The 56,815-nt window shown below is 32.2% G+C and carries 64 protein-coding genes, 4 tRNA genes and 5 pseudogenes (1 of these 73 only partly in view); 38 read left to right on the top strand and 35 right to left on the bottom strand.

The window, feature by feature from the left end; all coding sequences use genetic code 11:
* Window positions 1–22 precede the first annotated feature (22 nt).
* From STK_RS14690 to STK_RS01235, 15 genes are read left to right on the top strand one after another with little or no spacing between them, the layout of a single operon-like run.
* A complete protein-coding gene (locus STK_RS14690) occupies window positions 23–226 on the top strand; it encodes a zinc finger domain-containing protein (protein WP_010978150.1) in 204 nt (67 codons plus the stop codon).
* A 9-nt stretch (window positions 227–235) separates the two neighbouring features.
* Window positions 236–511, top strand: a complete 276-nt coding sequence (locus STK_RS01170) for an elongation factor 1-beta (RefSeq protein ID WP_010978151.1) — start codon at window positions 236–238, stop codon at window positions 509–511.
* Window positions 512–558: 47 nt separating this feature from the next.
* Window positions 559–2,880 (top strand): CDC48 family AAA ATPase, encoded by a 2,322-nt coding sequence (locus tag STK_RS01175; RefSeq protein WP_198429724.1) that lies wholly within the window; start codon window positions 559–561, stop codon window positions 2,878–2,880.
* Window positions 2,881–2,886: 6 nt separating this feature from the next.
* Window positions 2,887–3,117 (top strand): hypothetical protein, encoded by a 231-nt coding sequence (locus tag STK_RS01180; protein WP_052846216.1) that lies wholly within the window; start codon window positions 2,887–2,889, stop codon window positions 3,115–3,117.
* Window positions 3,114–4,175 carry a flap endonuclease-1 gene (gene fen, locus STK_RS01185; protein ID WP_084742611.1) on the top strand — a complete coding sequence of 354 codons (1,062 nt, stop codon included), beginning with the start codon at window positions 3,114–3,116 and terminating at the stop codon, window positions 4,173–4,175. The genes STK_RS01180 and fen overlap by 4 nt, the downstream gene beginning before the upstream one ends.
* Window positions 4,176–4,222: 47 nt before the next feature.
* On the top strand, window positions 4,223–4,879 hold the full coding sequence (locus STK_RS01190) for a precorrin-2 dehydrogenase/sirohydrochlorin ferrochelatase family protein (RefSeq protein ID WP_052846218.1): 657 nt from the start codon (window positions 4,223–4,225) through the stop codon (window positions 4,877–4,879).
* Window positions 4,872–6,110, top strand: coding sequence for a glutamyl-tRNA reductase (locus STK_RS01195; RefSeq protein WP_010978155.1), 1,239 nt, complete (start codon window positions 4,872–4,874; stop codon window positions 6,108–6,110). The genes STK_RS01190 and STK_RS01195 overlap by 8 nt, the downstream gene beginning before the upstream one ends.
* Window positions 6,064–7,074: a porphobilinogen synthase gene (gene hemB, locus STK_RS01200; RefSeq protein WP_010978156.1), complete on the top strand. Its 1,011-nt coding sequence runs from the start codon at window positions 6,064–6,066 to the stop codon at window positions 7,072–7,074. Before STK_RS01195 ends, hemB begins: the two co-directional genes overlap by 47 nt.
* Window positions 7,071–8,330: a glutamate-1-semialdehyde 2,1-aminomutase gene (hemL, locus tag STK_RS01205; RefSeq protein WP_390532903.1), complete on the top strand. Its 1,260-nt coding sequence runs from the start codon at window positions 7,071–7,073 to the stop codon at window positions 8,328–8,330. Before hemB ends, hemL begins: the two co-directional genes overlap by 4 nt.
* Window positions 8,327–9,211: a hydroxymethylbilane synthase gene (gene hemC / locus STK_RS01210; RefSeq protein WP_010978158.1), complete on the top strand. Its 885-nt coding sequence runs from the start codon at window positions 8,327–8,329 to the stop codon at window positions 9,209–9,211. Before hemL ends, hemC begins: the two co-directional genes overlap by 4 nt.
* Window positions 9,192–9,827 (top strand): uroporphyrinogen-III synthase, encoded by a 636-nt coding sequence (locus tag STK_RS01215; RefSeq protein ID WP_010978159.1) that lies wholly within the window; start codon window positions 9,192–9,194, stop codon window positions 9,825–9,827. The genes hemC and STK_RS01215 overlap by 20 nt, the downstream gene beginning before the upstream one ends.
* The gene (locus STK_RS01220) at window positions 9,820–10,080 is read left to right on the top strand and encodes a hypothetical protein (protein ID WP_052846862.1); all 261 of its coding nucleotides are present in this window, start codon (window positions 9,820–9,822) and stop codon (window positions 10,078–10,080) included. Before STK_RS01215 ends, STK_RS01220 begins: the two co-directional genes overlap by 8 nt.
* A 2-nt stretch (window positions 10,081–10,082) precedes the next feature.
* Window positions 10,083–11,723, top strand: a complete 1,641-nt coding sequence (locus STK_RS01225; RefSeq protein ID WP_052846222.1) for an alkaline phosphatase family protein — start codon at window positions 10,083–10,085, stop codon at window positions 11,721–11,723.
* Window positions 11,701–13,062: a (2Fe-2S)-binding protein gene (locus STK_RS01230; RefSeq protein ID WP_010978162.1), complete on the top strand. Its 1,362-nt coding sequence runs from the start codon at window positions 11,701–11,703 to the stop codon at window positions 13,060–13,062. The genes STK_RS01225 and STK_RS01230 overlap by 23 nt, the downstream gene beginning before the upstream one ends.
* Window positions 13,059–14,162: an NAD(P)/FAD-dependent oxidoreductase gene (locus STK_RS01235; protein WP_010978163.1), complete on the top strand. Its 1,104-nt coding sequence runs from the start codon at window positions 13,059–13,061 to the stop codon at window positions 14,160–14,162. Before STK_RS01230 ends, STK_RS01235 begins: the two co-directional genes overlap by 4 nt.
* A gap of 7 nt (window positions 14,163–14,169) precedes the next feature.
* Here the strand turns inward: STK_RS01235 and STK_RS01240 are convergent, their stop codons facing one another.
* Together STK_RS01240 and STK_RS01245 are read right to left on the bottom strand one after the other, a co-directional pair.
* Complete coding sequence (locus STK_RS01240) at window positions 14,170–15,156, bottom strand: MBL fold metallo-hydrolase (RefSeq protein WP_010978164.1); 987 nt, start codon at window positions 15,154–15,156, stop codon at window positions 14,170–14,172.
* A 48-nt stretch (window positions 15,157–15,204) separates the two neighbouring features.
* A complete protein-coding gene (locus STK_RS01245; protein WP_010978165.1) occupies window positions 15,205–17,007 on the bottom strand; it encodes an ATP-dependent DNA ligase in 1,803 nt (600 codons plus the stop codon).
* A gap of 148 nt (window positions 17,008–17,155) precedes the next feature.
* Between STK_RS01245 and dcd the strand changes: the two genes are divergently transcribed.
* On the top strand, window positions 17,156–17,707 hold the full coding sequence (dcd, locus tag STK_RS01250; protein ID WP_052846226.1) for a dCTP deaminase: 552 nt from the start codon (window positions 17,156–17,158) through the stop codon (window positions 17,705–17,707).
* Here the strand turns inward: dcd and STK_RS01255 are convergent.
* The 5 genes from STK_RS01255 to STK_RS01275 are packed head-to-tail and all read right to left on the bottom strand — an operon-like array spanning window position 17,664 to window position 20,530.
* Window positions 17,664–18,359, bottom strand: a complete 696-nt coding sequence (locus tag STK_RS01255) for a hypothetical protein (protein ID WP_052846227.1) — start codon at window positions 18,357–18,359, stop codon at window positions 17,664–17,666. The two genes, dcd and STK_RS01255, sit on opposite strands and share 44 nt — an antisense overlap.
* Window positions 18,360–18,401: 42 nt before the next feature.
* Entirely contained in the window at window positions 18,402–19,103 is a 702-nt protein-coding gene (gene pdo, locus STK_RS01260; protein ID WP_010978168.1) for a protein disulfide oxidoreductase, read from the bottom strand.
* A gap of 50 nt (window positions 19,104–19,153) precedes the next feature.
* The gene (locus tag STK_RS01265) at window positions 19,154–19,846 is read right to left on the bottom strand and encodes a TIGR00296 family protein (protein WP_010978169.1); all 693 of its coding nucleotides are present in this window, start codon (window positions 19,844–19,846) and stop codon (window positions 19,154–19,156) included.
* A complete protein-coding gene (locus STK_RS01270; RefSeq protein WP_010978170.1) occupies window positions 19,818–20,282 on the bottom strand; it encodes a Mut7-C RNAse domain-containing protein in 465 nt (154 codons plus the stop codon). Before STK_RS01270 ends, STK_RS01265 begins: the two co-directional genes overlap by 29 nt.
* Window positions 20,282–20,530, bottom strand: a complete 249-nt coding sequence (locus STK_RS01275; protein ID WP_010978171.1) for a hypothetical protein — start codon at window positions 20,528–20,530, stop codon at window positions 20,282–20,284. Before STK_RS01275 ends, STK_RS01270 begins: the two co-directional genes overlap by 1 nt.
* Window positions 20,531–20,559: 29 nt before the next feature.
* On the opposite strand from STK_RS01275, the gene rqcH reads away from it, so the two are divergent.
* From rqcH to STK_RS01290, 3 genes are read left to right on the top strand one after another with little or no spacing between them, the layout of a single operon-like run.
* Window positions 20,560–22,347 carry a ribosome rescue protein RqcH gene (rqcH, locus tag STK_RS01280; protein WP_010978172.1) on the top strand — a complete coding sequence of 596 codons (1,788 nt, stop codon included), beginning with the start codon at window positions 20,560–20,562 and terminating at the stop codon, window positions 22,345–22,347.
* 25 nt (window positions 22,348–22,372) lie between these two features.
* The gene (locus STK_RS01285) at window positions 22,373–23,239 is read left to right on the top strand and encodes a serine/threonine-protein kinase RIO2 (protein ID WP_010978174.1); all 867 of its coding nucleotides are present in this window, start codon (window positions 22,373–22,375) and stop codon (window positions 23,237–23,239) included.
* On the top strand, window positions 23,239–25,062 hold the full coding sequence (locus tag STK_RS01290) for a DUF460 domain-containing protein (RefSeq protein WP_010978175.1): 1,824 nt from the start codon (window positions 23,239–23,241) through the stop codon (window positions 25,060–25,062). The genes STK_RS01285 and STK_RS01290 overlap by 1 nt, the downstream gene beginning before the upstream one ends.
* Here STK_RS01290 and STK_RS01295 read toward each other — a convergent pair.
* Window positions 25,049–26,266 carry a methionine adenosyltransferase gene (locus tag STK_RS01295; RefSeq protein WP_010978176.1) on the bottom strand — a complete coding sequence of 406 codons (1,218 nt, stop codon included), beginning with the start codon at window positions 26,264–26,266 and terminating at the stop codon, window positions 25,049–25,051. The genes STK_RS01290 and STK_RS01295 overlap by 14 nt on opposite strands.
* 32 nt (window positions 26,267–26,298) lie before the next feature.
* Window positions 26,299–26,556, bottom strand: a complete 258-nt coding sequence (locus tag STK_RS01300) for a U6 snRNA-associated Sm-like protein LSm6 (protein WP_052846864.1) — start codon at window positions 26,554–26,556, stop codon at window positions 26,299–26,301.
* A gap of 103 nt (window positions 26,557–26,659) precedes the next feature.
* On the opposite strand from STK_RS01300, the gene STK_RS01305 reads away from it, so the two are divergent.
* On the top strand, window positions 26,660–26,971 hold the full coding sequence (locus tag STK_RS01305) for an ArsR/SmtB family transcription factor (RefSeq protein ID WP_010978179.1): 312 nt from the start codon (window positions 26,660–26,662) through the stop codon (window positions 26,969–26,971).
* Here STK_RS01305 and STK_RS01310 read toward each other — a convergent pair.
* Complete coding sequence (locus STK_RS01310; RefSeq protein ID WP_010978180.1) at window positions 26,927–28,522, bottom strand: CTP synthase; 1,596 nt, start codon at window positions 28,520–28,522, stop codon at window positions 26,927–26,929. The genes STK_RS01305 and STK_RS01310 overlap by 45 nt on opposite strands.
* 82 nt (window positions 28,523–28,604) lie before the next feature.
* On the opposite strand from STK_RS01310, the gene STK_RS01315 reads away from it, so the two are divergent.
* Together STK_RS01315 and STK_RS01320 are read left to right on the top strand one after the other, a co-directional pair.
* Window positions 28,605–29,276 carry an orotidine 5'-phosphate decarboxylase / HUMPS family protein gene (locus tag STK_RS01315; RefSeq protein ID WP_010978182.1) on the top strand — a complete coding sequence of 224 codons (672 nt, stop codon included), beginning with the start codon at window positions 28,605–28,607 and terminating at the stop codon, window positions 29,274–29,276.
* Window positions 29,277–29,302: 26 nt separating this feature from the next.
* Window positions 29,303–29,752 (top strand): hypothetical protein, encoded by a 450-nt coding sequence (locus STK_RS01320; RefSeq protein WP_010978183.1) that lies wholly within the window; start codon window positions 29,303–29,305, stop codon window positions 29,750–29,752.
* Window positions 29,753–29,761: 9 nt separating this feature from the next.
* Here the strand turns inward: STK_RS01320 and STK_RS01325 are convergent, their stop codons facing one another.
* Genes STK_RS01325 through STK_RS01340 form a run of 4 tightly spaced genes read right to left on the bottom strand, consistent with a single transcriptional unit; the run spans window position 29,762 to window position 32,310 of the window.
* Complete coding sequence (locus STK_RS01325; RefSeq protein WP_052846228.1) at window positions 29,762–30,184, bottom strand: DUF2153 domain-containing protein; 423 nt, start codon at window positions 30,182–30,184, stop codon at window positions 29,762–29,764.
* A 47-nt stretch (window positions 30,185–30,231) separates the two neighbouring features.
* Window positions 30,232–30,630, bottom strand: coding sequence for a Trm112 family protein (locus tag STK_RS01330; RefSeq protein WP_010978185.1), 399 nt, complete (start codon window positions 30,628–30,630; stop codon window positions 30,232–30,234).
* Window positions 30,627–31,994, bottom strand: a complete 1,368-nt coding sequence (gene glmM / locus STK_RS01335) for a phosphoglucosamine mutase (RefSeq protein WP_010978186.1) — start codon at window positions 31,992–31,994, stop codon at window positions 30,627–30,629. Before glmM ends, STK_RS01330 begins: the two co-directional genes overlap by 4 nt.
* Before the next feature lie 13 nt (window positions 31,995–32,007).
* Window positions 32,008–32,310 carry a hypothetical protein gene (locus STK_RS01340; RefSeq protein ID WP_010978187.1) on the bottom strand — a complete coding sequence of 101 codons (303 nt, stop codon included), beginning with the start codon at window positions 32,308–32,310 and terminating at the stop codon, window positions 32,008–32,010.
* Window positions 32,311–32,751: 441 nt separating this feature from the next.
* On the opposite strand from STK_RS01340, the gene STK_RS01345 reads away from it, so the two are divergent.
* Both STK_RS01345 and STK_RS01350 read left to right on the top strand, forming a co-directional pair.
* On the top strand, window positions 32,752–33,024 hold the full coding sequence (locus STK_RS01345; protein ID WP_052846230.1) for an ACT domain-containing protein: 273 nt from the start codon (window positions 32,752–32,754) through the stop codon (window positions 33,022–33,024).
* A complete protein-coding gene (locus STK_RS01350; RefSeq protein ID WP_010978189.1) occupies window positions 33,025–34,362 on the top strand; it encodes a PFL family protein in 1,338 nt (445 codons plus the stop codon).
* Between the two features lie 373 nt (window positions 34,363–34,735).
* On the opposite strand, the gene STK_RS01355 is transcribed toward STK_RS01350, so the two are convergent.
* On the bottom strand, window positions 34,736–35,323 hold the full coding sequence (locus STK_RS01355; protein WP_010978191.1) for a hypothetical protein: 588 nt from the start codon (window positions 35,321–35,323) through the stop codon (window positions 34,736–34,738).
* A 378-nt stretch (window positions 35,324–35,701) separates the two neighbouring features.
* Between STK_RS01355 and STK_RS14695 the strand changes: the two are divergent.
* Window positions 35,702–36,743, top strand: a pseudogene (locus STK_RS14695) (ISNCY family transposase).
* 7 nt (window positions 36,744–36,750) lie between these two features.
* On the opposite strand, the pseudogene STK_RS01375 reads toward STK_RS14695, so the two are convergent.
* Together STK_RS01375 and STK_RS01380 are read right to left on the bottom strand one after the other, a co-directional pair.
* Window positions 36,751–37,584 (bottom strand): annotated as a pseudogene (locus STK_RS01375) (ParB N-terminal domain-containing protein); the annotation flags it as partial.
* The gene (locus STK_RS01380) at window positions 37,584–37,844 is read right to left on the bottom strand and encodes a winged helix-turn-helix domain-containing protein (protein ID WP_010978196.1); all 261 of its coding nucleotides are present in this window, start codon (window positions 37,842–37,844) and stop codon (window positions 37,584–37,586) included. The pseudogene STK_RS01375 and the gene STK_RS01380, both read right to left, overlap by 1 nt.
* A gap of 119 nt (window positions 37,845–37,963) precedes the next feature.
* On the opposite strand from STK_RS01380, the gene STK_RS01385 reads away from it, so the two are divergent.
* From STK_RS01385 to STK_RS01400, 5 genes and pseudogenes are all read left to right on the top strand, one after another.
* Window positions 37,964–38,257, top strand: a complete 294-nt coding sequence (locus STK_RS01385; protein ID WP_010978198.1) for a helix-turn-helix domain-containing protein — start codon at window positions 37,964–37,966, stop codon at window positions 38,255–38,257.
* Window positions 38,250–38,537, top strand: coding sequence for a type II toxin-antitoxin system RelE family toxin (locus STK_RS01390; RefSeq protein WP_010978199.1), 288 nt, complete (start codon window positions 38,250–38,252; stop codon window positions 38,535–38,537). The genes STK_RS01385 and STK_RS01390 overlap by 8 nt, the downstream gene beginning before the upstream one ends.
* A gap of 228 nt (window positions 38,538–38,765) precedes the next feature.
* Window positions 38,766–39,089 (top strand): hypothetical protein, encoded by a 324-nt coding sequence (locus tag STK_RS01395; RefSeq protein WP_010978200.1) that lies wholly within the window; start codon window positions 38,766–38,768, stop codon window positions 39,087–39,089.
* 3 nt (window positions 39,090–39,092) lie between these two features.
* On the top strand, window positions 39,093–39,218 hold the full coding sequence (locus STK_RS15835; RefSeq protein ID WP_269770901.1) for a hypothetical protein: 126 nt from the start codon (window positions 39,093–39,095) through the stop codon (window positions 39,216–39,218).
* 110 nt (window positions 39,219–39,328) lie between these two features.
* A pseudogene (locus tag STK_RS01400) lies at window positions 39,329–40,041 on the top strand (IS6 family transposase).
* 47 nt (window positions 40,042–40,088) lie between these two features.
* Here the strand turns inward: STK_RS01400 and STK_RS01405 are convergent.
* On the bottom strand, window positions 40,089–40,463 hold the full coding sequence (locus STK_RS01405; protein WP_010978202.1) for a hypothetical protein: 375 nt from the start codon (window positions 40,461–40,463) through the stop codon (window positions 40,089–40,091).
* 42 nt (window positions 40,464–40,505) lie between these two features.
* Here STK_RS01405 and STK_RS01410 point away from each other — a divergent pair, with 42 nt between their 5' ends.
* On the top strand, window positions 40,506–41,012 hold the full coding sequence (locus STK_RS01410) for a DUF1286 domain-containing protein (RefSeq protein WP_010978203.1): 507 nt from the start codon (window positions 40,506–40,508) through the stop codon (window positions 41,010–41,012).
* A gap of 278 nt (window positions 41,013–41,290) precedes the next feature.
* Here the strand turns inward: STK_RS01410 and STK_RS01415 are convergent, their stop codons facing one another.
* Window positions 41,291–41,518: a hypothetical protein gene (locus tag STK_RS01415; protein WP_052846232.1), complete on the bottom strand. Its 228-nt coding sequence runs from the start codon at window positions 41,516–41,518 to the stop codon at window positions 41,291–41,293.
* A 462-nt stretch (window positions 41,519–41,980) separates the two neighbouring features.
* Between STK_RS01415 and STK_RS15915 the strand changes: the two are divergent.
* A pseudogene (locus STK_RS15915) lies at window positions 41,981–42,130 on the top strand (DNA-binding protein); the annotation flags it as partial.
* 40 nt (window positions 42,131–42,170) lie between these two features.
* Here the strand turns inward: STK_RS15915 and STK_RS01420 are convergent.
* The 3 genes and pseudogenes from STK_RS01420 to coaBC form a co-directional block, all read right to left on the bottom strand.
* Window positions 42,171–43,454, bottom strand: a pseudogene (locus tag STK_RS01420) (tyrosine-type recombinase/integrase).
* Window positions 43,455–43,552: 98 nt separating this feature from the next.
* A tRNA-His gene (locus tag STK_RS01425) sits at window positions 43,553–43,627 on the bottom strand.
* A gap of 38 nt (window positions 43,628–43,665) precedes the next feature.
* Window positions 43,666–44,904 carry a bifunctional phosphopantothenoylcysteine decarboxylase/phosphopantothenate--cysteine ligase CoaBC gene (gene coaBC / locus STK_RS01430; protein ID WP_010978206.1) on the bottom strand — a complete coding sequence of 413 codons (1,239 nt, stop codon included), beginning with the start codon at window positions 44,902–44,904 and terminating at the stop codon, window positions 43,666–43,668.
* A gap of 38 nt (window positions 44,905–44,942) precedes the next feature.
* On the opposite strand from coaBC, the gene rimI reads away from it, so the two are divergent.
* A complete protein-coding gene (rimI, locus tag STK_RS01435) occupies window positions 44,943–45,446 on the top strand; it encodes a ribosomal protein S18-alanine N-acetyltransferase (RefSeq protein WP_010978207.1) in 504 nt (167 codons plus the stop codon).
* Here the strand turns inward: rimI and STK_RS01440 are convergent.
* From STK_RS01440 to STK_RS01470, 7 genes are all read right to left on the bottom strand, one after another.
* Window positions 45,426–45,842, bottom strand: coding sequence for a hypothetical protein (locus STK_RS01440; RefSeq protein ID WP_232616509.1), 417 nt, complete (start codon window positions 45,840–45,842; stop codon window positions 45,426–45,428). The two genes, rimI and STK_RS01440, sit on opposite strands and share 21 nt — an antisense overlap.
* Window positions 45,826–46,722, bottom strand: coding sequence for a triphosphoribosyl-dephospho-CoA synthase (locus STK_RS01445; protein WP_052846234.1), 897 nt, complete (start codon window positions 46,720–46,722; stop codon window positions 45,826–45,828). Before STK_RS01445 ends, STK_RS01440 begins: the two co-directional genes overlap by 17 nt.
* Complete coding sequence (locus STK_RS01450; RefSeq protein ID WP_010978210.1) at window positions 46,691–47,608, bottom strand: nucleotidyltransferase; 918 nt, start codon at window positions 47,606–47,608, stop codon at window positions 46,691–46,693. The genes STK_RS01445 and STK_RS01450 overlap by 32 nt, the downstream gene beginning before the upstream one ends.
* Window positions 47,575–48,474, bottom strand: coding sequence for a DUF1464 family protein (locus tag STK_RS01455; RefSeq protein WP_010978211.1), 900 nt, complete (start codon window positions 48,472–48,474; stop codon window positions 47,575–47,577). Before STK_RS01455 ends, STK_RS01450 begins: the two co-directional genes overlap by 34 nt.
* Window positions 48,443–49,024 (bottom strand): hypothetical protein, encoded by a 582-nt coding sequence (locus STK_RS01460; RefSeq protein WP_010978212.1) that lies wholly within the window; start codon window positions 49,022–49,024, stop codon window positions 48,443–48,445. Before STK_RS01460 ends, STK_RS01455 begins: the two co-directional genes overlap by 32 nt.
* 32 nt (window positions 49,025–49,056) lie before the next feature.
* The gene (locus STK_RS01465) at window positions 49,057–49,722 is read right to left on the bottom strand and encodes a hypothetical protein (RefSeq protein ID WP_010978214.1); all 666 of its coding nucleotides are present in this window, start codon (window positions 49,720–49,722) and stop codon (window positions 49,057–49,059) included.
* Between the two features lie 102 nt (window positions 49,723–49,824).
* Window positions 49,825–49,922 (bottom strand) — tRNA-Met (locus STK_RS01470).
* Between the two features lie 140 nt (window positions 49,923–50,062).
* On the opposite strand from STK_RS01470, the gene STK_RS01475 reads away from it, so the two are divergent.
* The 3 genes from STK_RS01475 to STK_RS01485 all read left to right on the top strand — a co-directional run bounded on the left by STK_RS01475 (window position 50,063) and on the right by STK_RS01485 (window position 51,641).
* Window positions 50,063–50,138 (top strand) — tRNA-Asp (locus STK_RS01475).
* A gap of 296 nt (window positions 50,139–50,434) precedes the next feature.
* Window positions 50,435–51,136: an ABC transporter ATP-binding protein gene (locus STK_RS01480; protein ID WP_010978215.1), complete on the top strand. Its 702-nt coding sequence runs from the start codon at window positions 50,435–50,437 to the stop codon at window positions 51,134–51,136.
* 61 nt (window positions 51,137–51,197) lie between these two features.
* The gene (locus STK_RS01485) at window positions 51,198–51,641 is read left to right on the top strand and encodes a GNAT family N-acetyltransferase (RefSeq protein WP_010978216.1); all 444 of its coding nucleotides are present in this window, start codon (window positions 51,198–51,200) and stop codon (window positions 51,639–51,641) included.
* Here the strand turns inward: STK_RS01485 and STK_RS01490 are convergent.
* The gene (locus STK_RS01490; protein WP_010978217.1) at window positions 51,634–52,164 is read right to left on the bottom strand and encodes an adenosylcobinamide amidohydrolase; all 531 of its coding nucleotides are present in this window, start codon (window positions 52,162–52,164) and stop codon (window positions 51,634–51,636) included. The genes STK_RS01485 and STK_RS01490 overlap by 8 nt on opposite strands.
* 123 nt (window positions 52,165–52,287) lie before the next feature.
* Between STK_RS01490 and STK_RS01495 the strand changes: the two genes are divergently transcribed.
* Window positions 52,288–52,371, top strand: a tRNA-Ser gene (locus tag STK_RS01495).
* A 950-nt stretch (window positions 52,372–53,321) separates the two neighbouring features.
* Here the strand turns inward: STK_RS01495 and rpsJ are convergent.
* The 3 genes from rpsJ to STK_RS01510 are packed head-to-tail and all read right to left on the bottom strand — an operon-like array spanning window position 53,322 to window position 55,609.
* Window positions 53,322–53,630 (bottom strand): 30S ribosomal protein S10, encoded by a 309-nt coding sequence (gene rpsJ / locus STK_RS01500; protein ID WP_010978218.1) that lies wholly within the window; start codon window positions 53,628–53,630, stop codon window positions 53,322–53,324.
* Window positions 53,631–53,661: 31 nt separating this feature from the next.
* Window positions 53,662–54,969 (bottom strand): translation elongation factor EF-1 subunit alpha, encoded by a 1,308-nt coding sequence (gene tuf, locus STK_RS01505; protein ID WP_010978219.1) that lies wholly within the window; start codon window positions 54,967–54,969, stop codon window positions 53,662–53,664.
* Between the two features lie 55 nt (window positions 54,970–55,024).
* Window positions 55,025–55,609, bottom strand: a complete 585-nt coding sequence (locus tag STK_RS01510; RefSeq protein ID WP_010978220.1) for a 30S ribosomal protein S7 — start codon at window positions 55,607–55,609, stop codon at window positions 55,025–55,027.
* Window positions 55,610–55,693: 84 nt separating this feature from the next.
* Here STK_RS01510 and STK_RS01515 point away from each other — a divergent pair, with 84 nt between their 5' ends.
* Window positions 55,694–56,173, top strand: a complete 480-nt coding sequence (locus STK_RS01515) for a bifunctional nuclease family protein (protein ID WP_010978221.1) — start codon at window positions 55,694–55,696, stop codon at window positions 56,171–56,173.
* Between the two features lie 4 nt (window positions 56,174–56,177).
* On the opposite strand, the gene STK_RS01520 is transcribed toward STK_RS01515, so the two are convergent.
* Window positions 56,178–56,621, bottom strand: a complete 444-nt coding sequence (locus STK_RS01520; protein WP_010978222.1) for a 30S ribosomal protein S12 — start codon at window positions 56,619–56,621, stop codon at window positions 56,178–56,180.
* 12 nt (window positions 56,622–56,633) lie between these two features.
* Window positions 56,634–56,815, bottom strand: the 3' portion of a protein-coding gene (locus STK_RS01525) for a NusA-like transcription termination signal-binding factor (protein WP_010978223.1). 250 nt of this gene lie beyond the right edge of the window; the window shows 182 of its 432 coding nt (coding positions 251–432); its start codon lies beyond the right edge, outside the window; its stop codon occupies window positions 56,634–56,636.

A 56,815-nucleotide genomic window follows, 5' to 3' on the forward strand; every position in this document is an offset into this window, starting at 1 on the left:
AAATTAAAAACTATGTAATACAATGAGTCTAAATTTCAGATTAAGTTTAAGAGAAGAGATTGAACCACCAGTATGCTCCAGTTGCGGAAAACTAATACACCCTAGAGAGAAAGGAGTTGAATTTTACTGCCCTAACTGTGGAGAAATAATTATAAGAAGATGTTATTATTGCAGAAAACACATAGTGTCCTATACTTGTCCAAAATGTGGTTTTGAAGGTCCATAAGGTGATTATATGACAGACGTCCTTGTAGTAGTAAAAGTATTCCCAGAAAGTGATGAAGTGAATCTTGATAATTTATATGAAGAAATTGGTAAGAAACTACCCGCAGGATATAAGTTAGTAAGAAAAGAAACAGAGCCAATAGCTTACGGTTTAAAAGCATTAATTGCATATGTACAAATGCCTGAAAATGTTGAGGGAGGAACTGATACATTAGAAGAGATAATAAACAGCATTCAAGGAGTAAGTCATGCTGAGGTAGTTGGTATTACAAGACTAGGTTTTTAAATTAATTATACTTTAAGTTCTTATACCACATTATTTATATACATATTTTGGAGATAGAGTTGAGTACTGGCGCTGAAATTCCTCCTTCTGGTAAGAAAGAGCTTATATTGAGAGTAGTTGAGGCTAAGCAAAAAGATGTAGGAAGAGGAAAAGTTAGAGTAGACATTGATTTATTAAACCAAATAGGCGTTAATCCTGGAGAAGTAATTGAAATTGAAGGACAAAGAAAGACCGCAGCAATAGCTTGGCCTTTATCACCAGAAGATGCCCTTGAAGAAGAAGACAAATTCATAATTAGAATGGATGGGATAACAAGGAAAAACGCGGGTGTTTCTATAGGAGACAAAGTTATAGTAAGAAAAGCCTCACCAAAAATAGCAACTAGCGTAAAACTAGCTCCTTCGAATTTTTCAATTACTGTTGATCCAGGGTTTATATCTTATGTAAAGAAAAAACTTAAAGATTACCCTCTAGTTGAAGGAGATACTGTTCTTATTCCAGTACTAGGTCAAGCTATACCTTTTACAGTAGTTCAGGTTAGACCTCAAGGAATAGTGATTGTTTCAGATGAGACAAGTATAACAATATCTGAAAAACCAGCAGAACAAGCTAGATATCCTAGGGTTACTTATGAGGACATTGGTGGAATGAAGCATATAATACAGAAAATAAGAGAGCTCGTAGAATTACCACTGAAACACCCAGAATTATTCAAGAGATTAGGAATTGAACCACCTAAAGGAATTTTACTATATGGTCCTCCTGGAGTAGGTAAAACCCTATTAGCTAAAGCAGTAGCTAATGAAACAGAAGCTTACTTTACATCTATTAATGGACCGGAAATTATGAGCAAATTCTATGGTGAGAGCGAACAAAGACTAAGAGAAATTTTTGAAGATGCAAAGAAACACGCACCAGCTATAATATTTATTGATGAAATAGACGCAATAGCACCTAAAAGAGATGAAGTAATAGGTGAAGTTGAAAGAAGAGTTGTTGCACAACTATTAACATTAATGGACGGTCTCGAGAGTAGAGGTAATGTAATAGTTATTGCAGCTACAAATAGACCTAATGCCGTTGACCCCGCGCTAAGAAGACCAGGAAGATTTGATAGAGAAATAGAAATACCATTACCAGACAAGCAGGGTAGATTAGAAATATTACAAATTCACACTAGAAATATGCCGTTATCCAAGGATGTAGACCTTGAAAAACTAGCTGAAATGACCCATGGATATACTGGTGCAGATCTTTCTGCTTTAGTTAGAGAAGCCGCAATGAATGCATTAAGAAGATATCTACAAGTAATTGATTTGAACCAGGATAAAATACCACCAGAAATACTCGAAAAAATGGAAGTAAATATGGATGACTTCTTAAAGGCATTTAAAGAAATCGTACCAAGCGGTTTAAGAGAAATCTATGTAGAAGTACCCGAAGTTCATTGGAGCGATATTGGAGGACTAGAGGATGTAAAAGAAGAATTAAGAGAAGTAGTAGAGTATCCACTAAAATACAGAGAAGCTTATGAGAATGTTGGAATAGAACCGCCTAAGGGTATTTTGTTGTTTGGTCCTCCTGGTACTGGTAAAACTATGCTTGCTAAGGCTGTTGCTACTGAGAGTGGTGCTAATTTTATTGCTGTTCGTGGTCCTGAAATCTTATCAAAGTGGGTTGGTGAGAGTGAGAAGGCTATTAGGGAAATATTTAGGAAGGCTAGGCAAGCAGCACCAACAGTAATATTCTTTGATGAAATAGATGCAATAGCACCAATGAGAGGACTAACAACAGACAGTGGCGTAACAGAAAGAATAGTAAACCAACTACTAGCAGAAATGGACGGAATAGAAAAACTTGAGAATGTGGTTATTATTGCTGCTACTAATAGGCCTGATATTCTTGATCCTGCTTTGTTGAGGCCTGGTAGGTTTGATAGGTTGATTTATGTTCCTCCGCCAGATAAGAGGGCTAGGGCTGAGATTTTGAAAGTTCATACTAGGAATGTGCCATTAGCTGAAGATATTACATTAGACGAGCTAGCTGAAAAAACAGAAGGCTACACAGGAGCTGATTTAGCTGCACTAGTTAGAGAAGCTACATTAAGAGCTATAAGAGAAGAAATGACTGAATGTATGAAAAAGGCTGATGAGAATTGTAAAAGAAACGATAATGAATGTAGAGATAAGATTGTGAAGGACTGTATGAAAGGAAAAGGAGTTCTAGTTGAGAAAAGGCATTTTGACATTGCACTAAAGAAAGTGAGACCATCAGTAACTATGGACATGATACAATTCTACCAGAACTGGTTAGAAAAAGCAAGGCAACAGCTACCGAGAGCTAATTTGAAGCCTAGCACCTTCACGTGAAAATAAATGTGGAGAGAAATTCCTTTACATTATATTATTCTTGAAATTCTTAAAAAAAGAAACGCACCTATTACAGATGAGGATTTATATAACGAAGTTAAGAAAAGCGTAAATTATGAAATATCTTTTTCTGATTTTTTAAAAGCATTAATGAAACTAGAAATTAGGGGATTTATTACAGTAACGCTAATAAGAGAGAATGTAAGAATGATTAATTATATAGGTGAGAAGGAATAGGAGTAGATCTTGCTGAGCTTGTTGAAGAGATAAAAAAGGAACTATCTTTCGCTGAACTTAAAGGAAAGAAAATAAGTATTGATGCATATAATGCCCTTTATCAATTTTTGGCTGCGATAAGACAACCAGATGGAACACCATTAATGGATAGTCAAGGAAGAGTAACTAGTCATCTTAATGGATTATTTTATAGGACTATAAGTATTCTGGAGGAGGGAATTATACCCATTTATGTTTTTGATGGAAAACCACCAGAACAAAAAGCTCAAGAATTAGAACGAAGAAAAAAAGTAAAAGAAGAAGCTGAAAAGAAGTTAGAGCAAGCCAAAACAGAAGGAAGTATAAAGACTAGTGAGTTAAAAAAATATGCTCAAATGAGTATTAGACTTACTAACGAAATGGCTGAAGAAAGCAAGGAATTACTGAAAGCTATGGGAATTCCAGTAGTTCAAGCACCTTCAGAAGGTGAAGCAGAGGCAGCATATATAAATATTTTAGGCTTAAGTTGGGCAACTGCAAGCCAGGACTATGACTCCCTTTTATTTGGTGCTAAAAGGTTAATAAGAAATCTTACTTTAAGTGGTAAAAGGAAACTTCCGGGAAAAGATGTATATGTAGAGATTAAACCAGAACTAATAGAACTAGATACTTTATTAAAAAAACTGGGTTTAACTAGAGAACAATTAATAGACATTGGCATTATAGTTGGAACAGATTATAACCCAGATGGAATTAAAGGCTATGGCGTTAAAACCGCATATAGAATTATTAAAAAATATGGTAGTTTAGAAAAAGCAATAGAAAAAGGAGAAATACCAAAAATTAAAGTCAATTTTAACGTCGAAGAGATAAGAAGTCTATTCCTAAAACCACAAGTAGTAGAGCCTAAGGAAAATCTTGAATTAGTAGATTGTGATAGTAATAAAATATTAGATATCCTAGTTAAAACGCACGATTTTAACGAGGAAAGAGTAAAAAACGGGATAGAGAGATTAGAAAAAGCAAAGAGAGAAGCAAAAGGAGCTTCTCGTCAGACTGGACTTGATCAATGGTTTTGATTAACTAAATTTTCATGTACATAGCTTTTAAATTAAATAATTTTATAATGATATTTGTGAACACTCACACTTTCATTCCATTATACCTTAATCTGATTGACCTTAATGTCTTAGTTATAGGCGGAGGAAAAGTAGGGACTAAAAGAGCTTTAAACTTTTATGAACATGGAGCTAAAGTTACTGTTGTAAGTTTAAATTTCTCAGAAGAATTATTAAACTATAAGGATAAAATTTCATTAATAAAAAAGGATGCAAATGATTTAGATTCAAACTTTTTAGCGAACTTTGATATCATTATTACTGCTACAAATGATAAAAATATTAACAGTAAATTATGTCATGAAGCAAAAAAATTAAAAAAGTTATGTAATAATCCTACTAATATAGAAGAATCTAGTTTTATAGTACCTATATACTATACAGATAATGAACTCTCAATAGCTGTTACTACTTTCGGCAAATCTAGCTTATCATCAAAATACATTATCGAACTTATTCGTAAAAATATTCTTAGTGATGAAATTTATGAACTAGTAAAAGTAATGGAAACAGTCAAAGAGTTACTTAAATCAGAAATAAATGATCCTTCAAAAAGGTTTACATATTATAGTAAAATATTTAATGATGAAATTTTTAGAAATTATATAAAAGAAAAGAAATTAGATTTAGCAATAGATAGAGCAAAGGTGATTATAAATGAGTGACGAATTTATAGATATAAACAATTATATAGCAATAGTATATACATACAAAACAGTTGGAATAAGTAAGTTATATGAACATTATGTTAAAGATCAAGAATTGTTATTGCTAAAGGGACTAATAAAGGGAGAAATTAGTGTATTACAAACATGTAACAGAGCAGAGACATACTTATATACATATAACAAAGAAGAATTTAAAGATTTTTTACAGAAATTAGATGAAATTCATGGAAAACAGATTAGTAAAGATGCTATGATCTTAAAAGGGGAAGATGCAGTAAAGCATTTGTTTGAGGTAGCATCTGGTTTAGACTCACTTGCTATAGGCGAATACGAAATACTTAGACAATTGAAAGAAAGCATTGAAAAAAGTAAAAAACTTGGATTAAGCAGTGAAAAACTAGAATTTCTTTTTAAAAATGCTATAAAGGTAGGAAGAAAAATTAGACAACAAACGGAAATTTCAAAAGGAAAAACTGGTATATATGCATTAGCTGTTGAATATGCTAAACATGTATCAAATAATAACATAGGCAATGTAAAAATTGCTATAGTAGGAGCCGGAGAAATTGGAAATAAACTAGCTCTAATGTTGAAGAATGAAGGAGCTCAAAATGTTACAATATTTAACAGAACATACGAAAAAGCGTTAGAAGTTGCCAATAAGTATGGTTTTAAAGCAGAACCATTAGATTTTTATAAAATAAATAATTATGATATTGTATTTGTTGCAATATATTATGATAAAAAAATAAATCTACCAAATCCTAAACTAGTAATTGATCTTTCTGTTCCCCAGATTGTTTTAGGTAACAATGTTATTACGTTAGAAAATTTGAGATCTATCTCAGATAAAATAATGGAAACAAAAATATTAAGTTTACAGAAAGCTGAGGAATTAATCCATATAGAGATAGAGAATTTTAAGAATGAAATTATTAAATATAATCAAAATAGACTTATTTCTAAATTTATGAAAAGAATAGAAGATATTAGGGAAGCTGAAATAAATAGAGCTTATGCAGAAATTTTAAAACATGCTAATGATAAAGAAGAGATAAAGAATATTATTGATAAAATGACTAATTCAATGCTTAAAAAAATCTTTTCACCGCTTTTTGAAACCGTTAGAAAAAATGAAGATATGGCAAATTACATTAACAACATTTTCGAAATATTAAGTAATGGTAACATTTCCAACTCTAAGACCGAGGAGGCTAAGGAAAAATAAGTTAATAAGAGACTTAGTCGCAGAAACAAACTTAACTGCTTCTGGGTTAATACAGCCTATTTTCATAAAAGAAAATATAAATGAACCAGAAAAGATAGATAGCATGCCTGGTGTTTATAGATATCCACCTAATGATCACTTGATAAAGTTTGTCGAAGAAGTTTATAGTTTTGGCGTAAAGAATTTTATTCTCTTCGGAATACCCTCATTTAAAGATGAATTTGCATCATCAGCATACGATAAAAATGGAATAATACAAAAATCACTAAGACTGCTTAGGCAAACTTTCGGAGAGAAAATATTACTAATTACTGATGAATGTACAGATGAATATACCTCTCACGGACATTGTGGAATTATTACACAAAAAGATGGAAAACTTTGCGTGAACAATGACGAAAGCCTAAAAGTTCATGCACTTATTGCAGTCAGCCAAGCTGAGGCAGGAGCTGATATTATAGCACCTTCATCAATGATGGATGGTGTTGTTGGAGCTATTAGGAAGGCATTAGATGAAGCGGGTTTTACGGATACTGCAATAATGTCGTATAGTGTAAAATACGCATCAACGTTTTATTCACCTTTTAGAGATGCAGCATATTCTAAACCAGCTTTTGGTGATAGAAGAGGATACCAAATGGATCCAAGAAACGCCTTTGAAGCATTGAAGGAGGCTAGTTTAGATATAGAAGAAGGAGCTGATATTCTTATGGTGAAACCGGCTCACACTTATTTAGATGTTATAAGATTAGTAAAGACAACCTTCCCACAATATCCATTAGCTGCGTATCATGTTAGTGGAGAATATAGTATGATTAAAGCAGCAGCCTTAAATGGATGGATAGATGAAAAAACAGCTGTTTTGGAAATAACTACTGCAATAAAGAGAGCTGGTGCAGATTTAATTATAACGTATTATGCTAAAGACATAGCTAATTGGATAAAAGAAGGTGTACCTTTTTGAGCGAAAATCTTTGGAAGAAAGCCTTAGAATTATTTGCTGGAGGAGTAAATAGCCCTGTAAGAGCTGCCGTTAAACCATACCCCTTTTATGTTGAAAAAAGTGAAGGAGCATTCCTTTATACGATAGATGGACAAAGACTCATAGATTATGTTCTAGGATATGGCCCACTAATATTAGGTCATGCACATCCATATGTTAAAAAGAAGATAATAGAACAAATAGAGAAAGGCTGGTTATACGGAACCCCTAGTAAAAAGGAAATTGAATTAGCTGAAAAAATAAGATCTCATATACCATCTGCTGAAAAGATTAGATTTGTTAACAGTGGTACTGAAGCAACAATGTTAGCAATACGCTTAGCTAGAGGATATACAAAAAGAGAAAAAATATTAAAATTTGACGGAAATTATCACGGAGCTCACGATTACGCTTTAATAAATGCTGGTAGTGCTGTATCAGAGTTCAATGTTATTATATCTTCAGGCATTCCAACTTCGATAATTAATACTGTAATAGTGTGTAAATATAATGACCTTGACTGCGTAGAAAAACACCTTAGAACTGAGGAAATAGCTGGAGTTATAGTTGAACCAGTAATGGGAAATATGGGAGTGATTTTACCAGAGCAAGACTTTCTTAATGGATTAAGAGAACTTACGAAAACATATAATTCTGTACTTATATTCGATGAAGTAATAACTGGTTTTAGATTAGGACTTAGTGGCGCTCAGGGATATTTTAAGGTAATCCCAGATTTAACTACTTTAGGAAAGATTATTGGTGGTGGCTTACCAATAGGTGCAGTTACTGGAAAAAAAGAAATTATGAGTAATCTTACCCCAGAAGGAAAAGTATTTAATGCTGGTACATTTAATGCTAATCCTCTTACAATGGCTGCAGGAATAGCTACAATAGAAGTTCTAGAGACAACAAATGCATATGATATAGCTAATAAGGCTTCAAAAGAAATAGCAGAAGAACTAGATAATTCTTTATCTAAAAAGAATTTTAAATATACTATAAATAGAATACAAAGCATGTTCCAATTCTTTATAGGTATAAGTAAAGTAACTAATGCTGATGATGCTAGGTTAGCTAATAAAGATCTCTATGTAAAGATTCATGAAAAACTGCTGAAACTAGGCGTTTTCATTCCTCCTAGTCAATTTGAGACAATATTTACATCTAGTTCACACTCTGATGAGATAGTAAATCTTACTATTGAAGCAATTCATAAGGTGGTTAGCGAAATATGAGAATAAGAATAGCCGCTAGAGGTAGTAAACTAAGCAGAATTCAGGTAATGATGGTTGAAAACTATTTACATAAATTAGGTATAGAAACTGAATTTATAGAAATTAAAACTAAAGCTGATTTATTCCAGAACGAACCTTTATCTAAACTAGGTAAAGGAGTATTCGAAAAAGAAGTAAATCAAGCGGTTTTAGATAATAAGGCTGATGTCGCTGTTCATAGTATGAAGGATATCTTGACTGAGATTTCAGAAAACTTGGAAATTTATGCTGTATTACCTAGGGATCCTCCATTTGATATTTTAATCTCAAGAAAAAACTTATTTAACTTGGAACCAAATTCAATTATAGGAACTAGTAGTATTAGAAGAAAAAATTTCCTAACTTTTTATAGAAATGATCTTAACATTAAGGATTTGAGAGGAAATATAGACACTAGATTAAAGAAGTATTTTGAAGGTCAATATGACGGCATTATAATAGCTGAGGCTTCAATATATAGGTTAAAAGAGCAGGTTCAGTATTATAGGTTAGATCCTCATTTATTCACTCCAGAAGCTAACCAGGGTATAATAGTAGTTATAGGAAGAAAAAAAGATGAAACAATAAAGAAAATATTTAATGAAATAAATGATAAAGATACATTAGAAATTGCTATTGCTGAAAGAAAAGCATTAAGTATTGTAGGGGGTGGATGCCATTCACCAATTGGAGTTTATTTTGAAAAATATGATAAAGATTTCCATGGAATAATTAGTTCTTCATTTGGTAGGAAAAAGATTACAATAGAAGAGTATTTTCATAACATGACTCCTTATGAAGCAGGGGAATTATTAGGTAAAAGATTCTTGGAGGAAATAAAAAATGAAGGTATTATTCCTTAGGCCCGAAGGATCTAATATTCCTTATAATAAGAATTTTATTGAAATTAGTATTTTAAAACCTGAATGTATAAATTATACTGTTAATTTACACGAGATAGACGGCCTTGGATTCACGAGTATTAATGCAGTAAGATGTTTTAAAGACTTTGATAAAATTGAAGGAAAAGCTATATTTGCCGTAGGACCTAGTACATCGGAAGAGCTAATTAAGCGTAATATTAAAAATGTGATTATACCAGAAGAATATACTGTAGAAAATCTGGTAAAACTAATAAAGCAGAATACTAAAAATCCACTTCTAGTTAGGAGTTTGATAGCAATAGATAACAGTTTAGATATCAAGCAAATTGCTGATTATAATTTAAAAGCAGATTTACAAAAACTAGAAGAAGCCAGAGAGTTAATTGAAAAATGTAAAGTTAATATAATAGTTTTAACTAGCTCTTATATAGCTAGTTTAGTGAAAGATTTTATAAAAGAATGTGAAATAATAGTAAGCATAGGTCCGTCTACTTCTAAAGTAATTAAAGATAAGAAAAACATATATGAAGCGAAAGAGCATGATATGAAAGGAATTTTAAAATTATTAAAAGAATTGGGTGCTTATGATGGATGAAGAAATAAAATCAATAACAATTTCTACATTAAAGAAATTGATTGGAGATTTTGATATAAATACACTGGAGATAAAGTTTTATCAGTCATTTAAGGATAGATATGATATCTATGGAAAATTTCAGAACAAAGACGGTGTATATGAATTTGCAATTAGTGTAGATAAAAAAGGTAATATAAAAAGAGATCACATCAATTTAATATCACCTAGAAAAGTTGTAGATGAGATAAATAAGAAAGTCCACAGTGAGTAACATTGAAAGTATTACTAATCATAATAGACGGTGCATCATACAAAATAATTGAAAAAATTAAGGATAAACTACCTACTATAAATAAGTTGATAAATTCTGGTTTTTATGGAAAATTGGAATCAGTATTTCCTTCCCTTACTCCAATTGCATTAGCCTCATTAATAACTGGAAACTTACCTGAACATAACGGAATTACAGCACCTAAAATTTTTATAAAAGGACGCTCGCTATCTTCTCCTTTATCAGCGTTCAGTAGTGAAGGTTTAAAATCTGATCCTATTTGGGCATATCTAGGTAAACATGGATATAAAGTCACAGTAACTTCTAATCCTCAAGCACTACCAGATAAATGGAAAATTAAAGATGTAATATTATTCGACCCATATAAAAGTAAAATAAAGAAGTGCAGCGATGCTAAAGTTCTTTCAGAAGGAGAAAACAAAATCCTAAGTAATATATGGATTGTAGAGAAACGTAATTCTAAGTACCTCATAGTCTATACAAGCCCTTATGGTGAAAAAGAAATTGAATTAGAAGAGGGAGAATGGAGTGAGCCTATCGAAATTTTAGGTAAGTGTGGCAAAGATGAATTGAAAGGAACCGTATTTCTACATGCTAGGCATGAGAACGTATATGTAAGTCCTATTAGTTTCTTCAATTATAAATGGGGAAATAATACTGAATTACAAGAAAAAATATGGAATTTTATAGTAAGTAAACATGGAATGATCCTAGATGGAGACTATCACTCTTTATATAAAGGAATTATAACGTTAGATGAATATTTAAAAACTATCGAACTCACATACTCATTTTTTCTTAATTATACATTATTTATGCTAGAAAATACTAGTTGGGATTTCGCTATTACATATCTACCAATAGTAGATAACCTCCAACATTTACTTTACGGTATTAACGAAGAAAAAGCCTTTGAACATATAGTAAAAGGATACGAAATGGCAGATGAATTTATTAGAGCACAACTTAATTATGCAGACGTATTTTTCGTGTGTTCTGACCATGGAATAGCTGAAGTTGAGAAGAAAATTTTTATAAATAAGTTTCTTGAAAAAATTAATGTATTGAAATTAAATGATAATGAAGAAATAGATTGGAGTAAAACAAAAGCATATTACGGTGGAGGAGGCCAAATAAGAATCAATTTAAAAAATAGAGAAAAAAACGGTATAGTGTCACATAGGGAATTCCCAAAATTAGTAAGATATATAGTAAGAAACTTAGAAAATTTAGTTGATGAAGAAAAAAATGAAAGAATTTTTACATCTATTGTAGCAAGAGAATCTCCTGCTAATGATAGGGAAGGAGATATTTATATCACAGGTCTTAAAGAGAAATACGGAATAAGTAGTTTAGTTAAAAAAGATATGAACATAATAGAAAAAATTGAATATTACAAAATGACATCAGGAGAACATGGTTATTTTAGAAAGGATGATCTTTACGGTATTATTATATTTTATGATAAGAAGAGTAATACAAGGAGAAAATTTATTTCAAATGCAAAAATAATAGATGTGGCACCTACGATCTTGAAATTATTTAACGTAACAAATGTTAAAATGGATGGAAAGCCTATTATTACATTAGTAGAAAAGTATGGAGATCTCAACAATTATTAGTAAAAGAAAAAGAAGGGTTATAGGAATTAGTTATTATGAAGAAGGATTACCTCATGTAGAAGTAAATCTTAATGGGAAAAAAATTAATCTTGCAAACAATTTCTATAGAGAAACATCAAGAATTAGAATTCCTTTTAATGTAGCATTATTTCATAGAAATCCTATTATAAGAAAACTTTCACCTAAATTATCGTTATTTCAAAAACTTCCAACAAAGTACTTTCCTTCTACGAGCAAAAGCATTGAAAAAGTAACAGTAAAAAGAATCATTATAGGTGGGGGTACAGCTGGCATTACTGCATTGGATGATAAATCATTATTAATAACACATGAACTTATTGGGGACCTAGAATATGATTATAGCCCGATACCAGAGATCGAGCGGGAAGATCTATTAGAGAAAATAAAGGAAAAAATTAAGAAATTTCACGACAGAATAATTATAGGTAAATTTCTTGGTAAATTTGATGAAGGATTACTGTTCGAAACAAAAGATAAGTATTTGTTACTTACTGCTGAGGATATTATAATAAGTGTAGGAGGAAGAACGTTAAGACCCATTTTTAACAGAAATTATATTGTAGGAATAGTTTCAAGAGAATTGTATTTAAGGAAATTAAAGAATAAATATAAAAATATTGTTGTATTAGGTTTTACAAATTTGACAGCAAGAACTGCATTAAATGCTGAAAAAGCTATAATAATCTATCCTAGAGGAATTAAGCCCTTATTTTCTAAGTTTTACAGAGAACAACTTGAAGAAAAAGGAATTGAGATAATTGAAGATAATATATCTGATATAAAAAATAAAAAAGATGTTATAGTAATTTCTACGTATAATGGTAATTTAGTGAAAGCTCAATTAGTAGTATTTTCTATAGTAAAACAACCAAGAATAGAGATAATAACTAATTTAGGAGTGGATTATAGATTCAATCACACATTACATATCTATCAACCAGCAGATAGTAGTAAAGTTATAGGTGGTGCATTAGGGATAATGGATGAGTATATAAGTTATTTAAGTGCAACAAACACTTTGGATTATAAAAAAGTAAGTATATATGAGCCGGGATTGTTCAATAATGATGTGATACAGAATAATTCTCCATACTTATATGGAGAAGGCGGAATTATATGTGAGTGTGAAGATATTGATTTAAACGATGTAAATTTCGCTAAAAAATTAGGTTTCATTAGTGTCGAGGATATAAAAAGAATTACTGGATTAGGTACGGGCCATTGTCAAGGTAAAGTATGTAGTATAGTTGCTGGAAGTATTTTAAAAAGTCCTACTCTAATAACTTTCAGATCACCTATTTATCCGGTGAGCTTATGATAATAATAGTTGGAGCTGGAGCACATGGTCTTAGCTTAGCCTATCATTTAAAAAAGAAGGGTATTAAAGACGTACTAATAATCGAAATGAAAAGAGTAGGATATGGTTCTAGTAGTAGAAATGCAAGTAGGTATCGTTATCATTTTTACAGTGAAGAGAATATTGACTATGCATTAAAGGCAATACCTTATCTTATATCTCAAAGTAAAGAACTTTTCTTAAATTCTGTAACTTATAAAACAGGGTATTTGTGGATACTTAGAAGTGAAGAACAAATATCAATTTTCAAAAAATTAGACTCTTTATGGAAAAGTAAGAATATAGGAGGAAGATTTATTAATTGTAAAGAATTCGATTATCTTTCCGTTGAAGGAGTATGTTATTATGCACCACAAGATGGTGCATTTCATCATGATTACATACTTTATAGTTATTATATTTCAGTAAAAGATTCGTATAAAATAGTTTTTGATAAAGTTAGTGAAATTGTAATAGGAAGTGGCAAAGTTAAAGGTATAAAAACAGAATCTGGAAAATTCTTTGAATCTGAGAAAGTTGTCTTAACAACTGGAGCCTGGAGCGGTGAACTACTACAAAAGATAAACATACAACCATATATTGAGCCAGAGAGAAAAGAAATCTTTATTACTGAGCCCATAAAATACTTTATTAAGCCGCTTATTATAGATAAAGATATATATTTTTCTCAAACATTAAAAGGAGAGATCATAGGAGGAACAGAAACTAAAACAGAAAGAGGATTTTTACCATTCACTATCTCGATTAAAGAGATGAGTAAATTCTTACAAGGATTAAAGCAATTAGTAAAAAACGTATCTGGTCTAGGCATTTTACGTGGATGGAGTGGATATTATGAGATGACACCCGATAATTCTCACATTATGGGATATGGGGAAGAATGGCCAGAAGACTTATATATTGATGCTGGATATAGCGGACATGGCATGATGTTTGCTCCATATTCAGGTAAATTGATGGCTGATCTGATTGCTGATAACAAAAAGGACCCAGCATTTTCAATTTTTACACCAGATAGGTTTGCAAAAAACAAATTACTAAAAGAAAATCTAGTAATATAAACTTCATTTATAACCTAGGTAATATAATAAAATCCTTTTTAGGAATATTTTTCCTTGCATATTCTACCAGATCTTTAGCATATTTACTTCTACTTCCATCAACTACAATAATGTCCGAAGTGGTATTTTCAATATAATATATTGTATCCTGGAAATCAGCATGGCTACTTAGACCTATAATAAAGGATTTTTGATCAACTCTTCTTATAAAGTCCTTTATTATCCAGCCATCTAGAAGAAAATTTGTAGCTGCATTATCCCTATTTTTAAATTCCGTAGCATGTTTAAAGCTTATGTACCAGCCGTCTTTCATTATTTCCTTGCCTTCTTTACTCTTTTCATCAAATACATCATTTATCTTTATACCATGTTTTATTGCAACATTTGTAAGATCTTTTACCTTCCCAGCTACAATAAAAGGAGCGTCTACATCATATTGTCTTAAAATCTTCATAGCTTCTTGAAGCTTACCATAATAACCAAATATTCTAACTGGACCTTGAATCAAAGCATCACGAATATAATCAGAAAACAATATCTCAGCTTCATGCTTATAAGGCCTTTTATGGGCTGGACTACCATAGGTTGCATCAATAATTAGAACATCTGGATTTAATATAGGCGTACCTTTTCCTGGATTCTTAAAATCTCCAGTATATGCTAATTCAACATTGTCACTCTTTACAACCACTTGAGAGGCACCCATTATATGGTCAGCTTTTTCGAGCTTAATTTTCTCATCTAATACATCAAGTGTAATACCATAATCTAGATCTATTCTTTTATGCTTAGGAATAGTATAACCTAACACTGATGCAGCATCCAAAGTTATAGGAGTAGCTATAATACTAGAACATTCTTTTATACTTTTATCTAGTTCTAGTAGGTGATCGGAATGAAAATGAGTTATAACCCTAAATAACCTTCTGTAATGCCCATCGATAGTAAAATTGTTGCCTAATAAAATGGCACCATTATCTAGTATATCAAACACTATCTATTTTAGGAAAAAGAAGTATTTGAAGTTTAGTTTTATAATCCCTTATGCTTCATCAGTGTGCTGTTCTTCTTCCTTCTTTCTCAATTTCATTTTATACATTTCGTAAATTTCTTTAGGAGTTGTAGCATCTTCTATGCTTTTATCATCCCTCCATCTTATAAATCTAGGAAATCTTACTGATAACCCTGCACCTTTAGACACCATATCTTTACAGCACGTGTGTTCTGGAGATAGTGTTATTTCTGCACCTATAATTTCAGCAACATATTTAGGTTCAACCCATATATCAGGTTCTAATTGTGAATCAACTCTTGGATCTTTTTTATCTAACTTAATCTCCATTAATTTCTTTTGCAATTCATCTAATTCGGCATCACTAAAGCCGGATGCTACTTTACATACGGTTTTAAATGTATCTGTCTCTGGGTCATATGCAGCCATTAATAATGAACTCAATTTACCTCCTCTTTTTCCTCTTCCATAAAATGCTCCTACTACTACTAGATCAACGCTGTCAGCCATCTCGCTTTGATAATCTCTCTTCAGTTTAATCCATAAGAAACCTCTAGAACCTGCCTGATATATAGAATCTTTAGCAACCGATTTCACCATTACACCTTCTGCTCCATTGCTTATAGCATCATAAAAGAATTCCATCAGTTTATCTACATTATTTGTATAAATATGATGAGCTATATGTAATTTATCATTTGGTTTAATAACTTCTTCTAGTTTCTTTCTTCTTTCTGGCAAAGGCTTCATGGTATAATCTGCATCTTCATAAAGCATTAAATCAAAAAGATAAACGTTTACTGGATATTCCTTTATAGCTTCATTTATATCATTCTTTCTTTTCCTATGCATTAACTCTTGAAATGGTCTAATCTCATTACTTTCTGGGTCTACAGCTACTATCTCTCCTTCAATTATAACTTCATTAGCGTTTATGTATTCTCTTACATATTCCACAACATCAGGATACATTCTAGTAATATTCTCCAATCTTCTAGAGAATATATATACTTCTTTATCCTTTTTATGTATTTGTGCACGTTCCCCATCATATTTGTAATCTACTAAAGCTTCACCGCCTACTTTAGCTAAAATCTCTGCAGGATCACTCATTCTTTCTGCTAACATCGGCCTTATAGGAATTCCTACTTGAGGTTTAATGTCCTTTAAAGCTTCTACGCCTTGTTGCGCAATAATTTTTGCAATATTACCTAGATCCGCTCTTAAATTATATGCTCTTTCTATTAATGGTCTAAATGAAGTACTCCCGGTAAATGCTGTTGATAGTGCATCCATTATTGTGGCATCACCGATTCCAACTCTTAATCTTCCATCTACGAACCTAACTATGTATTTTGCTTCTAAAGGAGAAGCCTTCTTTAGTAACCCAGCTAAAGATCTAATTTTAATATCTCTACTACCCTCACCTGAAGCCAACGCTATTTTAGTCAAAGATTCATAAGTTTCTTCAACGGTTAAACCTTCATTTGATTGAGCACCTAAGAAGCTTAAAATTGAGGCAGACTGAGGAGTTTTCTTAAGTCTCATCGCAACTTCTCCTAAGTCACCAACAACTTTCAATTGCTCTTCTACTACTTCCTCTTTGACATTCACAGCAATCGAAATTGCTTTAATAAGTAATTTTTCACCAACTCCTAACTCTGGATAGCCTAAAAAGTCTGGCCACAATTTACCCTGAATTAAATAAACTACCTTATCAATGACATTTTTATCAGCCTTTTTAAACAGATCAGTTAGTAATGCGGTAAGTTGAAGCCTTGAAGATATCTTCTCAAGTTTATCAAAGTATTCAGCTATGAGTTTAAACTCCATACTTTAAAATATTTTAGCTTAACTTTTATATTTATAGCTTTGACGATATAATACAGTGATGAAAACCCGGCATTTCAGATAGATGAAGACTCAGAGTTACTCTGACTTTTGCTTTATAAATATAATCCGTCAAAATATAATATACATAATGATTCTCGGTGATCGTGATTTAAAATATTATCTAGAGAAAGGATGGATAAAAATAGACCCATTAAGAGAAGATACCGTTAGGGAAAACGGAGTTGACCTTAGAGTTGGAGGAGAAATTGCTAGATTTATAAAAACGGATAAAGTATTTGATCCAGATAATCCCGATCCTGCATTTTTCAAAATCGAAAAAATTGAGGAGTTTATTATTCAACCATATGAACATGTACTTTTAACCACAGAAGAATATATTGAACTTCCAAATGATGTTATGGCTTTTGTTAACCTTCGCTCATCCTTTGCGCGACTAGGCTTGTTTATTCCACCTACTATAGTAGATGCTGGATTTAAAGGGCAAATAACAATTGAGGTTGTAGGTTCATCGTTTCCCGTATTATTAAGGAGAGGGACACGTTTCATACACTTAATATTTGCAAGAACATTATCACCCGTAGAACACCCGTATCAAGGAAAATATCAAGGCCAAAAAGGCGTTACTTTACCGAAATTTAGAACAGAGGCTTCCAAGTTTTTGTCTCTCCATCAAAAATAATTAGACCTTCACTAACTAACCTTTTGAAAAGTTTAGCCTCTTTTGGATCTAATTTAGATTCAGCTTCTGCAGGATCTGGACTTTTTATTTCCTTTAGTTTATCTATAAATTTATCAAAAAATTCTTGAGATAATGCAATTCTCTCCTTCTCAGTATATATTATTCTTGCCCCTTCCCTTTCTAGCTTAGAAAAATATGCATCAGCGTTTTTTAACTTCAATTCAGATTCAAAGACTACTCCTTGCTCATTAAGAATATCAATAGCTGTCTTTTTTTCCCCCTCTTTTTTCGTAGACTCAAAAGATTTTCTCTGTGAAGGTTGAGGTAGTCTCTCTTCCTTAGTTATGGGTTTACTTTCTATTTTTGATTCCAATTCATCTATTCTTTCTACAATTTCAGCTATTCTTTTTTTTAGATCTTCAAATTGCGACGTAAAAGGATTTATAAGATCTTGGACTTTTCTCTCTAACCTTGAAGTAATTTGTGAAACTAGATCATTAACATTCTGAGGTAAACTGTATGCCTCTGATGAATGAGGAGAAAATAAAATAGCTTTTATATAATCTGTCATTAACACATAGCCTTCTTTCCTTGCTTTTTCCTCTAGTTCTTTGTACTCCTCATCAGTTAACTTAATATAAATAATCTTCATTAACACATAATTAGAAATAATACGATAAAAAATTAGCCTATATTACAACTTTTGTTTCTCCAATAGTGAATTAATGAAGTTTTCTTCGTAAGGAACACCAATAAATTCAACAGACTCATTTATAGCTACAGTAGGTACACTCATTACTTGATATTTTTCAGCAATATCCTGGTTCTCATAGGCTTCAACTACATCAGATTCAACATTACACTTTCCAGCTTTACATGCTTCATAAGCAACCATATGAGCCATTAATGCAGCATATGGACAATATGGACATGACGGAGTAACCACAGTCTCGATTTTCACATATCCGTTTAATTTATTTTTAATCGCATTTATTGTTTCTGCACTTAGTCCACTTTCTCCAAGGGATAGTCTCACTACTGTTTCTACTAGAGCTCTTATTTCTTCACCTAAAGGTGCTCCAGTCCATCTTAGGTAACCTTTCATAAAGGCAACTGTGGGAACTCTCTCTACACGAAATTCTTTAAATATCTCAGCAGAATTAGGATCAGCCCTATCAATAACATGTACAACAGCTAAACTTTTTCCTTCAGAGTCCTTAGGGGCAGCATCACTCATAAATTGTAGAAACCTTTTTGTTACCTCACAATAATGACAGTGAGGATCATTAGAATCTATGAAAACATATATATCTACTGGATTCTTCATGTCTTTAAGTGCATCAACAAGGGCTTGTTTTACTTCATCTGTAAAGAGTTCCGCGAATTCTTCTTCCATGCTTTCACGCTAATAATGATAATTAACACGGTTAAATAAAAATGTATCTATCATAATAAAGATATCTCTTCTTTCTTACATTTAACTTCACTAGGTTTAATAATTAAGATTTTCTCAGATTTTGGTTTTTCTTCTCTAAATATTATACCTTGAAATTTCTTTATTTTAACTTTATTATTCAACCAACAATCGGGCTCAAGGCCAGCTTTAATACAGGTCTCGGCTAAAAAAGTCTCCTCATCCCAACAATATTCCATTGGAACTTGAGGTAATAAAAGACCGCTATAAAGAATACCATATTCAACTATTAACCCATCTTCCCCCACCTTAATCTTCTTAGGCAATTCCCATCTATTTTCAACATCAATTTCTTGGGGCTTTGTTAGTACTGTAACTTCGATAATAATATTGTCAAATTCTCCTTTAGAAAGAGGAGGAAATCTAGGATCAGAAAAAGCTGCAGCAATAGCAGCTTTTGAAACTATTTCTTTAAGAGGAGCTACAGCTTCTACATAACCTATACATCCCCTTAATGAAGTAGAATTACCATAATATGTCTCAAGTGTAACAAATGCAAGACCTTTTTTATTAAGTATAGGGTCATTAAGGGAAGACAAATAATCTTCTAAATTAATCTTTAATATACCTAATTTATTTGCGATAGAATCTCTAGCTATTTTAATAAGGACCTTACCTAAATTCTCATTTAATTCATTAACTGCTACTAATTGCTCTTGACTCATTATTTTTTATTTTACTCCTTGCCTTAATAAGGGTATTCTCTATAGTTCTCCAATGAGAACCTTTCCAATATTCTTTTCCACATTTGGTACACTTCCATTTATTATCGTCTATTTTTTCCAACACACCATTACATTCTGTGCATCTACTAAAATTAGGATCAGCATTTAGATCAATTTTGTATTTTTTTGAAAGCTTAGCTAATATATCAATTAGATCTTCTGATGAATAAACAAGAAAGCATTCTAAGTTTTTCTTTCTTGCCCTAATACATAATCCTCTATCCCTAGTTATTATAACTCTCTTAGTTTCTTCTGCTATTTTTAATATTTTCCAATCTTCGTAATTGTTACTATAGAGAGTATCATATCCTAAAATTCTTAGCCATCTAGCAAGTTTACCTAACATAGCATCAACAATGAACTTTTGTGATTGCATCAAACATTATATAGTATTAAAAATATTAAAATCCAAGCTGAAAAAAGAATTAATACACCCCTACCATATATGTCCCATTTACCAAAATGGTCAAATTTATAAATAAAGAATAAAAATATCGAAACAATGTAAGCTATCAGAGGCATTAAAAATGCTATAATTTCGTTATTTAAAAAAAGGAAAGATAGAACACCTGCGATAACTCCAATTATACCCCTAATAATAACTATTTTATCTTCCTTTTGCACAAGTAGATATTCAGTAAGGGGTTAATAAAGTGAATAAAAAGAATTCTATGTCATATCTTGATCTTCTTGCGTGGATAACTGAAAATAAAAATGAAATAATCTCTTGTAGAGTTGATAATGTCTATAAAATATCTGGTACGCAAGCATACTTTTTAAAACTTCATTGCAAAAATAGCGACAAAAACTTAGTAATTGAACCTGGGAAAAGAATACATTTTACAAAATATGATAGACAGAAAGAAATATCTAATGAAGTGTCATTAATTAGAGCTCATATTAAAGATAAAATCATAAATAATATAGAACTTCTAGGGAAAGAAAGAATCATAAAGTTAACCTTTATGGATAGACTTATGTATATAGAATTATTACCCAGAGGTCTTTTAGTTATAACTGACTTAAACAATAGAATCTTATTTGCTACTGAATATAAGGAATTTAAAGATAGAGTAATAAAACCAAACGTAATATATACTCCACCACCCCCTCCTCCACCTTTAACAGACGAAGAAATTGATAAATTACTAAAAAAAGGAAATTTATCTAGAATTTTAGGCGTACCCCAAGAGATAATTGAAGCTTTAGGAATCTCAGTTTTAAACAGGCAAGAATTAGATAATGCAGTTCTAAAAATTAAGAAATTAGAAGAAGACATAGAAAAAGGAAACTTTAACAAATGTCTAATCCCTAATTTGACTGTAATACCCTTAAAATTTAATGATTGTATAGAAAAAGATAGTTACAATGATGCATTGGATGAATTCTTTACTAATGAAGAAAAAGCAATTATAAAAAGTGAAACAGATAAAAAATTGGAGGAAGAAAAGAAAAAACTAGTTAAAACAATTGAAGAAATAGAAAATGAAATAGAAACATATAAGAAAGAAGAAGATAAACACAGAAATATTGCCAACATTTTAATAGCAAATTATCAGAACATAGAAAATGAGATAAATAAAAACCTTGGTAAAAATACTATCAAAATAAAGCTTGACGAGTACGAGATTGAATTAGATCCGAAGTTATCGGTATACAAAAACGCTTCAAAATATTTTGATATTGCCAAGGAATACGCAGAAAAAAGAAAGAAAGCCGAAGAGACTTTAAATAATCTTAAACAAAAATTGAAAGAACTCGACAAGCAGATAGAAGAAAGGACTGAAGAAATAAGAATTTCATTAAGAAAAAGAGAATGGTATGAAAAATATAGATGGAGTTTTACAAGAAATGGTTATCTAGTGATAGCTGGAAGGGACATAGATCAGAATGAAAGTTTAGTAAGAAAGTTATTAGAACCTAAAGATATTTTTCTTCATGCAGATATTCAAGGAGCCCCTGCTACTATAATAAAGACTCAAGGAAATAACGTAACAGAAGATGATATTAGAGATGCGGCTGTGATTGCAGCATGTTATTCGAAAGCATGGAAAGTCGGAATGGGGGCTATAGATGTATTCTGGGTAAATGGAGATCAAGTAAGCAAATCTCCGCCTAGCGGAGAATATCTTAAGAAAGGGTCTTTTATGATTTATGGAAAGAAGAACTTTATAAATAACGTTAAGATGCAATTGTTTCTTGGTTTAACCGAAGATTTTAAGATAATCGTAGGTAGTGAAGAAGTAGTAAAGAAATATAGCAGTTTTAATATTTTTATTCTTCTTGAACCTGGCGATGAAGATCCTAGCAAATTATCTGCAAAAATAATCAAAATTTTACAAGAAAAATTAAAATTAAAAGGTTTACGAACATTACAAGATGACATAATAAGATCTCTTCCTGGTAAAAGCAAAATAGTAGCAATAAAGAATAAAACTTAGGATTTGTAATATTAAGTTAAACATTATGGCTGTTTTAACATTAGCAGAAAGAGCCTCTCTAGTAGGACCCCTTGATTATAAAGTTTTGAAAACTATTTACGAATTAAATTCTAATTATGAATATGTTCCATATTCTGTAATAATAAACAAACTAGGATTATTAGAAAGAGAACTTAAAGAGGTTCTTCTAAAATTATACAATCTAAAGCTCGTATCTAAAGAAAAAGTATTGAAAGAAACAGGGTACAGAATTACTTTCGCTGGCTTAGATACTTTAGCAATTAAAAAATTATATGCTAATAAAGTACTAAATAAATTAGGAATAATAATAGGTGAAGGAAAAGAAAGTAATGTCTACTTTGGATATGATTTCTCAGATGAAACAATAATAGTAAAATTCCATAGAGTAGGCAGAACTAGTTACAAAAATATAAGAAAAATACGTGGAATAAAATATAAAGAAGATTGGATAAAATTAACAATAGAAAATGCTGAAAGAGAATTTAGCGCATTAAGTTGCCTTACTAATAATTATGCAAACGTTCCTAAACCGTTAGGTCAAGCTTACAATGCTGTTGCTATGGAATATATTCAAGGTAATGAATTATATAGAACTAATTTGAATAACCCAGAGGAAGTATTAGAAGAAATAATCTCTAATGTCAGAATTGCATACCAATACTGCGGCAAGTTAGTACACGGCGATTTAAGTGAATATAACATATTAATAAGAGAGGATGGTAAGCCATATATTATAGATTGGCCCCAATGGAAAAAAGATGATGAAGACTTATTATTTAGAGATCTAACAAATATATTATATTACTTTAATAAAAAATATGAAATATATAAAGATATTGATCAAGTAATAAATTATATAAAGGGGGAATAATGCGGGTATTAGGCGTAGATATAGAAGCGGGGAAAAGCCCTAATTCCTCTCAACCACCTTCTTATGCAGTAGTAATTATTAATGAAAAAGGAGAAATTGAAGAAAAATATGAGAATGTAAGTATTGGTAAACTTATACGAATTATATGGGAAAAGAAACCAGAAGTTATAGCAACTGATAATATATATGAACTAGCGACTAATGAAAAACAATTAATTAAATTACTTTCTTTATTACCAGATAATTTACAAATAATACAGACTACGTATATAAATGGGCAATTTAAAGATATAAGAGAAGTAGCTAGAGAGAATGGCATAGATATTCAAGGAAAAACTAACCCACTAAAAACAGCCTACTTAGCAGCACTTTTAGCCTTAAAAGGTCTTGGCACACCAATTAAAGCAATAGAAAATAAAACAAAGATTATTATAAGTAGAGGTAGAGCTCTTGGCCCTGGAGGAATGAGTAGTAACAGGTATAAACGACATATTAGAGGACTAGTATTAAGAGTTATGAAAGAAATTAAAGAAAAATTAGATAAAAATGGTTTTGATTATGACTATACTATAAAGAGGACAAAGGCTGGCATAGAAAAAGCTGTATTTATTGTGTATGCTCCTCGTCAAAGTTTGAATGGAATAATTAAAAAAATGAAAGGGCACGACTTAGTGGTTGATATAAAACCTATATTCAAAAGTAAAATTGAATTTGTAGATAAGGAAAAATTCTCGAGAAAACCAGTTATAGTTGGAATAGATCCTGGAATTGAAGTAGGAATATCTATAATTGACCTATATGCTAATCCAGTATATCTCAATAGTAAAAGAAATATTGATAGAGAAGAAATTATTAATATAATAAGACAAAATGGGAAACCAGTATTGATAGCTACTGATGTAAACCCCGTGCCGGACACGGTGAGAAAAATAGCTGCACAGCTTAGATGCAAAATCTATGAGCCAGAAAGGCCTTTATATATAGATGAAAAAATGGAGTTAGTCAGTAAGTTTTCCGAAATACATAAAATTAAAATTGATGATCCTCATATAAGAGATTCTTTGTCTGCGGCATTAAAAGCATATTATGATTTTTCTCATAAATTGAGACAAATTGAAGGTTTTCTTGGAAGATTAGACTTAGATATAGAAGAAGATAAGATAATTGAATGTGTAATTAACGGAAATACAATAAATGAATGTATTGAGAAAGAAATTGAAAAAGAAGTTACAGTTACAACAAGAATAGAACAGCCTAAAAACATAGAAAATAAACAGATTAGTAATTCTGCTCAATCAATTAATAATGAACTGCTTGAATATAAGAAAGAAAATGAAAGATTAAAAAGATATATAAAACAACTGTTACAATATAAAGAATATCTAGAGCATAGAATAGATGAAATAAAAGCCTCAATTAACATAGAAGTAGAGAAAGATAGAAGAATATATGAACTCCATACTATAATAAGTACTTATTTAAAGCAAATCGCATCACTGAAAGATCAAATAGAAAATAAAGACAAAGAAATATCAAAATTAAAAGAGATAATAAGAGGTCTAATCTATGGAGATAAGACTGCATTACATAAATCACAATTACCACCTTACTTTAAAATAGAGAAAAATAGGATTATATTTGCAGACCAAGAAATTAGCAGTGAGATATTAGATCTAATCATAGATGATTATGTAATATTAGAAAAAACTTTACTAAGAGACTTAGAACTGTTAAATAAAGAGAGATTGATGAATATAGATACAAACATAGATCTTAAAAGAATTATTGATGAATATAGGAAACAACGTTTTAGAACAGCATAACTTTATTTTCCAATATTAGATCTGATATCTTAGTTATAGACCCTAATATCTCATCAGATATTCCTTCAATTTCTCTTTTCATTTCAGAAGTCAAACTACCATTTTCTGTGGTCACTTGGACATTTGCTATTAAAGGATCATCTATAGGCCTACCAATTTGGCCTAATACCTCAACTTGAACATTCTTAACTCCTTTAACTTCAGTAGAAACTTTTTGAGCAATTAGATTAGCGACGATGTTGTATATTTTTCCTACATGGTTTACTGGATTCTTTCCTGCAGTAGCCTCTAATGACATAGGTCTCATTGGGGTTATTAGTCCAGTAGCCCTATTGCCTCTTCCAGTCATACCATCGTCTCCATGCTCAGCTGACGTTCCCGTCACAGTCAAATATACAATTCCTTTATCTATTTTGTCTCCAGTATTTATGTTAACTTTTACATCATAATCTGGTACAAGCTTACTCGCTAGATCTAAGATAGCTTGTTTTGCCTCTTCTTTTACAGCAATATAATGATTTAAATCACTTACTAATTGACTTATAACTGCCATTGCAATAGTTAATTCAATTGTTTTACCTTTTCTTAATCCCATAACTTTTATATCTTCCCCTATTTCAGGTATTTTAGCTTTCATTTCCTTAGAGTTAAGATATCTTTCTGTCTGATAAACTAAATTTTCTAACTTTGAGTAAGGTGCGAATCCTACTCCAAAACTAGTATCATTCGATAAGGGAACTGATTTCTTAGCTACCTCAAATATTCCAACGAGATCAGCTGAACCCTTGCCTATTTTATAGTCAACTATAACATGCTTTTCCGGGTCTAAATACCTAAAGTGTTCTTTAATCCATTCCTTAACACTTTCAATAATAATAGTTCCAACCGGTATGCTTTCAATTCCAGACTCGGTCTTCACTTCAGTGGTAGCTCTTCCGGCTACAATAATATAAATCGGTTGTAAAACTTCTCCCCCTTTAAATCTAGGTGATGCTTGTCCTCCTACAACTAATGTTTTATCCAAATTATGATGAAGTATTGTACCATATCTTTTGAGATAATAGAGGGATAATTTTCTACTTGCTTCTTCTGATGCAGAATCTGCTATATAGTCTGGATGACCAGTACCCTTACGCTCTACAAGCTCCACTTCTAACGAATCTATATCAACCCAATGGCTTAACTGCACGTTTATGTTTCTCATTAGAATACACTCACCGATGTATTCTTATAAAATTATTTTCCCATTAAAGCTTCGTAATCAACACTTATGAAAAGTATATTGCTACCTCTTATTAGAACTCTTCCATATTTTGCAACAGGTTCAGCTGTACCTTCTCTTGTCTCAATACAGTCTCTCAGTACTAAATTCATTGTACCATCACTTTGTTCTAATCTACCAACGTATTCTGATCCATCCTTAAGTTTCACTAATACAATTTTATTTGTTGCAGTTTTTAAACTCTTTAATGGATTTTCTATCTTTGCTTGCACTATAGTCATCCTCATTTTCTTTTCTGTTACTGACTAATATAAAAGGGTTCTTGTCTCTTAGCCACATCCTTTTTAAAGGGAAAAATTTTTAATTTATATAAACGTGGAACTAACAGTATCAGACCCAGAAGATATATTAAAAATTTCTAGGGCTTTATCCGTAATATCAAGAATAAACATATTAAAACTAGTAGCTGAAAATGAAATGAGTATTACTGAATTAAGTGAAGTATTACACATGACAAAAGCTAATATTAGCATGCATATTAGTGAACTAGAAAATGCTGGATTAATTGAAATATCTTATAAAAATGGAATAAAAGGTATAAAAAAGATTATAAAATTAAAATATGATAAAATTATTATTAATTTAAACTCCAGCAGCAGCTCTAAGGAAACCTATAAAGACGGGTGAAGGAGCTAAAGGCCTACTTTTATATTCTGGATGACCTTGTAACCCTAGGAAGAATTTATGGTTCTTAAGCTCAATCATTTCTACCAGACCATTCTCACTTACACCAGATATTACCAGACCACCTTTCTGTAAAAGATCTACATATTCTGGGTTTACCTCATATCTATGTCTATGCCTCTCATATACTTCTATGTTTCCGTAAATTCTATAAGCTAATGTTCCTTCTTTAACGATTACCTTTTGAGATCCTAATCTCATTGTACCACCAATTTGTACAACTTTCTTTTGCTCGTCTAATAGTGTGATTACTGGATGGGGTGTATTAGGATCAACCTCAGTAGTATGAGCTTTTTCTAGCCCTAACACATTTCTTGCAAATTCTACTACTGCTAGTTGCATACCATAACAGATACCAAGGAATGGTACATTATTTTCTCTCGCATATTTAATTGCAAGAATTTTTCCCTCCACTCCGCGTGAACCAAATCCGGGTAGAACTATTATCCCGTCAACAGATTTCAATTTATCAATTGCTTCTTTTGAATTTTCTATGTCAGTCGATTCTATCCAAACTAGAACAGGCTTGATATGAAGCTTAGCAGCTGCATGGTAAATCGCTTCCTTAATACTAATGTAGCTATCTTTAAGCTTTGTATACTTTCCCACAAGAGCAATTTTTACTTCTTTATCAGCTGTCTTTAAATTATCTATAAAGCGGATCCATTCAGATAGATTAGGCTGATTATCTGGTAAGTTAAGTTTACTTAAAATCTTACTTGCTAAGCCTTGTTTTTCTAGGATTAGAGGAACTTCATAAGTCATATTGACATCATAGTTAGAAAAGATGTATTCTGGTTTTACATTCGTAAACAATGCAATCTTCTTTTTTGTTTCTTCATCTAGTGGAACTACAGATCTAGCAACTATGATATCTGGCTGTATACCTATTCTTCTTAATTCTTGCACGCTATGTTGTAAAGGTTTAGTTTTTATTTCCTCAGTTACTTTAAGGAATTCGACTAAGGCAACATGAACAAAAACTACATTTCCTTCTTCCTCTTCTAGTTTTAATTGTCTTACTGCTTCTAAGAATGGTAAACCTTCTATATCTCCAACAGTTCCGCCTATCTCAACGATAGTAATGTCTGCATTTGCCATATTAGAAGCATATCTTATCATACTCTTTATTTGATCCGTAACATGAGGTATAATTTGAACTGTTTGACCCAAATATTTTCCTTGCCTCTCATTCTTTATAACTTCAAAGTAAACCTTACCAGCAGTAATATTATTGTAACTATACATATTAATACCTACAAATCTTTCATAATGACCTAAATCTAGATCTGTTTCTGCTCCATCATCTGTTACAAAAACTTCTCCATGCATATATGGATTCATAGTACCCGCATCAACATTAAGATATGGATCTACCTTAACCATTGTTATCTTATATCCTCTATTTTTTAAAAGTAATCCTATAGAAGCAGCTACCGTGCCTTTACCAACACTTGATAATACTCCTCCAGTAATTATAATATACTTTGTCAATCGGAAATCACAGCTAAAAATATCACACAGTGAGTTTTAAAAATCATTTGTTAACTTTTATGTAGAAATACCTATTGGTGGAATGATGGAATTACTGGAAAAATTATTAAAAAGTAAAAATTTACAAGTAGCATTAGATTTTATCGATTTAAAAAACGCAGAAGAAATTGCAAAACAGTCTATTGAGGCTGGGGCTGATATATTAGAAGTTGGAACACCTTTAATCAAGTCTTATGGCATACAAGGAATAAGAAGAATAAGGGAAATTGCAAAAGAAAGAATTGTTTTAGCTGACACTAAAACTGCAGATGCTGGCGACGTAGAGGCTGAAATAGTTCATCTAGGTGGAGGTAATATTATGACAGTGCTTGGAATTATGGACGATGCTACAATAGAAAGTGCAGTAAAGAAAGCACATGAATATGGAATTCTCGTCCAAGCAGATCTCATAAACGTTAAAGATATTCTAAAACGAGCAGAAGAAATTAAAAGATTGGGGGTAGACATAATAGGATTGCATGTAGGATTAGATGTGCAGAAAAAAAGAGGTATTACTATAAGCGATTTAAAGAATGAAATAAAGAAAGTTAGCGAACTTGGAGTAATAGTATCAGTTGCTGGCGGGTTAAACAAGAATAATATTGTTGATATTATAGATTTACCTATAAATATTTATGTTGTTGGTGGAGCAATAACAAGAGCGAAGAATCCATTAGAGGAAGCTAAGCAAATCGTTAAAATAATTAAGGGGTAAAATGAGAATTATAAAGGAGTGATTAAATGTCTCAGCCAGGACAGACTAAATCAAAAGAGCTTAAACTCACATCTAAACAAGTATTTACTCCAGATTCATTAAAAGATGATAAAAGAAAAATTAAATTACTGTATCTAATAAAAACCTTAAATGGAGCCTCAGAAAAAGCACTAACTATTGGTTTATATGAGCTAAAACAGAAGGGATTAGACTTAGGATATCAATTTAATGTAATCGGAAACAATGTTTTTAGTCCAATGATAAAAGAAGATATCACAGCATTACTATATGTTGGATATATAGAAAACGATCCGCAAAGTAAAAAATTAAAATTAACTTCTAGTGGCCAAGAATTCCTAGATAAACAGCAGATTGAGGATGACTTTAAAAATAATTTAGCACAACTTTTAAGCGATATTAAAATGAAGATAAATGCAATAGATGAAGAAAATAGACTTAAAAATAAAAGAAGATAATACTTTATTTCACATTGTCATGAACGTTCCTCTTCTATTTTGAGTAGTTTGTTGCTCTTCATTCAGAGGTCTATTCCATATTAATGGATCTAATTTTCCTTCTTTACTTAATTTTACTACTAATTCTCTGAATTGACTTGTATGTCTTATATCTAATTCTAATAAAGTTTCCAATATATTCCATGTAGTTCTCATAACATCTTCTAACATCTCCTTAGGCATATGCTTTATAATTTGAGGATCTTGTAACCATTGATCAAAAGCTTTAACTGTTCTCATAATATGTTGAAAAGCAACTCTAGTTGCTAGGATTAAATCTAATCTATCTGTATCTCCAGCTTCATATTTTTTCTCCAACTCTTTTAATGTCTCTAACAAATTTTTCTGCATCTTAATCCATTCGTCAAGATTAGATAGATATCCACTTTCCAATAGTTACACCAGATAATATTATCTTAATTCAAACTAATAAAGATATGTCAACTTTGTTCAGACTTTAAGTTGAAAGGAACTCCTTCTTCCAGGATCTCTTTAGGAATGCTATTCTTATACTTCTTCATAAAACTCAAGTCTTCATCCTTTCTTCTTAACTTGTCTGGTAACATCCTAGGAATCTCATCAATAATTGGATACCATCTTTTACAGTTTGGGCAGTATAATAAACCGTCAACAATTTCATACTTAATACATTCTTCACAAGGAGTAGGTTCTTTCATATCTTTTATAAACTGATTCTTATAACTACAATAAAGTTCACATAATGGTTTCTTTTCATCTCCTATACCTCTTTCTACCATTCTTGTTGAAAAAACGTAATACTTTAACGGAAAATGCTTACATATAGGACATGCCAAAAGATCAAGCAACCTGTATTTCATTTACCCTCTACAATCTTTTTTAATTCATTAACTAAATTATTTGCTACGTTTTCATCTTTAGCTTCAGCCATTATTCTTATTATAGGTTCAGTCCCACTTTTCCTTACAAGAAACCAGAAATCTTTACCTATGATTTTGACTCCGTCTATAGTTATTGCTTTAACACTAGAAGTTGAATATACTTCTAATATTTTCTTATAAATTTCCTCAACCATTAACCCTGGCTTTAGGTCAACCTTAGTTTTTACAAGATAATATTTAGGAAGCCTATCAAATAGCTCTGCTGACGAAACATTTTCATTAGCTAGTAATTCTAACATTAAAGCAAAACTCATTGCACCATCCCTTACATACTGATGTGGAGGATACATAAAACCTCCATTTTCTTCAAACCCAGCTAGTGCATTCTCATCCGCTACCTTATGTGCTATATCAACACTTCCTACTTTTGTCCAATCAACTTGAATATTATATTTACTTAAATACTCTTCTACTAAGCTTGAGCTTGAAACAGCAGTAACAATCTTCTTTATAGCTTTAGGATTTTTAACAGATGCCCAATATGATAATAAAGTACCACTCCTATCACCCCACTGTACTCTTCCTTCAGAATCAATAAAAATGGCTCTATCAGCATCACCATCGTGTGCTACACCTAAGTCCACTTTTAAAGTCTTTACAACTTCTGCAGTCTCTTTAAGACTATCAAAAGTAGGCTCTGGTTGTCTAGCTGAAAATAAGGGATCAAGATTTCCATTAATCGTGTAAATCTTACAACCTAAAGCTCTAGCAACTAATGGAGTAGATAAAGCACCTACACTATTAGCCGGATCAATTAATACCTTATAATTTTTCTTTTTAATTTTCTCTATATCAACATGACTTAAAATTCCATTTACATAAGTAGAAATAACTCTATCTTCTCTCTTAACTTCTGTAGTTAGAGAACTCCATTCTATAGTATTAAATCTTTCAGTAAAAAATAAGTCCTCGATTTCATTTTCTTTCTCTCTTCTTATTTCAATACCATCCTTATCAACAACTTTTATCCCATTATATGGTGCTGGATTATGGCTAGCAGTAATTACAACTCCACCATCATAACCCAAAGTTTTCACAGCATATTGTAAAGCTGGTGTAGGAGCCATACCACCATCATAAACCTCAACACCTACACTTAGTAAACCACCTTCAACAATTTTAACTAACATATCACCCCCTGCTCTTACATCCCTGCCTACAAGAATTTTACTATTCTTTCCAAAAAATGTCCCTATAGCTTTAGAAAGCTTTAATACCAATTCTGGAGTTAACTCTTTATTAACTATCCCTCTTACTCCGTCAGTACCAAAAAGCTTACCCATATACTAAGATTGTCTAACTCGATTTTAATTTCTTTAGTAGTTCTAAAGCTTCCAAACCTCTCCTATCCACAACAAATTTGATATTTCTAATACTCTGAGCTTGTTTATTTTTCCTTACTTTCTTTAGAGAATGTAATATTTTTTCTATTTCCTTTTCTATCTCATTCACATTTTTATTTGCTTTTTTAGCCCTGCTTATCTCACTTTTTATTTGATTATGAATTTCTGTCATAAGCAAATTCAAATCTTTTATTAATTCTTTTTTACTTCCATATTTTTTCTTTTTAATCTGAGAAACAAGCTTTTCGAGTTCCATATAAATAAAAAATTATCATGGGTTTTAAAACTAATTTAGCTATAATATACAGAAAGCCTTGTATGGTAATAATAAATAGTAAGACCCATAGCTAAATTTTCTGTTAAATGAGATTCTTAGTTAGAAACAGTCACTTTGGAAATTAATACATACTGATCCATTTAATGTGCGTAATCATAATAAAGACACAGTATCTTAACAAATTTTATCCTAATGCCAAATACTATAGAAAGATAATAGAACTTTCAATCTTTAAAAACTTATCATTAATATAAATTAGATCGCCACTAGGAATAACTTTCTTTACTTGGAGAGTAAACTATAAATTAACAGATTAACTTACTATACCATTATCAAACTTTTATATAAAGAAGAAATACTATTAACATATATAATACGTTGACAAAAACATAATAGCTAGAAAAGATTTCAGAATATCTGATGGAAAACGCTATAATTATAGTAGTAGGAGCTGATAAACCTGGAATCGTAGCTGGAATAGCGTCAAAACTAGCTGAAAATAATGCAAACATAATCGACATCTCACAAACTGTTATAAGGGGAATTTTTGCCATGATCATGTTAGTTGATATTTCTAAATGTAAAGTGCCATTAGATGAATTGAGAACACAACTACAAGAGAAAGGTAGAGAGCTAGTGGTTGAAGTACACACATACCACGAAAAAGTATTTAGATACATGGAGAGGGTATAAATGAAGTATAGCGCAGAAGAAATAATAGAAGTATATCAAATGCTTAACGAGGAGGATCTAGATATTCGTTCAGTAACTCTGAGCATTAACACACTCTTCGCAATATCAGATGATTTAGATAAATCATTAAAGAAGTTAGAAGAGATTAATAATTTTCTAGAAAGATTTTCAAAAATCGTAGATGAAGTAGGAAGTAAATATGGAATCAGAATTGTTACTAAAAGAGTATCTGTATCCCCAATTCAGTTCTTTCTTGAAGTGCTAGATGAAAAAGACGGAATAGAATTAGCTAAATATCTGGATAGAATAGCTGAAAGAAATAACATAGATTATATAAGTGGTTATTCAGCTTTTGCAGATAAAGGATTTACTAGAGGATCCTTAAGAGTTCTTAAAACCTTAACAGACGCACTGAACAAGACTAAAAGACTAGCTGGAATGATTAACGCTGCATCTACGATGTCTGGAATGAATATCGATGCAATAAAGATCTTCGTAGACCGAATATTCGAAATACCACCAGAATCCTCATCAAGGACAGCTATAATGTCTAATGTTCCTCCAGATTCGCCTTTTGTACCTTCAGCTCACCACGGTATGGGAATGCCAGAGGCTACAATAAATGTAGCTGTAAGCGGACCAGGAGTAATTAAAGCCGCTATTGAAAGAAGTAAACCTAAGACTTTACAAGAACTCCATGACATAATAAAGAGGGCAGCATTTAAGATTACTAGACTCGGTGAACTAGTAGGAAGAACTGTAGCTGAAAACATGGGGATAAATTTTACAACTGTTGATTTATCATTGGCCCCCTCACCTAAAGTAGGAGATAGTGTTGCGGAAATTATAGAGACGATGGGGATAGAGAAGATAGGCGGACACGGCTCATTGGCTGCATTAGCTATTTTAATGGACGCTGTAAAGAAGGGAGGAGCTATGGCCACATCCTCAGTTGGCGGTCTCAGTAGTGCGTTTATTCCGGTAAGTGAAGATGCTGTAATGTCTGAGAGATCATTAGAGGGATATATAGATTTTTACACTCTTATAGCGTTATCCTCTGTATGTAATAGTGGCATAGATATGGTAGGAGTAAGCAAGTCACAAGGGAAGGATAAGGTAATAGGACTAATTTCAGACATCTTAGCATTAGGAATATCCTTAAACAAAATCCTTGGAGCTAGAATAATACCCATCGACTCACCACCAGGAAGTTATATAGATCTTGGAGGACTTCTGGGTAAGATAGTAGTTATGAAATTAAAGGACGTCAATGTGTCAAAGTTTACTTCATACAGAGGTTTCATACCCAGTACCGTAAAAAGGCTAGAACTAGGTTAATATAATATAAGTTTCTTTATACGTAGAATAACTACATGTATCATACTTTAAACTTTGTTACTAGCCATAAAGGAATTTTTGTTATCCACTTCCAAACTTACAAATAAACACCACATTGACATCTCGATTTAAAGCTTTCGTAAAGTAAAGAGACTTTATTTAAGTTAGGTTTTATAAGATTCTTTAAACTATACTATAGAATATAAATATGTATTAGATGTATATTATCACGAACACGTAAAAATCACAGGTAAACTAACCGCATACTCATCCTTTAATAGACTAGATAATTTAAGTTTATCAATATGAAATCTCACTTTTTTCTACATAAGAGAATTTTACATTTGATTTATTAGTATATCTTTACAGAATTTTAATATGGTGGCTGATAGCCACCACCAAACCCTCCACCTGGATTCCCATACGGCCCACCTCCGTACATACCGCCTTGTGCCGGTGGAGAATTAGCTACTATTTGAGCTATGTAATTAAGTAACTGATCTTCACCGGCATATTGTTGATAAACATGATATGCATCAAAGGCCGTTCCACCTATTCCTAAGATTGTTAGTAATTTGTTATGTAACATTTCATCGCTAAAGAATGAAAATCCTCCACTCATAGCTAATGGAATTAAATCCTGAATCCAATTTGCTACGCCAGTTTCAATAGTCACTATCCCTGGCCCTTGACATATCCTTATTGTATAGGCCTTATTTGCATCGGTTAAAAATCCAAACAAGCTCGAATGCTTAGCTTGTATAACTACCATATTTTGGCTTATCATAGGGTTTACTTGAAATCCCATTCCATTTAAATACGATACTACTTGTTCACCCACATATTGCATATTTATTGGATATGATACTGGTACTGTTATTGTTTTTCCACCTAATCCTATAGAACCCCCACATAATGTTGAGCCAAATGAAGGCTGCTGTCCAAAGAATGGAAATCCCATATATTAATTAAATTCTATTAAGTATATATGTTTATATTTATTCAGCATATATTAACTTCTTTTTTATGTTATTATAACCTCTAACTTATGAAATATATGGAACCGACCACTCTTCTTCACGCATCTCACATAACTTCATCCAAAATAAAACGAGGTAGATTCGTTATTCCGGCAGGTTTGTTAGAAGTGGTAACATGTAGTGCCTACCTACGAACAATCCTGGTAATATAATAATTTGTATCCTAATACCTCACTAACGCTCCTATATAGCTTGCACTATGCTTGAAGTTTAATCTAAAGATTAGCATTTATAGGAAAATCCTTGCAGTTTAAGGGAACCTTAAAAACTTTTTAAAAATTAGCCAAACAAAATATCGGATGAATACAAACTCATTACTCCAAGAGTATTACAAGGCACTTCAAGAAGCATTACAACAAATATTCAAAGCCTTGACTAGCGTGAGAAAAGACACACTAACAAGACTAGTATTAGGAGGAATAATTGGTGGGACAGCAACAGAAATAGCACAAGCAGTAGGCATGGACTATGAGACAGTACTAAAAAACCTTGATAAAATAGCAAACATAAACTTGATCAAAATAGTAAAAGAAATAGTAAAAGACCACCCAGTACAACTAAGACGACACACACAACCACAAAGCAAGAGCAATATCAGTATCAAGAAACGGAACACAAGCCTTTTACTGCAGAGAACACAAGAGATACGAACCAGCAATACAACTCCTCCTAATAACACTAAAAGACTTGAGGACAAACGAAACCTACGTAGTAACAATAATACCTTATATACCACAAAAGGTTGTTGAGGAGAGGGGAGAGGAAGTTGAGTTCAAGACCAAAATTCAAGGATACTTGGAAACGTTGCCAATGCTCGAGAAGGAGTTTAATGTTGTGTGCAAGGTTTTTGATTCTTGGTATGTTAATTCTAAAACTCTTTTGGAGGATACTGTGGGGGAACTCAAGGCAAACGCACGTGTTGTCGAGGGTGGCAGACATGTGCCAGTTGCCGAGTTCCCCGAAGGGGAATACCTAGTAGAATACCTAGGTACCCCCATAAAACTACTCGTAATAGACAATTATAAAAGTATGGGAAAAAGATACTTCTTCTCAACCAACACAAATGACACACCAGAAGACATAACATGGGAAAACCGTTGGGATATTGAAGTAGTAATTAGGGAGCTAAAGGCTCTAGGCTTAGAGAAGAGCTCTTTCCTCACATGGATTAGGAACAAGGGTTTCATAACCTTGAAAGCCCTCTCCCTCCTCTTAGTCCTCTTATTCAAATATTCTCTTGGCTTAAGGTTGGGAGCCAAGAGGATATCAAGGTTGATAAAAAGTATTTATCAGTCTTTGGGTGGAATTAAGAAACTGTTTAAGAGAAGGAAAAAGACGTAAAATGCTACTCAGTCTTCAGCTTGTTTATCGCTTGTGAAACAGCCATTTTATGGTCTAAAATTAGCTGTAGTAGATCGTCTCTTTCTAAGATGATTCTACGGCCTTCCTTAGTAGTAAGTAGCTGACTCCTTTCCGTTGGAGGAAGATTAACAATCTTTTGAAGCTTATCCTTAGCTTTGGTATATAATTCATATGCAGGCTTTAGGGGAATTTTTCCTTCATCGACTAACTGCCTTAACCATGGGAATTCTGATATTCTTGAATAACGATCTAATTCTCTTTCTGACACCTCCTTTGCACCTATCTCTTCCTTAGCCTTTTTTAGAGATTCGTAACTTATCCTATTTGTTTCATTATTTGCTTCTGAAATACTTTGACTTGTCAAAGATTTTTTCTCACTTTTCATTTCCGAATTCCTACCACTGGTGGTAGGATTTTGATCAGATTTTTGTATCTTATTCTGTTTACTTAATCTTTCTATCTTTTCTGCAACTTCTCTTATTAACCTTAGTACTTCATTCTTCTCTAGATGTCTTCTTTGTAAATTTAGCATAGCTATTAATTTATATGCAGTAACTCTGTCCTCAGAACTCTTAAAATTCTATTTTCTTACTTTAACTTCCTTAAAGTTCAGATTCTTCATTATTGATACTCTAGTATATCCATCGAGAATAACATAGTCTTCATCAACGTCTATCGGCAATGTTTGACCGTTCTTTGCAATACTGGAAGCTAATTGTTCCTTCATATTGTTAGGAGGTACTAATGACTTGAACTCATCATCTTCTTTTATTCTTTCAATAGGAACTATTTCTTCAGTATAGGATAATGTAGAACTCATTATGGATTCACCAGCTCCTTCAAACTTTCAATTTGTTTTATGAACTCGTTGAGAATTTGTTCGCCTTTCTCTGTTATTATGTATTTCCCATCAGCATACGTTACTGCCCCTAACGCCATTAGCTTGTAGATATTATCCCTAACTGTATTGTATGGAATATTTGCCCCTTCGCTTATTTCAATTATCGTTTTTGCTTCTCTCTTCTTTCTTAAATATGCAAGGATTTTATACATGGGGATTCCTTTTAATTCTTTTGACATATCTATCGTGTAATGTTATACATTACACATTATTTAAATCTTTTCTCTGTTCCGTTTCGCATTACAAATTACATAATGTTAAATGAAGAGTAGACTGAAAGTATCATGTAGCGGTTAGCATGACAGATAAAAAGCCGTTTGCTTTAAGTGAGGTTGCCCAAAGGGTTTTGATAGTCCTCGGAAGGGAAAATAGGGGTCTAACTGTTAGAGAGTTAGTTGAAAAAACAGATACTAACAGTGGTAGTATCAAGAGAGCGTTGGAAGAACTTGCCAAACTTAACCTAATAAAGGAGGAAAAAGAAAACGTGTTTCCATATAGGAGGTTAATCAGTCTAACGGAGGTCGGAAGGGAAGTGGCTAAAAGAGTTATAGAAATAGAGGAATTAGTTAAGAAAGTGCAGTCAAATGGCTGAAGAGTGGAAATTAGTATTCCATATCAAAATTAAGAGACTACCCAGGGAGTTCCAGAGTGATGAATTAGAGAGGATAGAAGAGGCTTTAGACAAGCTAAGTAAAATGGAATTAAATGAGCTTGATATAAAGAAACTGGAGGGTTGGAATGATAATGAAAACAGAGATATATTTAGGATAAGAGTAGGAAGGGATATAAGAATTCTTGTCTCTTTCGATAACGAGAAAAAGCAAATTCATATATGGAGGATTGCTAGGAGGGAGTCTGTTTACGATGAATAATAGCGCTCTCTTTCTTTAACTCATTAAACAGTTTGTGTAATTCCTCACTATTATTAGTTATAGTAATCTCGTCAGTTTCCGGCTCTATTATCTTGATTTGTTTCTTTTCCATAGGTAATAGTTACACTACTTGGCTTAAAAAGATACAGTTAGGATTATTGTGTCCCGTTTCGCATTACACAGTAAAATTTAAATAATGTGTAATGTATAACATTACACAGAACAAACATGATTTCCACACAAATCCCCTCAAAATCCATGATTAAGAGAATAGATGTTTTTTACACATTAGGTGAAGGTGTAATCGTAAGTGCAGATATAGAAAGTAAGTCCAGACCAAATTTAACACACTATACTAGGCTAGTAATAGACCCCATAACAATGAAAGTTGTCAAAAGCAGTTGCGATTGCGAAGGCTACACATTTAGAAGACACTGCTGGCACATCGAAACACTAAAGCAGTTGTTAAATGATGCTAAGGTTAAGGAGGAAGTAGAGAAGGCTAGAGAGGAAATGATGGCAATCGAAGAGGACATAGCTTCGTGGGGATGAAGAATGCAGGCACAGAAGCAAGTTAATGGTAATGAACTACTAGAAATCATTAAGGCTATTTATTACATTAATGAGGCTATGAAAATTACAATGAGTTATGACGATGAGGCATACGAATACCGAGTGTGAACAACAATTTCGTTCATTTGAAATAAATTGTATTAATTGTTTTTACTTAGATGGAGAATTCATCGTAATACTTTTTTGGTGAGCACGGGGATTTTTCTTGGGGGTGAACGATGAATAACCCAACTAGATGGAGGACTCCCGTGCTCACCCAAGTTATTCTAATCCTAATGGAGTATATTAATCTTGAGCCTAGGTTTTATTCTAGTGAGGTAGTAGCTTTGGCTTTGGCTAGTTATCTCTCTGGTTTGTCTTCTTGGAGGACTTGTTTGCCTCATTCTACTTTGTTGTATTACTTGAGGAGGTTGAGTTGTGTTAGGTATGTGGTGCCGGTTAGTGGTTTTTATGCGGTGGATGAGACTAAAATTATGGTGATTAGGGGCAGTATTATTATGTGTGGATTGTGAGGGATGTGAAGACTGGTGCGATACCTTTCTTCATGGTGACGAGCTCTAGGAGTGGGTTGCACGTGCTGGTAGTCTTGACGAACATGAAGAATGTGGAAAAGGAGGCTGAGAAGGTGCTCAAAACGAGGATAGACAAGGTAGTCTACATACACGATGGGGCAACAGTCTATAACGCATTCACTTGGCTAAACGTGGAACACAAGAGGGTAACGTTCAACGAGAGGGACTACGCAGAACAAGGGTTCAGAAGCTTAAAACATAGAATATCCTCAATGGATTTTCACTTTCCATGGAACACTAATAGGTTCACGCTCACAAGGTGGTTATCGCTGTTCTTCCTAGCTTATAACGCGCTTTACGCTCCAGTATATTTTCCAGATAGGGGGGTGATAATAAATGTAAATATTTCAAATGAATGAAATTGTTGTCCACACTCACGGCTTTTTGATGAAGATACTCCGATAAACTAAATTCTTAATGAATATAAGAGGCTTTTAAGTAATTCTATTCCCGCATTTACTTCGTTTTCAAGGCTCTTTTTGAGGGGGAGTACTCTATTCGTTCTGAATATAAGCCGTAAACCCGAATCGTCAGCCACGGGATATAAAAACACTGAAATTCTGTCTTTTATGCTTCTTTTTCTATAAATTTCCCAATTAATATCGTATTCACTGAAATAAACTATAGCGTTATATTTTCCGTTAATCAACCAGGTTAAATTCCCCGTTTGTTCTATCTTATTTATTTCATAAAAAAGCCTGAGCACACCATCTGTGATGAAAAAAGCCCTTAATTTTTTATAATTCATAGGCAAAACAGTTTCAATTTCTATCTGCTTCATCAATCTAAGAAGTTTTTAAAAACCGGAATAATCGGTGAAAGTATGAAACTTAAGACACACTATGTTTTCTCGCTTGGTGTTATATCATTAGTTTTGGTTTTTCTTTCTAACAATTTTTTCGTGAGTTTTTTCGTAGCTGCGTATTCTTCTATTTTGGGTAATTCTCTGATTGATAAGATAGGGCATAGGGAGTTGTTGACCGGAAGGGGTTATATACCGGTTAGGTCTCCTTTAACCCATACTTATCCTAGGAGTGTATTATGGGGATTATTACCAACAATTCCCTTAATCTTCCTCATACACTATATGTACGGTTATTATGCTTTAATTGAAGTATTGGTCTCCGGAGTGATAGTAGGTCCTACTCATATGTTTCTGGATATGTTTACTGAAGCTGGGGTTTATGTGAAGAAGAGGGGGAGGTGGAGGAGGTTCGCATTAGCCCACTATAGGTATGATAACCCAGTAGTAAATGGTTTAGCAATCTTTGCCGGATTTATGCTTCTGTTAATCGCATATTACATTACTAATTCCTATTATTATTTCTAATGAAATAATATATGAAAGTAGAAAGATTTTTAAACCTGTTTTCACAGAACTAGAAATCGGGGATGAGGGGATGACGAGGGGTGGCGATCTGAAAGCTTGATGAATGGCTTGGAAGCTGACCTGACCCCCTCATCCCTAATTTAATCTTATCCTCCTAACTATTAAGCTTTCTTCTCATTGAATTTTGAAAAATCGGGCTAACAGAGTAGGTATGCACTAGTCGTCATTTTAATGCGTGAGAAAATTTGAAATAACTGGGGAGTTTACTGAGAAAAATTTTATTTAACCTTCTTTTCTAGCTCCTCAACCCTTCTCTTTAACTCCTGAAGTTCTTTAACTACTTCTTCTATACTTATTTTATTTCCTTCCTTTTCCTTCATATAACACTCAAAAGCGTCTTTTAGCACTTCATATACACTTACTTTCCTCTTTTCAGCTTCATCAACTATCTTCTTCCACAACTCATCATCTGGGAAGTAAACTGACTTATAACCGGGTCTAGGCATTTTACCTCAATATACTTTATTGTACTTTAATATAAAAACTTTATTGTACCATAATGTACCACAAAATTTAAATATCTGAAAGTACAATATGGTACGTGGCGGGGTCAAATGGTGATGACGGACGACGGGCTGACATATGATGAGCCTGTTACGAGCTGACCCCGCCTCATACTTCTTTGTACTTTATAACTAATAACTTTAATCCTGCCCGGATCCCAAATTTTTTGCTTACAGGAGCAAAACTCTCACGATAAAGTAAGTAGGACTAAATTTTGTTTGACCTGTGGGGACAGGGTAAGAAACTCAACTTTGCAGCACTGCTATGGATACTACAAATTTTTAATCCTGTTTAAGGCTTTAGATTCAATTATGGCAGAGAGAGTTTTAGAGAAATTAACAGTACCTCAGAGGATAATGTTGGCTTTCGGGAGCTCCCCCGGTTGTCTTTAATTAGAAGAATTAGAGAGAAAGACCAGGGTAGATAGAAAAACACTTACAGTATATTTATCGAGGATGGCAAAAGAGGGGATAATATACCGAAAGTGGAGGAAGATAGCGGGGAAGAAATTCCGTGAATACTGCCTTAAATACAGAGAAGAATTAGTAAGTTAGCGTTAACTGGGGAGTTAACGTAAGTCAGGGCTTAACATACTTACTCTAAGAGACATGGGGCATATCTATCATAATACTGCTGCAGCTCAATATCGCTTATAACGAAATAGTGATCCTGGAGTATTCTAAATTGCTGTGGCGAAACTCTACCTTGGAGGAGATTGACGACCATCGGAGATACTCCTTGTTTTAACATATAAGATGCAAAGAAGGACCGTAAGTCATAAAGTCTGAATTCTTTACCCACGGTCTTCCTCATAGCCTCCTTAATTTCCATTCGTAAAACGTCTTCCCGGAATGGGAATAGTTTCAGCTTCCACTCCTCTATATCTATCCCTTGCTCAGGGTTTGCAGCTGCTAATTTCATAATGCTGCTTTCATACTTCTCTACGAATTCCTCACGGTAGGGCAAATAAACATCTCTAAGCCATGCTGCAGTCTTCTCATGTAAAAATGAGATATAAGCCCTTTTAGTTTCGCTCTCTTTCATAATTTTAATAATTCTATGCTCAAGGTCTATCTGGTCAATCTTAAGGCTCAAAACTTCCCCTACTCTCAGCCCAGTTTCAGTTAATAATAGAAATAGAGCTTTAGCACCTAAGTCATTGATGTTGTTGAAGATTTTCTTCAGGGTATCTAATGATAAGGGAGGAGGCTTATAATTAAACTTCCTTTTAGGTAATTTGAAGGAATCGTATAACTCTTTTGCTACCCTGGAGTTTTTCGGCTTTATTATTTCCTTAATGAATAGTTTGAGAGTAGTTGCATAATATCTAGCCTTGTTTAAATTTTCGGCTTGTAGGTCCAGCATATATTCCTTAATCCTTTCTGGAGTAAGCTCATAGTTCAGGTCGGCTAATATTCTTCTTATATTTTAAATATGCTCATCTGCGGTCCTCTTAGCTCTATTCTCTTTAACGAATTTTTCGAATAACTCAACATCATCTTTTGTAACGATATAACTATTAGAAGCAGCTTTAAGATAGTCCCCCAGGTACTGCCATATCAGGCTAATGAAAAAGTTCCGGAATCCTTCATCTCTTACTGCTTTAATAATTACACTTAAAGCGATAGTCGGGTCTACCTCTACGGTCCTTAAACCGTAGATAATATCAGAAAGTTCTTCAATAGTAAGCAGTTCTGCAGCTTTTTCAACTACTTCATCTGGGACCCTCTGTATCTTTCCATTAACATAACGGTTTACAGTGGATTTGTTGAGCCCTAGATACCTAGATACATAGCTTAACCCTTGTTTTTCTACTGCCTTCTTCAGTATCTCTATCTTCTTCTTATCATCTAAATTTGAAACGTCAATTTTTGGCATAAATTGTATACCCCCTTTGTATATTCTACGTAGTTGCAAATATAACGCTCACAGTTGCATGAAGGTAAAATTTCTCTAAAAGAAGAACGTTAAATTAGGGCTCGGGCCGGGACTTGAACCCGGGACCTACGGGTCCACAGCCCGTCGCTCTAACCAGGCTGAGCTACCCGAGCCAATCCCATTATTATTTCTAACTTCCAATTTTTTAAGCTTACCCATGTTTTTGAACCTTATACTCTTGCTTAACTATGTCAAGTATTTCTCTAGCTATAACTGTTTTATAATTTTTATTTATTTTCTTTATAAAATTGTTTCCGATTACTATAACTTCATTAAAATCTGATGAAAATGCTATATCTTTTCTAGAAGCATTATTCGCTATTAGCAAATCAAAGCCATGCCTCTCCTTCTTTATTTTACCTTTTTCTATTAATTCATTGTCATCTTTTACAGTCTCTGCAGCAAAACCTACTAAGAAAACATTATATTTCCTTATTATACTTGAGATCTTTACTGTTTTTTCAAGTTCTACTGTAGGAGTTTCTGTATGACTATCAATCTTTGAAGAAGCAATGTTTTTAAACTTATAATCTGCTGGTGCTCCAGCTAAAATCACAATATTATATCCAGTTTCTACAAATTTCTTCACTTCATTAGCCATTTCATCAGTTGTTTCTACCTGAACTTTCTTTTTAACATAAGGCTTTATATGAGTACTTAAAGGACCATGAACTAAAACAACATCAGCACCTCTAAAATATGCCTCGTTTGCTATTGCAACTCCCATAGTCCCACTACTAGGATTTGAAATAAATCTCACTGGGTCTAAATGCTCTCTTGTAGGGCCAGCTGTAACGACAATTTTCAATCCTTCTAAATCCTTACCCCTAAGAAGTAAGGTTGAAATATAATTTGATAAATATTCTATATCTGGATAATGAGCAACATCTCTTACAAGAAAAGGTTCTACAACAATTACTCCTATCTCATTTAGTTTATTTATATTATTTATCATTTGAGGTGTAAAATACATTGGTAAATGCATCGCTGGAACTAAGATTAGAGGTTTTTTTAGACCAATAAAATTAAGAGCAGTAACTGTTATTGGAGTATCTGCAATTCCATTAACAATTTTGCTTATAGTATTTGCTGTAGCTGGTGCTACAACATATGCGTCATAATCTTCAGCTAATGTAACATGTTCTATCCCGCCAGAAATTTTTGTTATCACTGGATTACCAGTTGCCCATTCAAACATTGTAGGAGAGACTAATTTTGAAGCGTCTTTACTCATAATAACTTGGACTTCTGCACCTAACCTCATTAAGCTTCTCACTAAGTCAATAGTCTTATAAATGGATACACTACCTGTGACTCCTACTAAAATTTTCTTATTCAAAAGTTCTGATGAGATCTCGCCTATAATTTTCTTCGAGGGATGAATAACCATCAGACATAAATTTAAACTTCGAATAAAAACCTTATATTATGGAGTTTGCTGAAGCAAAAAAGGGAAAAGAATATAGAATAAGAAATGCAAGGTTAACAGATGTAGATCAAATAATAAAAATTAATAGATTAGCTTTGCCTGAAAATTATCCCTATTATTTCTTTGTAGAACACCTAAAGGAGTATGAAGCGGCATTCTTTGTCGCAGAAGTTGATGGAGAGGTGGTAGGTTATATAATGCCTAGAATAGAATGGGGATTTAGTAATCTGAAACAATTACCAACATTAGTTAAAAAAGGGCATGTTGTATCTATAGCAGTTCTAGAGCAATATAGAAGATTAGGCATAGGCACTGCATTACTTCAAGCCTCAATGAAAGCGATGAAAGAGGTTTACAACGCAGAAGAAGTTTATCTAGAAGTTAGAGTGAGTAACTCACCAGCGATTAATTTATATAAAAAATTAGGGTTTAAAGAAGTAAAAGTATTAAGACATTATTATGCAGATGGAGAAGATGCTTACCTAATGGCTGCTCCTCTTTAATTCATATTCTCTCCCATCATAGACGACATAATAGCCCTTTTCTAAGCTTCCTACAGATACAACTTTAGTTTTACCTATATCATAAACCTTTTGCTCTATTAAGTGGCCATGAAAAACAATTTCTGGTAGATTTGATAGGATTTCAGCTAAGACTTTTTGGGATCCTCTAGGATTTCTAGGAGGAAAATGAGTAATTACTTTTCTATATGAAAATGAAATGAATAAATCTAACACTCCTTCTTGGATGAGTAATCCATTCTTGCGTAAGTATTTTTGAGTAGTAATGTCTTCCATTTCACCCAATATTCCCTTATATTTTTTAATATATTGAGGACACTCTACATCACCAAGTCCCACAATTAAATCAACTTCTAACTTGTTAAGAAAATCTATCACATCCTCTCTGCAAGGTACTTGTGTAACCAAGGCTATTTTTCTTATACCATTCATCAAGATAATATAAACCAATACCAGTAGCTATAATATCTGCCGTTGACCCGGGATTATATCTATTTTTAACTAAAAAATCATCAAAGTCCTTTATTCTCTTCAAAGAATAATTTTTAAGTATAGAACATGCAAGTTGTGAGACACGTATAGCAGTATAAGCTCCGTATTTTCTTAAAATTAGACCATCTGGAACTTCGCATAATATTTTTATAAAACTATATAGAACTCCTTCCTCTAATCCCTTGTTTTTAATCTCTTCTATAACTTCTAAAGAATATCTATAATTTAAAACCATATTTCTTACAGCACTATCTATTTCAGAAGATTTCAAAAAAATATCATATAACGTATACTTCTCTAATTCTCTGTAATCCATAACTTCCATCTTTCCCAAGTATGATAAATTCAGTTCTCGTAATGCTAGAGAGAAAAAATATGAGTCTTTATTATTTAAAGAAAGTATAACTTGTGAAGCTTTGAGTAAAGTGTCGCTTAATGAGTAAGAAGAAGAATAAGCAATTGGTAATAATTGCATTGAAGTACCAAAAATAGAGAAATTTATATTAAGTTCTTTACTTTTAACTATAGCATAGTAAAGTAAATCATAAAGACTTTCATATTTTTTATCAAACTTTCTCTTGCAAGCTTCTTTGTAATACCTCTTCATTAGTAAAGCTGAATAAAGTATATCAGAAAAATTTACAGAGGTAATATCTTTAACTCTAGAAGCATTACCAGGCTTATTTATTAAAGCCTCATCAATAGAAGCCTTAGATAAAATATAACTTATGCTATCACAATATTCTTCTAATGTAGCCTTTAACATCTCTATCACCTATTATCATTTTTACTTCACCATCCTCACATCTCATAAGCATACCTTTGACGTATACCCTATTGGACTTATACAAAAGCATAGAATATATACCTTCATATGAGACTAGAAGTTGAGGAGCAAAACTACCTTTTATTATAGAGACATTTGACAAAGTAACCACAGAAGGATAGAAAAGCGAATTAAATTTATCATCAATATTAGCAATAATCTCTCCTTCTCCGATTCTTTTACATACAATATTACAATATTTTTCGACTTTATCGTTCACAAAAAGAAAGGAATATTTAATACCCTTATACATTCCCCTAACTCTTCTATCATACAGATCCTTAGCAAGATTTAAGGAGATATCATAGTTCTTAATAGTTTCCGATATCCAATCTTTATCTTCATCAAAGCCTTGAAATGATTCAAGAAAATCAATAGTATCTTTAATGCCATAAATCACAAAATCAATATCAGAATTTTCATGCGAAATTCCAGCTAATAAACTTCCAGTTATTCCAATATTCTTAATGTTCACGTAGTCATAAATTTCCAAGGCTAAACTTTCTAATTTATTTTCACTTTTTCTAATTATTTTTCTCATTTTTTCCTCGGGTTTTAAGTGCTTTACTATCATAGACTTTCGTAATATAGGAAAAGACACATCATAACAAGGCTCATATATATACTCTTGATTAACTTTGAGTAGATTATGAACACCATAATATCTTAATACTCTTTCATACCCTTTCCAAATTCCTTTTCCAGTGTATATATATTTTAAATAGGCGTATATATAACCGAAAGTGTTAATATTAGAGTAAACAACGTAAATACTATTGTCTTTACTAATTATTAAGTCTTTATCAAGGAAATAATCTCTTCCCATCCCTTTAATCTCACATATGATATTGCTGTATTAGAGCTTTTTAACATATCTAAGTATTTCCTATAAATACCACCACCAACAGCATTAGCAATATATGCTGAGCCCACAGCAGCTTCCTTAAACTTAAATTCAAACTTCTTACCAAAATCTAGCTCATATTTTCTTTTCCCAGAAACAATAATCGGAATGTCGAACTTAGTAGAGTACCATTCAGCTATCATTCTAATTAACTCTTTTCCTCTTTCCCAATTACCATTACTGTATATTACATCCTTGGTTATCTTAGCATATTTGTGTAAAAGATAAGCGACTTCACCATCTATAAAACCGGCAGAAGTAGGACCAGGTATAATAGTACCACCAAATCCATCAATAATCTGTCCATCCACAACTATAATAACAGCAGAAAAATTACTTCCTACTTCTACTAAAACAAAACTATCATATAAAGTCCTATAGAAAAACGCTGAAGCTACTTTGTCTGCAGTACCCATGTCTATTATGTTTATTTTCCTGTAGGTAGGCACGCTATCAAGTTCTATAACACTAGGAAGTACGAACGCATTATTTAACCATATTGAATTCCTTAAAAAGTTCCTTAAAGGTCCTTCTTTACTGGGATCTGCTAATGACAAAAGAAAAATCTCCCTTTCTGTTATCTTATTAACTTTGTAGAAAGGTAAACCATGTCCAGATGGAACTGCAACTAATAACGGTCTAGTTCTAACTATTTCCCTAACTAGTGAAATAGCATAATGAGGAATTAAAGATGTAGGAACTTCTCTATATGATAGCAATATACCTAATTCACTTACTTCGGCAATAGCAAATGTATTACTCCCTGGATCTATTCCGATAAATTTCATTTTCCTCAATATAAATTTCTACCATTAAATCGCTTTTCTTAACGTTGTACTTAACCTCTTTACCAGTTATGGTATCTTTAAGTAAATTTTCCGCGAATTTTTTGAAGAATTCAGTATTTTTCTCCTTATCAAACTTGTATATTACTATTTGTTTTTCTGGAGAAGAATACATATTAGCCTTCTCGCCCATTAAAAGTTGAGATATGAAATCTAAAATAGCAATAAGTCTACTTATTTTACCTTCTTCAGTAAAGGAAAGAGTAGAAATATAACTTGAAATCAATAAAGATAAATCCTTTGGAGTTACAGATTCAATATTAATAGATAAAGCCTTAACAGAACGTAGATGCTTCAAAAGTAAATAGTTAAGTTGAAGGTAATTTAACTCGTCTTGTAATGATCTGTAAAGAGAGATATATAATTCAACTGCTTTATTCGTAATATCATACACAGTTCTTCCTTCTTCGTCTGCTATACTTTTTAATTCATTATATAATAACTCTTTCATAAAGCATGATTGTCTACTTTTTTCTTCTCGATTTGCTTTCATGTATACAATTGTATACAAACTTATTTATAAATTTAATCCTTAACTTTCAAAGTCAAAATAGAAAATTGTCCACTTTCACTTACTTGAGTTTTAGCAACAGATATATTAATCTCTAATAAAACATCCCTTAAAGCTTGGGATACAAACTCTAGGAGATTTTTATCAGCGGGCTTAGTAGATATTTTACATATAATATTATCTCCAGAAGTAGAACAGTCTATATTATCAAGAAAAAAAGAGATAAAAGGTAAAAAAGAAATAAGTTTTTCTATCTCATTAGAATTATGTTTATCTATTCCCGCTAGTTTTACCCATCTTAAGTAGTCTTTTCCAGAAGCTATTATAAAAGAATAAAGTAGATCTTTAGCTTCATCATCTTTTTGAAGATACCTATTTATTATTAAACGTGCAAGGCTTGATACAAACAATTTCGTAGAAGCGTAAGAATAATAAATTCTTGAAAGATTATATAAATCATCCCATGAGTTTTGGGTTTTTAATACTCTCTCTATCTCGGAAAAAATATTATGTAAGACGTTATTTACACTATCATCTATATTCTTATATCCATTAGAAGTAAAAAATGAAGATAATTTCCATTTTATAAGATTTTCAATATTATTTAGAAGTTGTGCATTTTCTTCAGACATAGGATGAAATACTTTTTTACCTTTCTTCTTCTCCTCTTTCTTTGCCACACTTACTAAAACAAGTTAAAGGTTAAAATATTATTTCATCAGTGGCTGCCCACAAGCTGTCACATTTCCATTCGGCTCTTTGTCATCATAATGGGGGCGGGATAGCGGCGCCTGGACTTGAACCAGGGACCTCGGGGTCTCACCGTGGGAACTTACCCCACTTATGAGCCCCGCGGGCTACCAGGCTGCCCTACGCCGCTACTCAATCCCGCCGTGTTTATTTATATTAATTGGACGTAATAAAGCTTTCTGTTTATAACCTATTTTTGTGTCCTATATATGACACACGTTAAAGAATATAAGAGATAGCTTTAAATGCCGTTTTGTAATAATATTTTATGCCGCGGTAGTCTAGCCCGGTTCTAGGATGGGGGCCTGTCGAGCCCTTGACCCGGGTTCAAATCCCGGCCGCGGCGCTGGCGGGCACGCCCCCATCCCTTTATATAACTTTCTATTATTTTATATAAAAGATATACAAATTAATATCCTTATTTATCACTCTAATCTTTCTCTGCTAAATAAACATATTCTTCTTAATATCTTTTACATAAAAAATCATTCTATTCTTTCAAACGAGATATATAAATTCTTATCACAAGAGAAACCTAAGACTAAATAAAAAGGAGTATATATATGTTCTTTTTATGACATAATATTGATGAGTTTCAATAGGACTTGTAATTCTTTATAGTTGTCTTCACTCTTTATATTTATGTTATGTATCCATGTAAGTAACGTAGAAAAAAGATATGGTAGTTTGATAGCATTAAATGGAATTTCCTTTGATATAAACTGTAATGAAAAATGGGCGTTGCTGGGGCCTAATGGTGCTGGTAAAAGTACTTTATTAAAAATTTTGGCTGGATTAATAAGACCAGATAAAGGAGAAGTAAAGATTATGGATAAAGATCCATCTTCAGTAGAAATAAAGAAAATTCTTGGATATCTACCGGAAGATGCTGACCCTTTTCCAGGGCTTTCTGTTATAGATAATTTGAAATTTGTAGCCTCATTAAGAAATGTTGATGAAAACAAAATATACGACCTATTAGATATATTAGATCTGCGCCGTTACATCAATTATAAAGCTTCTACATTATCTAGAGGGAATAAACAAAAATTAGCTATTGCTATGGCTATTCTGCATGAACCTAACATTATTCTACTAGATGAGCCTTTGAATTACCTTGATATTCCAACTCAAGAGACTGTAATAGAACTACTAAAGAAAATGAATACTTTACTGGTTTCAACTCATATACTTTCAGTTGCAGATAAATTAGCAACTAAAGTATTGATTATTTCAAATGGTATTATAAGATGGATGGGAGATTTCGTTGAGCTTAAGAAAATGGCTAATGGAAACGAATCTATTGAGCATATTATAGCTAGGCTAATTAAAGGATATTATTAGTTCATCAGAAAAGTTTTTTAAGTATAAGAGAAAGCATAAAATTGTAAAAGGAAAAGAGAATATGAGTATTGAAGAACTAATAACTTCTTCTCTTTCTAAATATGATAGCTATTATGCATTAAAAAATGCTAAATCCTCAAAAATTTTAATACAAAAATATAACGGAAAGGAAATAGGATTTGCGGAACTCAAAAAATATAAAAATATCGGGGCAATATTCTATGTAGGTATCTTACCAGAATACAGAGGTAAAGGCTTTGGAAAAGAATTAATAAAAAAAGCTGAAGAGATATTTAAAAGAAAAAATGTTGATATTATAGTAGCTTCAACAAAAAGTGATAATATTGCTGCAATTAAACTGTTTAAGAGTTTAGATTATACCATATTTAATAAAAAATATGTAAAGAATAAGATTATTGAGCTATTGGACGCGTATGAAGATGATACTATTGTTTGCAAAGAATTAAATGAAAACATAGAATGTGGAAAAATGATATTTAAGTAAGTAATTCCTTTATTTTTTCTCGTACAATTTTAGCTATTCTTTTTCCTAATTCTGTTGAAGGACCCGAAAAGTACTCATTGCCTGCAAGACTACCTACAGCAACTGCATCACTTGCAGTACCAGTATATGGAAGGGATAAATCTCTTAGCGCACCACATTTTGCTTCTGTAACAGTTCTTACCAGATCGACTAATCCATTAATGTTTAGGCTAAAGTCTAAAAATACACCGATATTTATAGTACAACCCGCATCTTCTCCACTTTCGCCTATTCCAGCACTAAGGAAAATTTTTATTTTTCCATCATATTTTTCAAAAATAAACTTCTCTGATGCAGTCATAAAAGCTACACTATTTTCATTTACATATTGCATAATATCAGTCCACGGGTTAGTATTACAGTAATTCTTATCTACTATCACTAAAACTATATTATCAACATAACTTATTCCTTCTGGATATAATGTTGACGAAAGAGTAATGTATTGTTTGTCTAAAGAATATCTTAGTACTTTTTTAATCACAGCAATGTCTTAATTCAAACTTAAATAAAACATTTTAATAAAATAAATTCTGAAGCCAGCTAGGATAATAGAGTTACTAGGTATGAAAAACGTTTTTAATTTACTAATGCATATGTTATACTTGCCGGGGTGCCCGAGCGGTCTAAGGGGGCGGCCTGGAGAGCCGTTGGGGGTTTCCCCGCGCGGGTTCAAGTCCCGCCCCCGGCGTACTAAATCTTGCTTATACCCCTATATTATTCTTTATATAAACATAGAAAATATATTATATATAGCATAATTATTTATAGTCAAAGCACTCCTTCTCCTACAAACACATATCTTTTTCCTTTCTTGTTTTATAATTAGTAATGAAATAATAATTATAAAAATTTTTAAATATTCTAGATCTCTCTAACATATTAATCAGATATAACATTAAATATAATTTAGTCACGATTTATAATGAAACGTACATTTTTCTTTTTATTACTCTTCAAAGAAATCATTAATAACTTTTCTAACCTTGCGATATATCTTAAATATCTTCTCAAGGAGAGAAAAATGTTTATACTTTAAGATAATTTTTAATTTTTTAAAATTAATAACTATTTCAATTACTCTGATTATTCTGAGAAATCTAAGAAATGGAATAGCAAATAATATTGAGGTCCAATGTTTGCGAAAAAATAAGCTTATATTGTTAATTTTTTATAATTAACTAGAATATCTACCATAGAAACTAATATCGAAAAATAATTATTATAATTAACTACAGTTTTTAAATAATAGTTATGCAGTGAAAGAAAACTCAAAATAAATAATACCATCCAGATGATAGCATAGATATCAATAGAGTATCTTCATATTTCATAAATTTCCTCCATACGAAAATCTATGATATACCTATTTATATATTTTGCAAAGAGAAGATAATGACAAAATGATTTTTTAGAACTTACATACAAAAATCTTTTTCCTAATTTATAATTTTGATCATAAATATAAAAATTCGTTTATTATTCATATTCTATTACTTTTTATATATTTACATATATCGAACTTGTTACGATAAATATAAATATAGAAAACTAATTTGATATTATAATAATTAAATATTATCAAGTTAAAATCATATATTGAATAGAATAAAAAGGCAAAAGGCTAATAAGTTGTAACTTTTATATTAATTCTATCTCTATATACACATCATCTGGTACTCTTACTCTCATTAATTGTCTCATGACTCTCTCATCAGATGCAATATCAATTATTCTTTTGTGTATTTTCATTTCCCAATGCTCCCATTTTTTCTTTCCTTCGCCATGTGGTAGTCTCATTACTGGAACTTCCATTCTTGAAGTCGGTAATGGAATAGGTCCGCTTATTTCTACTCCAGTTTTTTGAGCCAAAGTTTTTATTTGATTCACTACAAAGTTCAAATTCTCTATATTAGTACTCCAAAGTCTAATTCTCGCCTTAGTAGGCATAAAATCACCATATAAAAAATATAAAATCTTATTATTTAATCTCTACCTTCTTTGGTTTTACATCAATAACTACTCCAACTCCCACTGTTTTACCCATATCTCTCATAGCAAATCTTCCTAATGCTGGGAATTCTCTGAATTTCTCTACAACTAACTCTTTTATAGGCTTCATTTTTACTATTGCTGAATCACCAGACTTTAGGAATTGTGGGTTCTTTTCAACCTCCTTACCGGTCTTTGGATCAATCTTTGAAGTGAGTTCTGTTATTCTACAAGCTACACTAGCTGTATGTATATGAACTACTGGGGTATAACCAACACTTACAGCTGTTGGGTGCCATATTACTATTATTTGTGCTGTAAATTCGTCTGCAACAGTAGGTGGAACATTTAAGCTACCAGCAACATCTCCTCTTTTGATATCTTTCTTTTCAACACCTCTAACGTTGAATCCAATATTATCACCTGGTTCCGCTTTTTCAATTTTTGTATGATGAGTTTCAATAGATCTAACTTCACCAACCTTTCCTACTGGCATAAATACTACTTTATCACCTACTTTAAGGACACCAGTTTCTACTCTACCTACTGGGACTACACCTACACCAGAAATTGAGTATACTTCTTGAATTGGTATCCTTAATGGCTTATCAACTGGTTTTGGCGGTATCTCTAGTTGATCTAAATATTCTTCTAATGTTGGACCAGTATACCATTTCATATTTTCAGATCTCTGTGTTATATTTTCACCAGTTGGCGCAACTACTGGTACAAACTTAACCTTGTTCATATCAAATCCAAAGCTTTTCATAAACTTACCTACTTGATCTACAATTTCTTTGAATCTTTTCTCATCATAAGGTGGATCAGTTAGATCCATTTTATTTACAGCTACTATCACTTGATTTATTCCCATTGTTTTTGCTAGTATTATGTGTTCTCTTGTTTGTCCTTCTGCACTCATACCAGCTTCATATTCACCTTTCTTAGCTGAGACTACTAATATAGCAGCATCCGCTTGGCTTGCACCAGTTATCATATTCTTTACGAAGTCTCTATGACCAGGTGCGTCAATAATTGTAAAGAAGAACTTCTTTGTCTCGAATCTCATAAAGGTTAAGTTTATCGTTACACCTCTTTCTCTTTCTTCTTTTAATCTGTCTAGTAAGAAGGCATACTTTTCTGATTCTTTCCCTAGTTTCTTTGCAGCTTCTTCTGCTTCTTTTATTGTTTTTTCATCTAGAAAACCTCTATCCATCAAAAGTCTTCCAACTAAGGTGCTTTTACCATGGTCTACATGTCCTATAACAATTAAATTAAGGTGTGGCTTTTGTGACATCTTACTCCCTCTTGCACATAATTAACGTAACAAGCATTAAAAGTTTAGCTATAAGTTATCTCGAGCTTAATGCAATTCTCTCAATTTCTTCTTTCTTTCTAATCGCAAAGCTTTTTGGATCATTGCTTGCTGCGGCAATTATTTCTTCAGCCAAGGCTTCTTCTATTGGTTTAGGATTATTAAATGAAGCCTCTTTTGCACCCATAACTAGATGTCTTAAAGCTAGGTCTACTCTTCTCTGTGGAGCTACATCTACAGCAACATAGTAAACAATACCACCGTACATTATTCTTGTTACTTCTTCTCTAGGTGCAGAGTTTTCTATAGCCTTAACTAATACCTGAATAGGATTTTGACCAGTTTTTAGTGCTATTATATCAAAAGCAGTTTTCACTATGTTATAAGCTAACATTTTCTTTCCCTTATTTCTACCCGGTCTCATTACATTATTGATAAGTCTTTCTACGATTGGTAATTTAGCTTTTCCAAACCTCCTATGCTCATGCCTACCGCCTGTATGGGGTAAATAAACTGGCATTAAACCTATGTATTTCTTTAGACTAGGATCTCTAATTTCTACTTTTGTATCCCACTTACCAAATACTTTGAGGTCTATTGATGAAACTTCAAAGGATTCCATATTTTTATCTTATTGCAATAAACAGTTTTCCCTTAAATGTGTTTATGAAGGATTTTATAGTGCAAATACATAGTATATAATATAATGAGCCAAGATAATTCAGAGGAGCTAATAAAAGTAGAAAAAGTAGAAGCGTTCTTTTACCCTATTCATGGGATTCCAACAATGGTATTATATCTAGAAGATGGAAGAGAATTTAAAATGTTTCAGATTCCACCAGAAATTGTTATAGCATTAAATAGATTACAGGAGAAAAGAGATTACGAAGAATTATTAAGAGGTGATAAGAGAGAAAATATATATGATGTGCTTGCATTCTCTTCTGAAATTAAAGATCAATTAAGCAAGATAATAAATAGAGTTATTATAAATGATGTGAACGAAGAGTATGGAGTTTATATTGCTACTGTAGAATTTAAATTTGATGGAGTAATTATAGAAAAACAATTAATTCCTAGTCATGCAGTTTTTCTTGCGATAGTATCTAATAGACCAATTTATGTAAAGAAGAACTTAGTTGATGAGCAAGAAAAACAGGAGAGAAAAAGCGGAGAAGATGTATAAAAATCTATCTTACTGGCTTTTGTTTTTTACCCTTATATAAAGCATCTAATGAAACACCATTAACCATAATTACCTTATATCTTACTCCGGGTAAGTCTCCCATTGATCTGCCTAGAGTTCCTCCAATTCCAGCAATGACTACCTCATCATGTTCGTCAATGAAGTTTACGCCACCGTCTCCAGGAACGAAAGCAGTAACTATTCTACCGTTTTTTACTAATTGTACCCTTACAGCTTTCCTTACGGCGGAGTTAGGTTGTCTAGATTCAATTCCTACTTTTTCTAGGACTACCCCTCTAGCCATTGGTGCTCCTTCCAATGGATCAAACTTTTCTTTTAATTTTAACATTCTTCTCTTGAATTTTCTTTGATGCCATCTAAACTTAAGTCTCTTTAACCTTAATTTCCTTGCAGCAAACATTCCTTTAGGTGATTTACCTCCTGCCATTCTTCTTCACCCTTAAGTTATAATCACGGAATCAATATCCATATATCTTTTTAATATTAACTTTGCTCTAGTAACATTTCTTCCGTTCTTACCAATAGCAAGGCCCTTATCTTGAGGATCAACATTAATATAAACTGTCTTCTTAGAATTAGACTGAACCACTTTTACACTTCTCACCTTTGCAGGTGCCATTA

Origin of the sequence: Sulfurisphaera tokodaii str. 7, from assembly GCF_000011205.1 — an archaeon.
Taxonomy (GTDB): Archaea; Thermoproteota; Thermoprotei_A; order Sulfolobales; family Sulfolobaceae; genus Sulfurisphaera; species Sulfurisphaera tokodaii.

Excerpts from the sequence above, each read along its gene's own strand:
- STK_RS14690 (WP_010978150.1), top strand. The coding sequence starts at position 23 with ATGAGTCTAAATTTCAGATTAAGTTTAAGAGAAGAGATTGAACCACCA.
- STK_RS01170 (WP_010978151.1), top strand. The coding sequence starts at position 236 with ATGACAGACGTCCTTGTAGTAGTAAAAGTATTCCCAGAAAGTGATGAA.
- STK_RS01180 (WP_052846216.1), top strand. The coding sequence starts at position 2,887 with ATGTGGAGAGAAATTCCTTTACATTATATTATTCTTGAAATTCTTAAA.
- STK_RS01190 (WP_052846218.1), top strand. The coding sequence starts at position 4,223 with ATGATATTTGTGAACACTCACACTTTCATTCCATTATACCTTAATCTG.
- STK_RS01195 (WP_010978155.1), top strand. The coding sequence starts at position 4,872 with ATGAGTGACGAATTTATAGATATAAACAATTATATAGCAATAGTATAT.
- hemB (WP_010978156.1), top strand. The coding sequence starts at position 6,064 with ATGGTAACATTTCCAACTCTAAGACCGAGGAGGCTAAGGAAAAATAAG.
- hemC (WP_010978158.1), top strand. The coding sequence starts at position 8,327 with ATGAGAATAAGAATAGCCGCTAGAGGTAGTAAACTAAGCAGAATTCAG.
- STK_RS01215 (WP_010978159.1), top strand. The coding sequence starts at position 9,192 with ATGAAGGTATTATTCCTTAGGCCCGAAGGATCTAATATTCCTTATAAT.
- STK_RS01220 (WP_052846862.1), top strand. The coding sequence starts at position 9,820 with ATGGATGAAGAAATAAAATCAATAACAATTTCTACATTAAAGAAATTG.
- STK_RS01230 (WP_010978162.1), top strand. The coding sequence starts at position 11,701 with ATGGAGATCTCAACAATTATTAGTAAAAGAAAAAGAAGGGTTATAGGA.
- STK_RS01235 (WP_010978163.1), top strand. The coding sequence starts at position 13,059 with ATGATAATAATAGTTGGAGCTGGAGCACATGGTCTTAGCTTAGCCTAT.
- STK_RS01245 (WP_010978165.1), bottom strand. The coding sequence starts at position 17,007 with ATGGAGTTTAAACTCATAGCTGAATACTTTGATAAACTTGAGAAGATA.
- dcd (WP_052846226.1), top strand. The coding sequence starts at position 17,156 with ATGATTCTCGGTGATCGTGATTTAAAATATTATCTAGAGAAAGGATGG.
- STK_RS01255 (WP_052846227.1), bottom strand. The coding sequence starts at position 18,359 with ATGAAGATTATTTATATTAAGTTAACTGATGAGGAGTACAAAGAACTA.
- pdo (WP_010978168.1), bottom strand. The coding sequence starts at position 19,103 with ATGGAAGAAGAATTCGCGGAACTCTTTACAGATGAAGTAAAACAAGCC.
- STK_RS01265 (WP_010978169.1), bottom strand. The coding sequence starts at position 19,846 with ATGAGTCAAGAGCAATTAGTAGCAGTTAATGAATTAAATGAGAATTTA.
- STK_RS01270 (WP_010978170.1), bottom strand. The coding sequence starts at position 20,282 with ATGCAATCACAAAAGTTCATTGTTGATGCTATGTTAGGTAAACTTGCT.
- STK_RS01285 (WP_010978174.1), top strand. The coding sequence starts at position 22,373 with ATGGCTGTTTTAACATTAGCAGAAAGAGCCTCTCTAGTAGGACCCCTT.
- STK_RS01290 (WP_010978175.1), top strand. The coding sequence starts at position 23,239 with ATGCGGGTATTAGGCGTAGATATAGAAGCGGGGAAAAGCCCTAATTCC.
- STK_RS01295 (WP_010978176.1), bottom strand. The coding sequence starts at position 26,266 with ATGAGAAACATAAACGTGCAGTTAAGCCATTGGGTTGATATAGATTCG.
- STK_RS01315 (WP_010978182.1), top strand. The coding sequence starts at position 28,605 with ATGATGGAATTACTGGAAAAATTATTAAAAAGTAAAAATTTACAAGTA.
- STK_RS01320 (WP_010978183.1), top strand. The coding sequence starts at position 29,303 with ATGTCTCAGCCAGGACAGACTAAATCAAAAGAGCTTAAACTCACATCT.
- STK_RS01330 (WP_010978185.1), bottom strand. The coding sequence starts at position 30,630 with ATGAAATACAGGTTGCTTGATCTTTTGGCATGTCCTATATGTAAGCAT.
- glmM (WP_010978186.1), bottom strand. The coding sequence starts at position 31,994 with ATGGGTAAGCTTTTTGGTACTGACGGAGTAAGAGGGATAGTTAATAAA.
- STK_RS01340 (WP_010978187.1), bottom strand. The coding sequence starts at position 32,310 with ATGGAACTCGAAAAGCTTGTTTCTCAGATTAAAAAGAAAAAATATGGA.
- STK_RS01345 (WP_052846230.1), top strand. The coding sequence starts at position 32,752 with ATGGAAAACGCTATAATTATAGTAGTAGGAGCTGATAAACCTGGAATC.
- STK_RS01350 (WP_010978189.1), top strand. The coding sequence starts at position 33,025 with ATGAAGTATAGCGCAGAAGAAATAATAGAAGTATATCAAATGCTTAAC.
- STK_RS01355 (WP_010978191.1), bottom strand. The coding sequence starts at position 35,323 with ATGGGATTTCCATTCTTTGGACAGCAGCCTTCATTTGGCTCAACATTA.
- STK_RS01380 (WP_010978196.1), bottom strand. The coding sequence starts at position 37,844 with ATGTCAAAAGAATTAAAAGGAATCCCCATGTATAAAATCCTTGCATAT.
- STK_RS01385 (WP_010978198.1), top strand. The coding sequence starts at position 37,964 with ATGACAGATAAAAAGCCGTTTGCTTTAAGTGAGGTTGCCCAAAGGGTT.
- STK_RS01390 (WP_010978199.1), top strand. The coding sequence starts at position 38,250 with ATGGCTGAAGAGTGGAAATTAGTATTCCATATCAAAATTAAGAGACTA.
- STK_RS01395 (WP_010978200.1), top strand. The coding sequence starts at position 38,766 with ATGATTTCCACACAAATCCCCTCAAAATCCATGATTAAGAGAATAGAT.
- STK_RS15835 (WP_269770901.1), top strand. The coding sequence starts at position 39,093 with ATGCAGGCACAGAAGCAAGTTAATGGTAATGAACTACTAGAAATCATT.
- STK_RS01405 (WP_010978202.1), bottom strand. The coding sequence starts at position 40,463 with ATGAAGCAGATAGAAATTGAAACTGTTTTGCCTATGAATTATAAAAAA.
- STK_RS01410 (WP_010978203.1), top strand. The coding sequence starts at position 40,506 with ATGAAACTTAAGACACACTATGTTTTCTCGCTTGGTGTTATATCATTA.
- STK_RS01415 (WP_052846232.1), bottom strand. The coding sequence starts at position 41,518 with ATGCCTAGACCCGGTTATAAGTCAGTTTACTTCCCAGATGATGAGTTG.
- coaBC (WP_010978206.1), bottom strand. The coding sequence starts at position 44,904 with ATGGTTATTCATCCCTCGAAGAAAATTATAGGCGAGATCTCATCAGAA.
- rimI (WP_010978207.1), top strand. The coding sequence starts at position 44,943 with ATGGAGTTTGCTGAAGCAAAAAAGGGAAAAGAATATAGAATAAGAAAT.
- STK_RS01445 (WP_052846234.1), bottom strand. The coding sequence starts at position 46,722 with ATGTTAAAGGCTACATTAGAAGAATATTGTGATAGCATAAGTTATATT.
- STK_RS01450 (WP_010978210.1), bottom strand. The coding sequence starts at position 47,608 with ATGGGAAGAGATTATTTCCTTGATAAAGACTTAATAATTAGTAAAGAC.
- STK_RS01455 (WP_010978211.1), bottom strand. The coding sequence starts at position 48,474 with ATGAAATTTATCGGAATAGATCCAGGGAGTAATACATTTGCTATTGCC.
- STK_RS01460 (WP_010978212.1), bottom strand. The coding sequence starts at position 49,024 with ATGAAAGCAAATCGAGAAGAAAAAAGTAGACAATCATGCTTTATGAAA.
- STK_RS01480 (WP_010978215.1), top strand. The coding sequence starts at position 50,435 with ATGTTATGTATCCATGTAAGTAACGTAGAAAAAAGATATGGTAGTTTG.
- STK_RS01485 (WP_010978216.1), top strand. The coding sequence starts at position 51,198 with ATGAGTATTGAAGAACTAATAACTTCTTCTCTTTCTAAATATGATAGC.
- rpsJ (WP_010978218.1), bottom strand. The coding sequence starts at position 53,630 with ATGCCTACTAAGGCGAGAATTAGACTTTGGAGTACTAATATAGAGAAT.
- tuf (WP_010978219.1), bottom strand. The coding sequence starts at position 54,969 with ATGTCACAAAAGCCACACCTTAATTTAATTGTTATAGGACATGTAGAC.
- STK_RS01510 (WP_010978220.1), bottom strand. The coding sequence starts at position 55,609 with ATGGAATCCTTTGAAGTTTCATCAATAGACCTCAAAGTATTTGGTAAG.
- STK_RS01515 (WP_010978221.1), top strand. The coding sequence starts at position 55,694 with ATGAGCCAAGATAATTCAGAGGAGCTAATAAAAGTAGAAAAAGTAGAA.
- STK_RS01520 (WP_010978222.1), bottom strand. The coding sequence starts at position 56,621 with ATGGCAGGAGGTAAATCACCTAAAGGAATGTTTGCTGCAAGGAAATTA.